50 protein-coding genes, 1 pseudogene and 1 riboswitch (1 of these 52 only partly in view) are annotated in these 56,910 nt (G+C 69.2%); of the genes and pseudogenes, 20 read left to right on the top strand and 31 right to left on the bottom strand.

Translation table 11 applies throughout. The features are described from left to right. Positions 1 to 93: the 5' portion of a dihydrodipicolinate synthase family protein gene (locus ACFXI3_RS27600; protein ID WP_378403304.1), read on the bottom strand. Its footprint begins 813 nt before the window's first position; only the first 93 of its 906 coding nucleotides appear in the window; the start codon lies at positions 91 to 93; its stop codon lies beyond the left edge, outside the window. A 163-nt stretch (positions 94 to 256) separates the two neighbouring features. On the opposite strand from ACFXI3_RS27600, the gene ACFXI3_RS27595 reads away from it, so the two are divergent. The 4 genes from ACFXI3_RS27595 to ACFXI3_RS27580 all read left to right on the top strand — a co-directional run bounded on the left by ACFXI3_RS27595 (position 257) and on the right by ACFXI3_RS27580 (position 3,096). Then, positions 257 to 796: a SigE family RNA polymerase sigma factor gene (locus ACFXI3_RS27595; protein ID WP_378403302.1), complete on the top strand. Its 540-nt coding sequence runs from the start codon at positions 257 to 259 to the stop codon at positions 794 to 796. Continuing rightward, entirely contained in the window at positions 793 to 1,161 is a 369-nt protein-coding gene (locus ACFXI3_RS27590; RefSeq protein WP_378403300.1) for a hypothetical protein, read from the top strand. The genes ACFXI3_RS27595 and ACFXI3_RS27590 overlap by 4 nt, the downstream gene beginning before the upstream one ends. A 38-nt stretch (positions 1,162 to 1,199) precedes the next feature. Next, positions 1,200 to 2,378 carry a hypothetical protein gene (locus tag ACFXI3_RS27585; protein WP_378403298.1) on the top strand — a complete coding sequence of 393 codons (1,179 nt, stop codon included), beginning with the start codon at positions 1,200 to 1,202 and terminating at the stop codon, positions 2,376 to 2,378. A 112-nt stretch (positions 2,379 to 2,490) separates the two neighbouring features. Continuing rightward, positions 2,491 to 3,096, top strand: a complete 606-nt coding sequence (locus ACFXI3_RS27580; protein ID WP_344267045.1) for a TetR/AcrR family transcriptional regulator — start codon at positions 2,491 to 2,493, stop codon at positions 3,094 to 3,096. On the opposite strand, the gene ACFXI3_RS27575 is transcribed toward ACFXI3_RS27580, so the two are convergent. After that, complete coding sequence (locus ACFXI3_RS27575) at positions 3,093 to 4,004, bottom strand: NADP-dependent oxidoreductase (RefSeq protein ID WP_378403296.1); 912 nt, start codon at positions 4,002 to 4,004, stop codon at positions 3,093 to 3,095. The two genes, ACFXI3_RS27580 and ACFXI3_RS27575, sit on opposite strands and share 4 nt — an antisense overlap. Before the next feature lie 88 nt (positions 4,005 to 4,092). On the opposite strand from ACFXI3_RS27575, the gene ACFXI3_RS27570 reads away from it, so the two are divergent. Continuing rightward, positions 4,093 to 4,662, top strand: a complete 570-nt coding sequence (locus ACFXI3_RS27570; RefSeq protein WP_344267049.1) for a TetR/AcrR family transcriptional regulator — start codon at positions 4,093 to 4,095, stop codon at positions 4,660 to 4,662. Here the strand turns inward: ACFXI3_RS27570 and ACFXI3_RS27565 are convergent. Then, positions 4,639 to 5,613 (bottom strand): helix-turn-helix transcriptional regulator, encoded by a 975-nt coding sequence (locus ACFXI3_RS27565; protein ID WP_377868853.1) that lies wholly within the window; start codon positions 5,611 to 5,613, stop codon positions 4,639 to 4,641. The genes ACFXI3_RS27570 and ACFXI3_RS27565 overlap by 24 nt on opposite strands. A gap of 89 nt (positions 5,614 to 5,702) precedes the next feature. Between ACFXI3_RS27565 and ACFXI3_RS27560 the strand changes: the two genes are divergently transcribed. Further along, the gene (locus ACFXI3_RS27560) at positions 5,703 to 6,146 is read left to right on the top strand and encodes a nucleoside deaminase (RefSeq protein ID WP_378403294.1); all 444 of its coding nucleotides are present in this window, start codon (positions 5,703 to 5,705) and stop codon (positions 6,144 to 6,146) included. Between the two features lies 1 nt (position 6,147). Here the strand turns inward: ACFXI3_RS27560 and ACFXI3_RS27555 are convergent, their stop codons facing one another. After that, a complete protein-coding gene (locus tag ACFXI3_RS27555) occupies positions 6,148 to 6,801 on the bottom strand; it encodes an NIPSNAP family protein (protein WP_378403292.1) in 654 nt (217 codons plus the stop codon). Positions 6,802 to 7,158: 357 nt separating this feature from the next. Between ACFXI3_RS27555 and ACFXI3_RS27550 the strand changes: the two genes are divergently transcribed. Beyond that, positions 7,159 to 8,130 carry a chitinase gene (locus ACFXI3_RS27550; RefSeq protein ID WP_378403290.1) on the top strand — a complete coding sequence of 324 codons (972 nt, stop codon included), beginning with the start codon at positions 7,159 to 7,161 and terminating at the stop codon, positions 8,128 to 8,130. A 680-nt stretch (positions 8,131 to 8,810) separates the two neighbouring features. On the opposite strand, the gene ACFXI3_RS27545 is transcribed toward ACFXI3_RS27550, so the two are convergent. The 9 genes from ACFXI3_RS27545 to ACFXI3_RS27505 form a co-directional block, all read right to left on the bottom strand. Next, on the bottom strand, positions 8,811 to 9,080 hold the full coding sequence (locus ACFXI3_RS27545) for a hypothetical protein (RefSeq protein ID WP_378403289.1): 270 nt from the start codon (positions 9,078 to 9,080) through the stop codon (positions 8,811 to 8,813). Between the two features lie 102 nt (positions 9,081 to 9,182). Further along, complete coding sequence (locus tag ACFXI3_RS27540) at positions 9,183 to 9,788, bottom strand: TetR/AcrR family transcriptional regulator (protein WP_037814758.1); 606 nt, start codon at positions 9,786 to 9,788, stop codon at positions 9,183 to 9,185. 124 nt (positions 9,789 to 9,912) lie between these two features. Continuing rightward, a complete protein-coding gene (locus ACFXI3_RS27535; RefSeq protein WP_370938683.1) occupies positions 9,913 to 11,079 on the bottom strand; it encodes an acyl-CoA dehydrogenase family protein in 1,167 nt (388 codons plus the stop codon). Further along, entirely contained in the window at positions 11,076 to 13,028 is a 1,953-nt protein-coding gene (locus ACFXI3_RS27530) for an acetyl/propionyl/methylcrotonyl-CoA carboxylase subunit alpha (protein ID WP_378403286.1), read from the bottom strand. The genes ACFXI3_RS27535 and ACFXI3_RS27530 overlap by 4 nt, the downstream gene beginning before the upstream one ends. A gap of 5 nt (positions 13,029 to 13,033) precedes the next feature. Beyond that, complete coding sequence (locus tag ACFXI3_RS27525; RefSeq protein ID WP_378403284.1) at positions 13,034 to 14,635, bottom strand: acyl-CoA carboxylase subunit beta; 1,602 nt, start codon at positions 14,633 to 14,635, stop codon at positions 13,034 to 13,036. Beyond that, the gene (locus ACFXI3_RS27520) at positions 14,632 to 15,825 is read right to left on the bottom strand and encodes an acyl-CoA dehydrogenase family protein (protein WP_378403282.1); all 1,194 of its coding nucleotides are present in this window, start codon (positions 15,823 to 15,825) and stop codon (positions 14,632 to 14,634) included. Before ACFXI3_RS27520 ends, ACFXI3_RS27525 begins: the two co-directional genes overlap by 4 nt. Further along, a complete protein-coding gene (locus ACFXI3_RS27515; RefSeq protein ID WP_378403280.1) occupies positions 15,780 to 17,474 on the bottom strand; it encodes an acyclic terpene utilization AtuA family protein in 1,695 nt (564 codons plus the stop codon). The genes ACFXI3_RS27520 and ACFXI3_RS27515 overlap by 46 nt, the downstream gene beginning before the upstream one ends. Further along, on the bottom strand, positions 17,471 to 18,262 hold the full coding sequence (locus ACFXI3_RS27510) for a TIGR03084 family metal-binding protein (RefSeq protein WP_378403278.1): 792 nt from the start codon (positions 18,260 to 18,262) through the stop codon (positions 17,471 to 17,473). Before ACFXI3_RS27510 ends, ACFXI3_RS27515 begins: the two co-directional genes overlap by 4 nt. 162 nt (positions 18,263 to 18,424) lie before the next feature. Next, the gene (locus ACFXI3_RS27505) at positions 18,425 to 18,790 is read right to left on the bottom strand and encodes a VOC family protein (RefSeq protein WP_344267094.1); all 366 of its coding nucleotides are present in this window, start codon (positions 18,788 to 18,790) and stop codon (positions 18,425 to 18,427) included. An 81-nt stretch (positions 18,791 to 18,871) separates the two neighbouring features. Here ACFXI3_RS27505 and ACFXI3_RS27500 point away from each other — a divergent pair, with 81 nt between their 5' ends. From ACFXI3_RS27500 to ACFXI3_RS27485, 4 genes are all read left to right on the top strand, one after another. Then, entirely contained in the window at positions 18,872 to 19,705 is an 834-nt protein-coding gene (locus tag ACFXI3_RS27500) for an enoyl-CoA hydratase-related protein (protein WP_378403276.1), read from the top strand. Then, positions 19,702 to 20,313, top strand: a complete 612-nt coding sequence (locus ACFXI3_RS27495) for an acetoacetate decarboxylase family protein (RefSeq protein WP_378403274.1) — start codon at positions 19,702 to 19,704, stop codon at positions 20,311 to 20,313. Before ACFXI3_RS27500 ends, ACFXI3_RS27495 begins: the two co-directional genes overlap by 4 nt. A 216-nt stretch (positions 20,314 to 20,529) precedes the next feature. After that, positions 20,530 to 23,520, top strand: coding sequence for a ribonucleoside-diphosphate reductase subunit alpha (locus ACFXI3_RS27490; protein ID WP_378403272.1), 2,991 nt, complete (start codon positions 20,530 to 20,532; stop codon positions 23,518 to 23,520). A gap of 14 nt (positions 23,521 to 23,534) precedes the next feature. Continuing rightward, complete coding sequence (locus ACFXI3_RS27485; RefSeq protein ID WP_344267107.1) at positions 23,535 to 24,608, top strand: ribonucleotide-diphosphate reductase subunit beta; 1,074 nt, start codon at positions 23,535 to 23,537, stop codon at positions 24,606 to 24,608. Positions 24,609 to 24,715: 107 nt separating this feature from the next. On the opposite strand, the gene ACFXI3_RS27480 is transcribed toward ACFXI3_RS27485, so the two are convergent. After that, positions 24,716 to 25,075: a hypothetical protein gene (locus tag ACFXI3_RS27480; RefSeq protein ID WP_378403270.1), complete on the bottom strand. Its 360-nt coding sequence runs from the start codon at positions 25,073 to 25,075 to the stop codon at positions 24,716 to 24,718. 392 nt (positions 25,076 to 25,467) lie between these two features. Further along, a riboswitch (cobalamin riboswitch) is annotated at positions 25,468 to 25,689 on the top strand. 90 nt (positions 25,690 to 25,779) lie between these two features. On the opposite strand from ACFXI3_RS27480, the gene metE reads away from it, so the two are divergent. From metE to ACFXI3_RS27460, 4 genes are all read left to right on the top strand, one after another. Then, complete coding sequence (metE, locus tag ACFXI3_RS27475) at positions 25,780 to 28,053, top strand: 5-methyltetrahydropteroyltriglutamate--homocysteine S-methyltransferase (RefSeq protein ID WP_378403268.1); 2,274 nt, start codon at positions 25,780 to 25,782, stop codon at positions 28,051 to 28,053. Between the two features lie 290 nt (positions 28,054 to 28,343). After that, positions 28,344 to 29,747 (top strand): cytochrome P450, encoded by a 1,404-nt coding sequence (locus ACFXI3_RS27470; protein WP_378403331.1) that lies wholly within the window; start codon positions 28,344 to 28,346, stop codon positions 29,745 to 29,747. A 246-nt stretch (positions 29,748 to 29,993) separates the two neighbouring features. Next, a complete protein-coding gene (locus ACFXI3_RS27465) occupies positions 29,994 to 31,847 on the top strand; it encodes a putative bifunctional diguanylate cyclase/phosphodiesterase (RefSeq protein WP_378403266.1) in 1,854 nt (617 codons plus the stop codon). A 64-nt stretch (positions 31,848 to 31,911) separates the two neighbouring features. After that, positions 31,912 to 32,370, top strand: a complete 459-nt coding sequence (locus ACFXI3_RS27460) for a peroxiredoxin (protein ID WP_378403264.1) — start codon at positions 31,912 to 31,914, stop codon at positions 32,368 to 32,370. Here ACFXI3_RS27460 and ACFXI3_RS27455 read toward each other — a convergent pair. The 5 genes from ACFXI3_RS27455 to ACFXI3_RS27435 all read right to left on the bottom strand — a co-directional run bounded on the left by ACFXI3_RS27455 (position 32,315) and on the right by ACFXI3_RS27435 (position 37,239). Next, complete coding sequence (locus ACFXI3_RS27455) at positions 32,315 to 33,211, bottom strand: hypothetical protein (protein WP_378403262.1); 897 nt, start codon at positions 33,209 to 33,211, stop codon at positions 32,315 to 32,317. The genes ACFXI3_RS27460 and ACFXI3_RS27455 overlap by 56 nt on opposite strands. Before the next feature lie 38 nt (positions 33,212 to 33,249). Beyond that, positions 33,250 to 33,774 carry a GNAT family N-acetyltransferase gene (locus ACFXI3_RS27450; protein WP_378403260.1) on the bottom strand — a complete coding sequence of 175 codons (525 nt, stop codon included), beginning with the start codon at positions 33,772 to 33,774 and terminating at the stop codon, positions 33,250 to 33,252. 74 nt (positions 33,775 to 33,848) lie between these two features. Further along, positions 33,849 to 35,042: an LCP family protein gene (locus tag ACFXI3_RS27445; RefSeq protein WP_344267131.1), complete on the bottom strand. Its 1,194-nt coding sequence runs from the start codon at positions 35,040 to 35,042 to the stop codon at positions 33,849 to 33,851. 113 nt (positions 35,043 to 35,155) lie between these two features. Continuing rightward, the gene (locus ACFXI3_RS27440; RefSeq protein WP_378403258.1) at positions 35,156 to 36,409 is read right to left on the bottom strand and encodes a class I SAM-dependent methyltransferase; all 1,254 of its coding nucleotides are present in this window, start codon (positions 36,407 to 36,409) and stop codon (positions 35,156 to 35,158) included. Positions 36,410 to 36,498: 89 nt separating this feature from the next. After that, entirely contained in the window at positions 36,499 to 37,239 is a 741-nt protein-coding gene (locus ACFXI3_RS27435; RefSeq protein WP_344267136.1) for an alpha/beta fold hydrolase, read from the bottom strand. A 66-nt stretch (positions 37,240 to 37,305) separates the two neighbouring features. On the opposite strand from ACFXI3_RS27435, the gene ACFXI3_RS27430 reads away from it, so the two are divergent. Further along, positions 37,306 to 38,034, top strand: a complete 729-nt coding sequence (locus tag ACFXI3_RS27430; RefSeq protein ID WP_344267139.1) for a sugar isomerase domain-containing protein — start codon at positions 37,306 to 37,308, stop codon at positions 38,032 to 38,034. Between the two features lie 453 nt (positions 38,035 to 38,487). On the opposite strand, the gene ACFXI3_RS27425 is transcribed toward ACFXI3_RS27430, so the two are convergent. After that, positions 38,488 to 40,353 carry an ABC transporter ATP-binding protein gene (locus ACFXI3_RS27425; protein WP_378403255.1) on the bottom strand — a complete coding sequence of 622 codons (1,866 nt, stop codon included), beginning with the start codon at positions 40,351 to 40,353 and terminating at the stop codon, positions 38,488 to 38,490. Between the two features lie 245 nt (positions 40,354 to 40,598). Here ACFXI3_RS27425 and ACFXI3_RS27420 point away from each other — a divergent pair, with 245 nt between their 5' ends. Beyond that, positions 40,599 to 41,909, top strand: a complete 1,311-nt coding sequence (locus ACFXI3_RS27420) for a glycosyltransferase 87 family protein (protein ID WP_378403330.1) — start codon at positions 40,599 to 40,601, stop codon at positions 41,907 to 41,909. Here ACFXI3_RS27420 and ACFXI3_RS27415 read toward each other — a convergent pair. From ACFXI3_RS27415 to ACFXI3_RS27375, 9 genes and pseudogenes are all read right to left on the bottom strand, one after another. Then, on the bottom strand, positions 41,896 to 42,105 hold the full coding sequence (locus ACFXI3_RS27415; protein ID WP_003071237.1) for a helix-turn-helix domain-containing protein: 210 nt from the start codon (positions 42,103 to 42,105) through the stop codon (positions 41,896 to 41,898). The two genes, ACFXI3_RS27420 and ACFXI3_RS27415, sit on opposite strands and share 14 nt — an antisense overlap. Positions 42,106 to 42,284: 179 nt before the next feature. Further along, complete coding sequence (locus ACFXI3_RS27410; protein WP_370648251.1) at positions 42,285 to 43,211, bottom strand: ABC-F family ATP-binding cassette domain-containing protein; 927 nt, start codon at positions 43,209 to 43,211, stop codon at positions 42,285 to 42,287. A gap of 123 nt (positions 43,212 to 43,334) precedes the next feature. Further along, a pseudogene (locus tag ACFXI3_RS27405) lies at positions 43,335 to 43,922 on the bottom strand (ATP-binding cassette domain-containing protein); the annotation flags it as partial. Between the two features lie 158 nt (positions 43,923 to 44,080). Then, positions 44,081 to 44,758: an acVLRF1 family peptidyl-tRNA hydrolase gene (locus ACFXI3_RS27400; RefSeq protein WP_378403253.1), complete on the bottom strand. Its 678-nt coding sequence runs from the start codon at positions 44,756 to 44,758 to the stop codon at positions 44,081 to 44,083. A gap of 50 nt (positions 44,759 to 44,808) precedes the next feature. Next, complete coding sequence (locus ACFXI3_RS27395) at positions 44,809 to 47,616, bottom strand: S8 family serine peptidase (RefSeq protein WP_378403251.1); 2,808 nt, start codon at positions 47,614 to 47,616, stop codon at positions 44,809 to 44,811. A gap of 268 nt (positions 47,617 to 47,884) precedes the next feature. Continuing rightward, on the bottom strand, positions 47,885 to 48,598 hold the full coding sequence (locus ACFXI3_RS27390) for a barstar family protein (protein ID WP_378403249.1): 714 nt from the start codon (positions 48,596 to 48,598) through the stop codon (positions 47,885 to 47,887). A 46-nt stretch (positions 48,599 to 48,644) separates the two neighbouring features. Continuing rightward, positions 48,645 to 49,076 (bottom strand): hypothetical protein, encoded by a 432-nt coding sequence (locus ACFXI3_RS27385; protein WP_378403247.1) that lies wholly within the window; start codon positions 49,074 to 49,076, stop codon positions 48,645 to 48,647. Further along, complete coding sequence (locus ACFXI3_RS27380; protein ID WP_378403245.1) at positions 49,073 to 49,564, bottom strand: GNAT family N-acetyltransferase; 492 nt, start codon at positions 49,562 to 49,564, stop codon at positions 49,073 to 49,075. The genes ACFXI3_RS27385 and ACFXI3_RS27380 overlap by 4 nt, the downstream gene beginning before the upstream one ends. A gap of 41 nt (positions 49,565 to 49,605) precedes the next feature. Continuing rightward, the gene (locus ACFXI3_RS27375; protein ID WP_344267176.1) at positions 49,606 to 51,168 is read right to left on the bottom strand and encodes a dGTP triphosphohydrolase; all 1,563 of its coding nucleotides are present in this window, start codon (positions 51,166 to 51,168) and stop codon (positions 49,606 to 49,608) included. A 38-nt stretch (positions 51,169 to 51,206) separates the two neighbouring features. On the opposite strand from ACFXI3_RS27375, the gene ACFXI3_RS27370 reads away from it, so the two are divergent. After that, on the top strand, positions 51,207 to 52,313 hold the full coding sequence (locus tag ACFXI3_RS27370; protein ID WP_378403243.1) for a lycopene cyclase family protein: 1,107 nt from the start codon (positions 51,207 to 51,209) through the stop codon (positions 52,311 to 52,313). Between the two features lie 144 nt (positions 52,314 to 52,457). Then, on the top strand, positions 52,458 to 54,137 hold the full coding sequence (locus ACFXI3_RS27365) for a GGDEF domain-containing protein (protein WP_378403241.1): 1,680 nt from the start codon (positions 52,458 to 52,460) through the stop codon (positions 54,135 to 54,137). On the opposite strand, the gene ACFXI3_RS27360 is transcribed toward ACFXI3_RS27365, so the two are convergent. Both ACFXI3_RS27360 and ACFXI3_RS27355 read right to left on the bottom strand, forming a co-directional pair. Then, positions 54,121 to 54,768: a response regulator gene (locus ACFXI3_RS27360; protein ID WP_378403239.1), complete on the bottom strand. Its 648-nt coding sequence runs from the start codon at positions 54,766 to 54,768 to the stop codon at positions 54,121 to 54,123. The two genes, ACFXI3_RS27365 and ACFXI3_RS27360, sit on opposite strands and share 17 nt — an antisense overlap. Further along, positions 54,765 to 55,964, bottom strand: coding sequence for a sensor histidine kinase (locus ACFXI3_RS27355; protein WP_378403237.1), 1,200 nt, complete (start codon positions 55,962 to 55,964; stop codon positions 54,765 to 54,767). Before ACFXI3_RS27355 ends, ACFXI3_RS27360 begins: the two co-directional genes overlap by 4 nt. Before the next feature lie 83 nt (positions 55,965 to 56,047). On the opposite strand from ACFXI3_RS27355, the gene ACFXI3_RS27350 reads away from it, so the two are divergent. Further along, positions 56,048 to 56,773 carry a class I SAM-dependent methyltransferase gene (locus ACFXI3_RS27350; RefSeq protein ID WP_378403236.1) on the top strand — a complete coding sequence of 242 codons (726 nt, stop codon included), beginning with the start codon at positions 56,048 to 56,050 and terminating at the stop codon, positions 56,771 to 56,773. Positions 56,774 to 56,910 lie beyond the last annotated feature (137 nt).

Raw genomic sequence — 56,910 nt, 5'->3', positions numbered from 1 at the left:
GGCGAAACCGTCGTAGTCCACCGAAAGGTCGTCGTCGAACGGCAGGGCGGTCGCGACATGGATGCCGCGCCAAGGTCGGTCCACCGGGCTCATCGGGTCTCCCTGGTTCCGGCAATGTGTCATGTGACATTGCACTGAGACTCTGGCACGGCACTTCTCTCTTTCGCAACCGCTCGACCTTTCGGCCCGTCTCCTATGACCTGGGTCACTCCACCCTCATGCAACCTCCCAGCCGCCACGAGGCCTGTACCTCGTTGTGGAGCAAGACGCGAGCGGTGCGTGGTGGGAGGACGAGTTCGTCGCGTACGTCATGGCGTCCTCGAGTTCCCTGCGCGCCACCGCGTTCGTCCTGTGCGGAGACTGGCACCGGGCCGACGACCTGCTGCAGGTCACCTTCCTCAAGCTCTACCGCGTGTGGCCGAGGCTGGTCCGGCGGGGCGAACTGGACGCCTACGTGCGGCGGATGGTCGTGCGCGCGTTCCTGAACGAAAACCGGCGGAAGTGGCGTTCGCGCGAGCACCTTTCCGCGGAGCTGCCAGACGTCAGCACGGCACCCGAGCCCGACCATGCCCAGCGGCTTTCCGTGCGCGCAGCTCTTGACGGCGTCCCGCCGAAACAACGCGCGGTTCTCGTGCTGCGGTTTTGGGACGACCTCAGCGTCGACGAGACCGCGGCCGCTCTCGGCTGCTCGGCGGGCACCGTCAAGAGCCAGTCCGCGCGCGGGCTGGCGACCCTGCGCAAACTCCTCGATCCCAGTCAGCTCGGGCACCTGGCGTTCCAGGAGAGGCAGGCATGAACGACGAAGAAGCACGCGCGGTGATCCTGCTCGCCGGACCGGTGGACGTACCGCCGCCGGGCGTGGATCCGGAGCGGCTGCTGACGGAAGGCCGCAAGCGACGCCAGCGGCGGAACCTCGTCGTGGTCGGCGGGAGCGCCCTGACGACGGCACTGCTCGTAGTCCTGGTGACCGTGACCGCAGGCCAAACCGGTCCGGCCACCGCGCCGCAGACCGTCCAGCCCGCCGTCGCGCCGACCACCGGAACCCAGCCCGCCCCGACCCTTGACCCGACGCCCGGCAGCAGCTCCCCCGGCCTGTCCTCCACCGGAACCGCCCCGAACCGCACGACGACCACTGGCAGCCACCCCACCAGCCTCCGCTGACCGGTACGCCAGTTCCCGCACCACGAGAAAGAACCCTCTTGACGACGCTTGCCGAACCAGCCGCCTTCACCGCGCCGGCGATCCGCTGGGACCAACGCCCGTACGTCCGCGCGGTCGGCGTGTACCTGTTCATCCGCGTGTTCAGCGTCGCGCTGCTCGCGCTGTTCGCCGCGAGGACCGGCCAGCCCCTCATCGGCCGCCTCACCGCCTGGGACGGCCAGTTCTACCTGGATATCGCCGATTACGGCTACTTCGGCACCACACGCGGCCTGTACGACGCGGCGGGCAACTACGCGCCCTACACGCCGCTCGCGTTCTTCCCGGCATACCCGACCTTGCTCCGCGTCGTCGCGCCGATCACGTTGGGCAGCACGATCCTGTCCGGTCTGCTGGTGAGCACAGTCGCCGGATGCCTCGCCGCCGCCGCGATCTTCCGGCTGGCCCAGCGAATCGACGGCCGCGCGCGCACCGGGTTGCTGCTGGTAGCGCTATGGGCCGGAGCACCGCTCGCCATCACGCAGTCCATGGTCTTCACCGAAGCACTGTTCACCGCCTTCGCCGCCTGGACGCTCGTCGGAGTCGTCGAACGTCGCTGGCTGCTGGCCGCCGCGTGCTGCGTTGGCGCAGGCCTCACCCGCTCGACCGCCGCGGTCCTCATCGCCGTCGTCGGCGTCGCCGCGGTGATCGCCTTCATCCGCACCCGCGACCGCTGGACGACCATGATCTGCGCGGTGCTGTGCCCGCTCGGCTTGCTCGGCTGGTGGGTCTTCGTCGCGGTCTGGACCGGCAGCCCGACCGGCTGGTTCGACCTCGAATGGGACAACTGGCGAACCCGCTTCGACGGAGGCCGCGAGGCGGTCGAATTCTCCTGGCAGAAACTGGCATCCGGTTCTTCAGTGATGGAGACGCTGACCGTTTTCGTCGTGCTGGGCGCGGCCGTGCTCGCCGTCCTGCTGGCCAAAACGGTGCGCCCGCTGTCGCGGTGGTGGCCGCTCGCCGCCTACGGCGCCGGAATCGTGGTGCTGGTCGTGGGCACCGCGGGCCTCCCGACCGTCAAGCCGCGCTTCCTGGTCCCCGGTTTCATCCTGCTGTTCCCGATCGCCCGCGGCCTCGCCGCCCGTCGCCCAGGCACCGCAGTGGCCGCGACGGCCGCCTTTGTTCTCCTCGGCTGTTGGTTCAGCGCCTACTCCCTCACCGGCTGGCGCTACGTCGTCTGACGGGCCGGATCAGCGAGGACGCATCACCGGACTCCGCACTGAGCGAGCGCTTACACTCTATGGACGACGGGCGGACTCACCGGCCGGCGCGGGACTAGAGGAGGATCGCCGGATGACCACGCTCTCGGCCGACCTGTGGCCCGACGTGCAGCCCGAGACCGCGCGCCGGCTGATGCTCGCCGGGGTGGAGTCGTTCGCCGAACGCGGCTACCACGCCACCACCACCCGGGACATCGCCGGCGCGGCGGGGATGAGCCCGGCCGCGCTGTACGTGCACTTCCCCTCGAAAGCCGCGCTGCTTTTCGCGATCAGCCGCAACGGGCACGAGCAGACGCTCGCCCTCGTCGAGGACGTCATCGGGCGCGTCACCGGCCCGGTGGAGCGGATGCGGCTGCTCGTCGAGGATTTCGTCGCCTGGCACGCGCGGCGGCACACCGTCGCGCGCGTGGTGCAGTACGAGCTGAATGCGTTGCCGGAGAAGGAATATCAGGTCGTCGCGCAGCTGCGGCGGAAGATCGAGCAGCGCGTACGCGAGGTGATCGCCGACGGCGTCGAGTCCGGCGCGTTCACCGTCGGCGACGTCGGGATCGCGGCGCGGGCCGTGCTGTCGCTGGGCGTCGACGTCGCGCGCTGGTACAGCGAACGGACCCGGCAGACGCCCGCCGAACTGGGCAAAGAGTACGGCGAGCTGGTCCTCCGCATGCTCGGCGCGAGCTAGAGCGCCAGCACCAGCTTGCCCCGAGCCTGCCGCGACTGGCTCAGTTCAAGCGCGGTACGCCAGTCGTCCAGCGGGAAAATCCGGGACACCGGAACCGAAAACCGCCCCTGCGCCGCGAGCGACGCGAACTCGCCGAGCACGTCGTAGCGCGGCTGGGCGCCGGAGCTGACAATGGTCTGGACCCCGGGTTCGGCCGAGCTGAGATCAAGCGTCAGCACGTGGCCGGGCTCCTTGACCGTGCGCACGAGTTCGGCCACCGCGCCGCTGAACGGGGCCGCGTCCAGCACGAGGTCGACCGGTCCCCCGGCCAGCGCCGTCACCCGGTCGGCGATTCCATCGTGGTAGGTGGTGACTTCCGCGCCCGCTGAGCGGAGCGTCTCGGCGTGCGTCTCGCCCGCCGTGGCTATCACGCGCGCCCCGCGCAGGAGTGCGATCTGCGTGGCGGCAAACCCGGTGGTAGTGCCCGCGCCGTGGACGAGCAGGGTGGTCCCAGAACCGACGCCGAGTGCGTCGAGTGCCGCGTAAGCCGTGCCGGTCGCCATCGGCAACGCCGCGGCGTGGACCGCGTCGAGCCCATCCGGACGCGCGAACCACGAATCGAGCAGCACCAGCTCGGACGCACCCGCGGTCGGGCCGGTGAACGGCGCGCGCCCGAAGACCGGGTCGCCGATCTCCACGCCAATCACGCCTTCGCCGAGCGCGTCGACCGTGCCGGACACCTCAAGCCCGACCCCGCGCGGCAAGTCACCGGCGAACAGGCCCTCGCACAGCGCCCAGTCCGCCGGGTTCAGCCCGCACGCTTGAACCGCGACGCGAATCTGGCCCGGCCCGGGGTTCGGGGCTTCGGCGTCCTCGACCCGCAATACCTCGCCCGCCGGACCGTGCTCGTGAAAACGAAGGGTGCGCATCTGATGTCTCCTCGTGAGTGATGACAGAAGCTGTCGTCACTCACGCTACCAGAGTGATGACAGCATCTGCTGTCGCTACACTGGGCGCATGGCGCGATGGGAGGGCAACACCCGGAACCGGCTCGAGCAGGCCGCGCTGGCACTGTTCGAGGAACAGGGCTACGACCGCACCACGGTCGCGCAGATCGCCCAGCGCGCGAACCTCACCGAGCGGTCGTTCTACCGGTGGTTCGCCGACAAACGGGAAGTGCTGTTCGGCGGCAGCCAGGAACTGGAAACCGAATTCGTCACCGCGATCGACGCCGTCCCGCCGGGCACTCCCGCACTGCCCACCCTGCTGGCCGCCTTCGCCACGGCGCCGCGCGTATTCCGCCCGCGCGAATTCCTGCTCCGCCGGGCAACGGTGATCGCGGCCAATCCCCCGCTGCGGGAACGGGAACTGATCAAGCTTGTCACCATTTCGGAAGCGCTCACGACCGCGCTGCTGGACCGCGGAATCGGCCCCGAAACCGCGCGGCTGGCCACTGATCTCGGCCTGTCCGTGCTGCGACTCGCCACCGAACGCTGGATGGCCGAGGAACACCGTGACGGCAAGGGTTTCCCCGAGGCGCTGTCCACTGCGGCCGCGGACTTGCTAGCCGTCGCCACCTCGGCCTGAAGCAGCCCGCGCGAACCGTTCCGCGATCTGCGCCAAACGCCCCGTCAATTCCGGCGGCGCGTCCTCCACCACGAAGTCGAATTCCCACTGCGCGAGGTAAAACGGAATGTAGTCGAAGGTTTTCGCGCCGGTGCGCATTCGGCAGCTTTCGTCGTCGATGGGCTCGATCACCGCCGTAGTCGGCGAAACCCGCGCGGACAGCACCTCCGCCGGCGCCGACACCCGCAACGTCACGATGTGCGGATACGGCGCGGTCGCGATCCGGCTCGACACGTACGCGGCGAGGTCTTCGGCCGGCGGTTCCCTTGGCGTGAAACGGAAACTGGGCGTCGGGAGCCCGTCGATGCGGTCCAGCCGGAAGGTGCGCCAGTCATTGCGGCCGAGGTCCCACGCGACGAGGTACCACCGCCAGCCGGTGTGCACGAGCCGCAACGGTTCCACGTCGCGCTCGGCCACGGCGCCCGCGTGCGTGCCGTAGGTGAACCGCAGCCGCTCGTTGTCCCGGCACGCGGCCGCGACCACGGTGAGCAGCTCCGCGTCGATCGTCGGCGCGCCGCCGGGGATCCGGATCATCGCCGAATCCATCGCCCGCACCCGGTGCCGCAGCCGCGCGGGCAACACCTGTTCGAGCTTCGCCAACGCCCGCACGGACGTCTCCTCGATCCCCGACACGGTGCCGTTCGCCGCCGTCCGCAGGCCGACCGCCACCGCGACTGCCTCGTCGTCGTCCAGCAGCAACGGCGGCAACGCGGCGCCGGAGCCCAGCCGGTACCCGCCCGCGACCCCCGGCGTCGCGTGCACCGGATAGCCAAGCTGCCGCAGCCGTTCGACGTCGCGCCGGATCGTCCGGACGTCGACCCCCAACCGGCCCGCGAGGTCCGGACCAGGCCACTCGCGGCGCGCCTGCAGCAGGGAGAGCAAGCGCAAGAGGCGTTCGGAGGTTCCGTACATGGCGGTTACTCTGCCACGCTTCGCGGACAGTTCCGGTCCTCGATCTCCCAGGACTTGCCGTGCTCCGCGAAGACCGGCAACAGTGACGCATGCTCGACGACCTGCTCGCTGTCGCCCGCGAAGAGGCGGAAGCCGGAAAAGCCGAGGGCGGCGTCCCGATCGGCGCGGCCCTCTTCGACCGCGACGGGAAGCTCCTCGGACGCGGCCACAACCGCCGCGTCCAGGACGGCGACCCGTCCCTGCACGCCGAAACCGCCGCTTTCCGCGCCGCCGGCCGCCGCCCGCACTATCGCGACACGATCATGGTCACGACTCTGTCGCCGTGCTGGTATTGCAGCGGCCTGGTCCGGCAGTTCGGCATCCCGCACGTGGTGATCGGCGAATCGCGGACCTTCACCGGCGGGCACGACTGGCTGGCCGACCACGGAGTCCGCATCGACCTGCTCGACGACCCCGCCTGCATCGCCCTCATGACCGAATTCATCCAGCGGGAACCGGCACTGTGGTTCGAGGACATCGGCGAACCGACGTGATTCACGCCAACGGCGAAAACTCCAGCGGCAACGCGATAATCGAATCCGCGTCCAGAATCTCCTCCGGCGCACCCGGCGGCGGCCACATCCCCTTCGCGTAGAGATCACGACGGATCGCGAGCCGTTCGTCCAGACTCGCGAACGGCCAGATCTGGATGATCCGGTCCGGCCCGTCGAGCGCGTACATCACCACGGTCAGCGGATCGACCACATGCCGCGCGGGCAACGCTTTACGCCAGCCGTCGATCGTCGCGGTCAAACCGCCCGGGCGAAGGTGATAATCTCGGATCTCGTACACCGAACCGTACTTCCCCAGCCGCACCGGTGGGACGAACGGAAACGGCGCGAAACTCTGCAGCGACAAATCGGTCAGATAGTCGCCGCCGAACGGCTTGCGGCTGTGGCGCGCCCGCATCCGCTCTTCGTCGAGCGACTGCTGATTCTCGAACCCGCGCAGCACGACCAACCTGCCAAGCGGGCCGTTCTCCGTCTGCCAGCAGCCGAGCAGCTCGCCGTGCCCCTCGACCCACGGCAGCACACCCTCGGCGGCTTTCGGCCCGTCGAGCAGCTGAAAGGACAGGATCGCCAGCTCGTAACGGACGGCCTGCTGCTCCGCGGCGACGTCGGCTCCGCTGATCCGGACTGGTTCGGTCATGACACTCCCCTTCGAAGATCGGCCGCTCCGAGGGCACCGCTGACCGGGGAGCCGTCTTCAGCGTGACACACCGCTCCGGGAGCGCCCGCTGCGCGGCGTTGTTTGCCCTCCCGTCCGCGCCCGGCTTCCCGATCGTCCCGCTCACCGGCGCCCCTGAACATCCCGGCGACCTGGACACCCTCAGTGAGGTTTTTTCCCACTTCCGCCCATGTCTTGACACTTCTCAATGGTCTAGTCCATTGTGACTGCGCACACACTCCCCCCGAGTGCCTGCGGGGCGCCGCCGCCACGTCCGGCTTCGCCAGGTGCTCCGATGCCGCGTGCCGCCGGGTGCGCGTTTCCCCCGTTGGAGGACCCATGAAATCCTTGCGCCGCACCACTTCCCGCCGGAAACTCGCCGGACGGCTCGGTGTGCTGGCACTCGCCGCGGGCACCGCGCTGAGCACCACCGCCGGCACCGCCTCAGCCGCGGGAGACCCGGTTCTCGCGGCGCCGTATCTGTACCAATGGGGCGGGCAGAGCGATCCGTCCGCCGCGATGGACGCGACCGGCGTCAGCGCGTTCACCCTCGCCTTCATGCTTTCCGGCGGCGGCTGCGCTCCCGCCTGGGACGGCAACCGCCCGCTCGACGGCGCCGACGCCGCGATGATCCAGAAGATCCGCGCCGCGGGCGGCGACGTGATCCCGTCCTTCGGCGGCTGGCAGGGCAACAAACTGGGCCCGAACTGCGGATCGCCGGAGGAACTGGCCGGCGCGTACCAGCAGGTGATCGACGCCTACAGCCTCAAGGCGATCGACCTCGACATCGAGAACACCGACGAGTTCGAGAACGCGGCGGTCCAGGACCGGATCCTCGGCGCGGTCAAGATTCTCAAGGACAAGGACCCGAACCTGCGCGTCGTGATCACCATGGGCACCACGCCGCAGGGCCCGAACGACTGGGGCAAGCGACTGGTCTCGCAGGCGAAAGCGCTGGGCGCGGACGTCGACGTGTGGTCGCTGATGCCGTTCGACTTCTCCGACGGCGGCGACATGGTCGCGATGACGAAATCCGCGGTGGACGGCCTGGTCGGAGAACTGAAGTCGACCTTCGGCTGGGACGACGCCACCGCCTACCACCGCGCCGGGCTGTCGTCGATGAACGGCAAGACCGACCGGGCCGGCGAGGTCGTATCGGTCGCGGACTTCACCGCGATCCGCGACTGGGCCGCCGAACACCACTTGGGCCGCGTCACGTTCTGGGCGACCAACCGCGACTGCGGCGGGTGCAGCGGGATCGACCAGGAGAACTACGCGTTCACGAAGGTCGTGGCCGGGTACAACGGCTGATCTTCGGAGGTGGCCCGAGCCGGCCGCGGCTCGGCTGGCTTGCGCTGGGCCGGACCGGGCCGGGAACGCTTCAGCCGACGAGCCGAGTCCGCGGCGATTCCGCTGACCTGGCCCGGGTTGGCCACGGTGCTACTGACCTGGGCCGAGTCGGCGGCAGCTCAGCCGGACTGAACGGGGTTGGCCACAGCACAACCGACCTCAGCCAACTCGGCGGCAGCTCAGCCGGCTCGGGCCTGGTTGGCCACGGCACCGAGCCGAGTCGGCAGCAATTCAGCCGGCTCGGGCCAGGTTGGCCACGGTGCTGAGCTAAGTCGGCGGCAATTCAGCCGACTTGGGCCGGGTTGACCACGGCGCCGAGCCGAGTCGGCGGCGGTTCGGCTGATCTGGGCCGCGCTGGCAGCAGTGCGACTGACCTGAGCCGAGCCATCGGCAGCCCCGCCGATCTGAGCCAAGTCGACGCCGGTTCAACCAAGCGAAAGGGCCGCCGGTCGGGCCGCGCCTCGCGGGTCAGCCGAGCCGTGCCGCGGTGGACTGAACCACCGTTCCGCACCGGTGCGCCCGCCCGAATCGAGGCCGTCCGGCACGGGGCGGAGCGCGGCGACGGGGACCTTCCCGCCCGGGAGGTCCCCGTTCTGCCGTCCGTCACACACCGTGCGCGGGTACGGCCGAACGAGTGAAGATCAGGCAGCGGCGGTGACCGACAGCGCGGCCACCCCGGCCTCGGTCAGCTCGGCGGGGACCCGGCCGGCGGAGGCGACGCCCGTGCCCGGGCGGACGTAGCCGCCCTTGGCGAGCGCGTGTGCGGTCATCTGGTCGCAGCAAGCGAAACCGTCGACGAACAGATCAGGCTCGCAGCTGGTGGACATCTCCGCGCGCTGTTGCGCGACCGCCTTGAGCATGGCCATCGCGCGATGGGTCAGCTCGACGGTCACCCTTTCTGAACCGGACACCGGGATCGCCTTCTTCCTCGTGGGCTACTTACTCAACGTTATCGCCGATTGGGCCGAATGTGTTAACAGCCACACTGTAGCGGTTCGGGAATGTGACGATGCCTAGACCTGTTCGGTTCCCGCCAGGCGAGATTCGAGCGTCCGGGCCCACTCGCGCACGATCTGCTCGCGGCGGCGGGTGTCGTCGGTGAGGAGGTTGGCGAGGCCGAGGCCGCGCCCGAGGTCGAGAGTGGCCTGGACCAGTTCGCGCACGCCCGGCTGAGCTTCGTCGACCCCGAGCAGCTCGACCGCGACCCGATGCGCCTCCCGCCCGACGCGCGCCTCCAGCGGCACGAGCACGTCGCGCAACTGGTCGTCCGTCGACGCGACGGCCCACAGCTGCAACGCCGCGCGGAACATCGGCCCGGTATAGAGGGTCAGCAGCATCTCGACCACCCACTCGATCCGCGACGAGCCGCCCGGCGACCCAGCCGCGCGCGTGCGCAGTTCGTCCAGCTGAGCCTCGCCGAGCAGTTCGACCGCCGCCGCGACCAGCGATTCCCGGGTCGGAAAATGATGCTGCGCGGCACCCCGGGAGACGCCGGCCCGCTCCGCGATGACCGCGACGGTGACCCCGTGCCACCCCCGCTCCCCGATGCAGTCCATCGCGGCCTCGATCAACCGCCGCCGCGTGGTGCGGCTGCGCTCTTGCTGCGGTTCGCGGAGCATCAGCCGTCACCTCGCCCGGCCGGTCCGCTCCCGCACAAGGCCGTGAGGGGAACCCTCAGGGACTCTGATTCTCTCAGGGTTCCCCCCACGGACCTCCGGTCAGGCCTCATGCCGTCACCACTGCTCAGTACGACTTCGGCAGCCCAAGGCTGTGCTGCCCCACGAAATTCAGCACCATTTCCCGGCTCACCGGCGCGATTCGGCCCAGCCGCACGGCTGTCACCAGGCTTCCCAGGCCGTACTCGGTCGCCAGGCCGTTCCCGCCGTGGGTCTGCACCGCCTGGTCCACCGCGCGGATCGCCACCTCCGCCGCCGCGTATTTCGCCATGTTCGCGGACTCGCCGGAGGCGAAATCGTCGCCCGCGTCGTACAGCGAAGCCGCCTTCTGCGTCATCAGTTTCGCCAGCTCAAGCTCGATTTTCACCTGTGCCAGCGGATGCGCGAGCCCCTGATGCGACCCGATCGGCGCTCCCCACACCTGCCGTTCGTTCGCGTAGCCGACCGCCTTGTCCAGCGCGTACCTCGCGGTTCCCAGCGAAAACGACGCGCCCATGATGCGTTCCGGGTTCAGGCCCGCGAACAGCTGCGCGATCGCCGCGTCCTCCTCGCCGACCAGGGCTTCCGCGGGCAGCCGCACGTCGTCCAGGAAGAGGGAGAACTGGTTCTCCGGCGCGACGATGTCCATGTCGATCTTCGTGAACTCGAACCCGGGCGTGTCCGTCGGCACCACGAACAGCGCGGGCTTCAGCCGCCCGGTCTTCGCGTCCTCGGTGCGGCCGACGACGAGCACCGCGTCCGCCTCGTCGACCCCGGAGATGAACACCTTGCGGCCGGACAGCACCCAGTCGCCGCCGTCCCGGCGGGCGGTCGTCGTGATCTTGTGCGAGTTGGATCCGGCGTCCGGTTCGGTGATCGCGAAGACGATCTTCTTGCTGCCGTCCGCGATTCCCGGCAGCCACTGCTTCTTCTGGTCCGGCGTGCCGAAGCGCGACAGCACCGTCCCGACGATCGCCGGCGACACCACCATCAGCAGCAGCGGCGAACCCGCGGCGGCGAATTCTTCCAGCACCGCGGCGAGATCCGCGATCCCCGCGCCCCCGCCGCCGTACTCCTCCGGCAGGTTCACGCCCAGGTAGCCGAGCCGTCCGGCCTCGTCCCACAGCTCGTCGGTCTTCTCGCCCGCGCGGGCCTTCTTCGCGTAATACTCGTGCCCGTACTTGCCCGCCAGATCGGCCGCGGCCTTCCGCAGCGCCACCCGCTCTTCCGGCTCGACGAAGTTCATCGCGTTCATTCGGTCTCTCCCACCACAGCCAGCACCGCGCCTACCTCGACCTGTTGCCCGACCTCGACCGGCAGTGCGGCGACCACGCCGTCCGCCGGGGCCGAGATCCGGTGTTCCATCTTCATCGCTTCCAGCCACAGCAACGGATCGCCCGTCCGCACACTGTCCCCTTCGGACACCGCGAGCCGGACGACCGTGCCCGGCATCGGCGCCAGCAGCGATCCCGCGGCCAGTGCCGAATCGGGATCGGCGAACCGCGGCTCGGCGGTCAGCGCCACCGAACCCAGCGGGGAATCCACATAGGACATCGAACCGCGCCGGGCGACCTCGAAGGTCCGGCGGACTCCGGCGATGTCGAAGACCACCTGGTCCGGCGTAGCTGAAATCAGGGTGACGTCGTCGTAGCCTTCGGCGCGCAGGCCGTCGCGGGTCAGCGAGTAGACGACCTCGTAACGGTTGTCTCCCTTGGCAAACACCTTCCGCTGACCTGCGGAGCGGACGTTGCGCCAACCACTCGGCAACCGTCCCAGGGTGGTGGCGGACGCCCGGTTCCCGGCGGCATCGGCCAGCGCGGCGGCCAGGGCAGACCAGCGTTCGGTGTCCACAGTGGCCAGCGGTGCGGCCAAAGTGGACAGTCCGTGCCGGTCGAAGAACGCGGTATCCGTTTCTCCGGCGAGGAAAGCCTCGTGGCGCAGGATCCGGACCAGCAGGTCGCGGTTGGTCACCACGCCATGGATCTTCGCGCCTGCCAACGCACCGGCGAGTCGACGCGCGGCTTCCGCCCGCGTGGGCGCCCACGTGATGACCTTCGCCAGCATCGGGTCGTAGTGGACACCGATCACCGAGCCGGATTCCACCCCGGAATCCAAACGCAGCCCGGCGCCGTGGGTAAACTCGCGGTCCACTCCGGACACTTCGAAAGCGTGCAGCGTCCCGCTCTGCGGTTGCCATCCGGCCGAAGGGTCCTCCGCGTACAGCCGGACTTCGATCGAATGTCCATTAGCCGCAGGCGGTTCTGCAGGCAACCGAGCACCCTCGGCTATCGAAAGCTGCAACGCCACCAGGTCCAGTCCGGTGACGTTCTCCGTCACCGGATGCTCGACCTGCAGCCGTGTGTTCATCTCCAGGAAGTAAAACCGGCCGTCTGGACCAGCCAGGAACTCGACGGTTCCCGCGCCCACGTAGTCGATCGCCTGCGCGGCCTTGCGCGCCGCGTCGAACAGCTCAGTCCGCATGGCATCGTCCACAAAGGGCGATGGCGCTTCTTCGACCACCTTCTGGTGCCGACGCTGGATGGAGCACTCCCGCTCCCCCACCGCCCAGACCGTGCCGTGCGAGTCGGCGAGCACCTGGACCTCGATGTGCCGTCCGGTCTCGAGATACCGTTCGCAGAACACCGTCGGATCACCGAACGCCGACCCTGCTTCCGCCCGAGCACTCTCGACGGCTTCGGCCAGCTCGCCCAGCGACCGGACTACGCGCATACCGCGACCGCCGCCGCCAGCGGAAGCCTTGACCAGCAACGGAAGATCGTCCTCGGTCACCGAGGACGGGTCCAATTCGGACAGCACCGGGACTCCGGCGGCGGCCATCAGCCGTTTCGACTCCACTTTGGAGCCCATGGTCTCGATCGCCGCGGGCGGCGGGCCGATCCACGTCAGTCCGGCGTCGAGCACCGCACGGGCGAACCCGGCGTTCTCGGACAGGAAGCCGTACCCGGGATGGATCGCGTCGGCTCCGGCGTCCGCCGCGGCTTTCACAATCAGTTCGCCACGCAGATACGTCTCGCCCGGCGCGTTGCCCGGCAGCCGGACGGCGACGTCGGCTTCCCGCGCATGCGGGGAATCGGCGTCCGCGTCGGAGAACACCGCGACCGTGCCGATTCCGGCGTCCCGGCAGCTGCGGAACACCCGGCGGGCGATCTCGCCCCGGTTGGCGACCAGCAGATTCTGGATCATGGCCCTCACATCCGGAAGACGCCGAAGCCGCCTTCGACGCCCTTCACTGGTCCGTTGTGGATCGCCGACAGGCTCAGCCCGAGCACCGTGCGGGTGTCGCGCGGGTCGATGATGCCGTCGTCGTAAAGCATGCCGGAGAGGAACATCGGCATCGATTCCGCCTCGATCTGGTTCTCCACCATGGCGCGCATCGCGGCGTCGTTTTCCTCGCTGTACTCCTGGCCCCGGCTCGCCGCAGCGGCGCGGGCCACAATGGACAGCACCCCGGCCAGCTGCGCCGGCCCCATCACCGCGGACTTCGCGCTCGGCCACGCGAACAAGAACCGCGGATCGTAGGCCCGGCCGCACATTCCGTAGTGCCCGGCTCCATAGGACGCTCCCATGAGGACGGACAGGTGCGGCACCTTCGAGTTCGACACCGCGTTGATCATCAGCGCGCCGTGCTTGATGATGCCGCTCTGCTCGTATTCCTTGCCGACCATGTAGCCGGTCGTGTTGTGCAGGAACACCAGCGGCGTGTCGATCTGGTTGGCCAGCTGGATGAACTGCGCGGCCTTCTGCGATTCCTCGCCGAACAGCACGCCTTGCGCATTCGCCAGGATGCCCACCGGATAACCGTGGATGCTCGCCCATCCGGTGACCAGGCTCGGCCCGTACAGCGGCTTGAACTCGTCGAAGTCCGAACCGTCCACGACGCGCGCGATCACCTCGCGCGGGTCGAACGGGACCTTCAGGTCGGTCGGCACGATGCCCAGCAGGTCTTCGGCGTCGAACACCGGCTCGGCGTAGTCCGGTTTGGCCGCCGGACCCTGTTTGGTCCAGTTGAGCCGCTTGATGATGCTCCGGCCGAGGCGGATCGCGTCCTCCTCGTCGACGGCGAGGTAATCGGCGAGCCCGGACGTCCGCGCGTGCATTTCCGCGCCGCCGAGGGATTCGTCGTCGGATTCCTCGCCGGTCGCCATCTTGACCAGCGGCGGCCCGCCGAGGAACACCTTCGCGCGTTCCTTCACCATCACGACGTAATCGGACATGCCGGGCAGATACGCGCCGCCCGCGGTCGAGTTGCCGAACACCAGCGCGACGGTCGGCACTTTCGCCGCCGAGGACCGCGTCAGATCACGGAAGACCCGGCCGCCGGGAATGAAGATTTCCTTCTGGGTAGGAAGATCCGCGCCGCCGGACTCGACCAGGTTGATCACCGGCAGCCGGTTCTGCGCCGCGATGTCCGCCGCCCGGAACGATTTCTTCGTCGTCCACGGATTGCTCGCGCCGCCCTTGACCGTCGGGTCGCTGGCCGAGATCAGGCATTCGACGCCTTCCACCACGCCGATCCCGGTGATCACGCTCGCGCCGACCCGGTAGTCCGAACCCCACGCGGCCAGCGGCGACAGTTCCAGGAACGGCGAATCCTCGTCCAGGAGCAGTTCGATCCGTTCGCGCGCCAGCAGCTTTCCGCGCTTGCGATGCCGTTCGACGTACTTTTCGCCGCCGCCGGCCACCGCTTTGGCCTGTTCGGCGTCGATCTCCGCGAGCTTCTCCAGCATCGCCTCGCGGTTCGCGGCGAACTCGTCGGCCCGGGTGTCCACTGTGGATCTGATAGTGGTCATGCGGTGTATCCCAATCGCTTCGCGGCCAGTCCGGTCAGGATTTCGGTGGTGCCGCCGCCGATGCCGAGAATGCGGACGTCGCGGTAATGCCGCTCCACTTCGGCCTCGCGCATGTAGCCGAGCCCGCCGTGCAGTTGCACCGCCTCGTTCACGACCCATTCAGCGGTCTGCACCGCGGTGTTCTTCGCGAAGCACGCCTCGGCGATCACTTCCTCGCCGGACACGTGCCGGATCGCGACCTGCCGGGCGTAGGTCCGGGCGACGTCGACCCTGCAGGCCATCTCGGTGAGCTTGTGCTGCACGACTTGCCGCGAGATCAGCGGACGCCCGAACGTCTCGCGCATCCGGCACCAGTCCAGCGTCAGGTCCAGTGCCCGCTGCGCGTGCGCATACGCTTGCACCGCCAGCGAAAGCCGTTCGGTCACGAACTGCGTGGCCACCTGAGCGAAGCCGCTGTTCTCCGCGCCGACCAGATTCTCCGCCGGAACCCGGACGTCCACATAAGACAGTTCAGCCGTGTCCGAAGCCGCCCAGCCCATTTTCTCCAGCTTGCGGGACACCGTGAAGCCCGGCGTCCCGCGCTCGACCACGATCAGCGAAAGACCGTGCGCACCTGCTTCGCCGGTTCGGACCACAGTGGTCACGAAGTCCGCGCGACAGCCGGAGGTGATGAACGTTTTCGCCCCATTGATCACATACTCGTCGCCTTCGCGCACCGCAGTGGTGCGGATCCCGGCGACATCGGAACCGCCGTCCGGCTCGGTGACCGCCAGCGAGCCGATCTTCTCGCCTTCGAGCGTCGGCCGCACCCAGCGTTCGATCTGCACCGGGTCGCCGGCCTCGACGATGTGCGGCACCGCGATCCCGCAGGTGAACAGCGACGCGAACAGCCCGCCGGACCCGCCCGCGTAGTGCATTTCCTCGGCGACCACGAGCGCGTCGAGGTAATTGCCGTCGCCGCCGCCCGCGGCTTCGGGGAACGCGACCCCGAGCAGACCCAGCTGTCCCGCCTTGCGATGCAGGTCGCGCGGCAGTTCCCCGGCCCGCTCCCAGTCGTCGAGATGCGGCAGCACGTCCTTCTCCACGAACCGGCGCACCGTCGCGCGCAGTTCGGTGCGTTCCGGCGTGCGGAACGGATCCACGGTCACAGCAGCGCCTCCGGGACGTCGAGTTCGCGCGCCCGCAGCCATTCGCCGAGCGCCTTCGCCTGGGGATCGAACCTGGCCTGCGAAGCGACGCCGTCGCCGAGAATGCCCTCGACCACGAAGTTCATCGCCCACAGGTTCGGCAGCAGATGCCGGGTGACCGGCAGTCCTTCGGTTTCCGGCAGCAACCGGCGGAATTCCCCGACGGTCAGCCGATGCACGAGCCAGCGCCACGCTTCCTCGGACCGCACCCACACGCCGAGATTCGCGTTGCCGCCCTTGTCCCCGCTGCGCGCCCCGGCGACCAGGCCAAGCGGGACCCGCCGCACCTTGTCCGCCTGCAACGGTTCCGGCAGCGCCGGTTCGTCCACTTCAGACAACTCAAGCGTCGCTGAGGCGGGCGCGATGTCCGCCTTGGACCCGTCCGGCAGCACCGCGACGTGCGGGACCGCGCCAGCGTCCACAAAGGCCGCTGAGTAGACCCCGAACGGCGACGCGTCCGAAGGCGGTGCGGTCACGTGGAATCCCGGGTAGCTCGCGAGCGCCAGCTCGATCGCCGCTCCGCTGAACGCACGTCCGGCGATCTTCGGATCGTTGTCCTTCACGGCGACATGGAGCAGCGCACTGGCGCGTTCCTCGGTGTCCGCGTCCGCATGATCCGTGCGAGCTAGTGTCCACCGGACGTCGGCTGGCGGACGCTTCGCCAGCGCGCCTTCCAACTGTTCCCGTACCAGCGCGGCTTTCTGCTCGATGTCCAGTCCAGTAAGGACGAACGTCGTCTCGTTCCGGAACCCGCCGAGCCGGTTGAGGCACACTTTCAACGTCGGCGGCGGCGCTTCCCCGCGCACCCCGCTGATCCGCACTCGATCCGGCCCGTCGTCCGAAAGGGACAGTGCGTCGAACCGTGCCGTTACATCAGGATTCGCATACCGCGCACCGGTGACCTCGTACAGAAGCTGCGCCGTGACAGTTCCGGTATTGACCACGCCACCGGTTCCCGGATGCTTCGTAATCACGCTGGAGCCGTCCGCGTAAATCTCCGCAAGGGGGAATCCCGGCACGCCGATCGGCTGTTCGCGGAAGAACGAGTAGTTGCCGCCCGTCGCCTGCGCACCGCATTCGATGACGTGGCCCGCCGCGACCGCTCCAGCTAGCGCATCGTAGTCGTCGCGGGCCCAGCCGAAGTGCGCCGCCGCCGGCCCCACGATCACCGACGCGTCCGTGACCCGCCCGGTCACCACCACGTCCGCACCGGCCTTGAGGCATTCCGCAATCCCCCACGCGCCGAGATAAGCGTTGGCAGTCAAAGGATTCTCGAAGCCGAACTCGTCCGCACGCGCGATCAGGTCGTCACCCTCGACGTGCGCGACGCGGACCTCGAGACCGAGCTTCGCGGCCAGTTCCCGCAACGCGTCCGCGAGCCCGGCCGGGTTGAGCCCGCCCGCGTTCGCGACGATCCGGACGCCCTTCTCCTTAGCCAGCCCGAGGTTCTCCTCCATCTGCCGGAGGAACGTCTTGGCGTAGCCGCGCGCCGGGTCCTTCATCCGGTCGCGACCGAGGATGAGCATGGTCAACTCGGCGAGATAATCGCCGGTCAGGACGTCGAGCGGGCCGCCGGTCAGCATTTCCCGCACGGCGGAGAACCGGTCGCCGTAGAACCCGGACGCGTTCCCGACGCGCAACGGCGCGCTCACGCGAACTGCCCCGGCTCGCGCCCCGCCCCGGGCGGCCCGGCGAACGCCTGCGCGATGCCCAGCCATTCCTCGACATCCGCGCCCGTCGCAACGAGATCAGTGTCCGCCGGATGCCGCCGCTGCGTCGCCACCAGGCAGAAGTCGAGCGCGCTGCCGGTGAGCCGCTGCTCCGCGTCCTCCGGCCCGAACGCCCAGGCACTGCCGTCCGGCGCGATCAACTCGACCCGGAATTCCTCGGTCGGCGGCGCGAGCGAGTGGAGTTTGTACGCGAAATCGCGCGTCCGCGTGCCGAACCGGGCGATGTGCCACAACCGTTCGGTCGGCTCGCGCGTGACGCCGAGCGCGTCGGCGATGTCCTGACCGTGCGCCCAGGTCTCCATCATCCGCGCGGTCGCCATGGAAGCCGCGCTCATCGGCGGGCCGTACCAAGGAAGCTTTTGCCCCTCCGGCACCGCTGCGAGCGCCTCGGCCAACGCGGCCCGGCCATCGCGCCACTGCGCCAGCAGCTCGTCCGGGGGCAGCTGGGCACCCTCTTCGGCACCCGCGTCGACGTAGTTTTCGCCGATGCTCAACAGGTTTTCGACCTCGGACTGCCAGTCCTGCGGCCGGCTCGCGGAGATCAGCGATTTGCCGTCGGTCCACGCCAGATGCGCGACCTGATGCGCGATGCTCCAGCCAGGCGCCGGCGTCGGCCGCGCCCACCCCTCGGCGGGCAACCCGGCGACCAGGTCGTCGACCGCCTCCGATTCGGCCGCGAGATCCCGGAGGATCCCCGCGAGATCAGCCATTCCTGCGCCTCCCTGCGTCCGCCGCACCACCTCGTGCGGACCCAGCGTGACCCCTGCCGCCGGAAAAATCAAGCGCGCCTGATTGTTTTTGCTCCAGCCGCGTGCCGTGAAGGACTCCCTAGGGGAATCTGATTCCCTCAAGGAGCCCTTCACGGACCTCAGTCAGCCGTGCGCGGTGTCGATGACGCAGAAGCGGTTGCCTTCCGGATCCGCGAGGACCACGAAGTCCGGATCCGGCGGGTAGTGCGGCCAGTCCACCTGCCGAGCGCCCAGTCCCACCAACCGAGAGACCTCCGCCGCCTGGTCCGCGGCGTCCCCGGCGTACAGGTCCAGATGCACCCGCGGCACCTCCTGCACCGGCACCGAGCTCCGCTGGAACGCCACCCCCGGCCCCGCGCCGTCGGGAGGCAACAGCACCACGAAATCCGTCGCGTCGTCCCGCCGCGCGTACCCCAGCGCGTCGCTCCAGAACGAGACCGCGCGCTCCATGTCCTCGACTCCCAGCACCACCGTGCCCACCTTCAGCATGACCCGAGCATGCCCCGGTCATGGACGCCCAACCGTTATTGACACATTGAAAACAACGCTCCGGCGCCCTACCGTCCTCCCATGGACTCCTACGCGGAGATCGCCTGCGAGGTCGCCGGCAAGGTCGCGACCGTCCTGCTCGACCGGCCCGCGGCCCGCAACGGCTACACGACCCGGACGGCCGACGAACTCGCCGACGCCCTCGACCGCGCCGACCGGGACGAGGACATCCGCGCCGTCGTGCTCGGAACCACCGGCAAGGATTTCTCCGTCGGGGCCGATCTTTCGTCCGGCGGATTCGACTTCGGCGACCGTCCGCCGGACGACTGGCAGGAACCCGCCGGCCGGGTGTCGAAGCGGATCTTCACCATGAACAAGCCGGTGCTGGCCGCGTTGCGCGGGGCGTCGGTCGGCGCGGGAATCACCATCACGCTGTCCTGCGACTACCGCTTCGCCTCGACCGATTCCAAGTTCGGCTTCGTCTTCACCCGCCGCGGGATCTACCCTGAGGGCGCGTCGGCGTGGTTCCTCCCCCGCCTCGTCGGGATGGGCGCGGCCGTCGACTGGATGGTCAGCGGACGGCTCTTCGGACCCGACGAAGCACTCCAAGCCGGTCTCGTCCACCAGATCCACGACCCCGAAGACGTCCTGAGCCAAGCCCAAGCAAAGGCCCGGGAAATCGCCGAGACCACCGCACCTGTCGCGGTCGCCGTCACCCGGCAACTGCTCTACCGGATGGCCTCGGCCCCGTCGCCGTTCGACGTCCACCAGGTGGACTCGAAGCTCATTTCCGAGCTGGGCTCGAACCCCGACGCCGTCGAAGGCATCGCCTCGTTCTTCCAGAAACGCCCGCCCGAGTTCCCGTTGCGCGTGGACCGAGATCTGCCGCCGTACCTGCCGTGGACCGGAGAATGACCGAGTATCCGCCCGAACCGTGGCACCTCGCCGCCGACGCCCGCATCTCGATCTGGCGCGTGCCGGTCGACGAACTGCCCGCATTGCCCACCGGCGCCGAGCCGCTGCTCCTCAACAACCAGGCCGCCGTCTTCACTGCCTGGATCGACTACCTCCCGTCCGGTCAGCTGAGCTACCACGAGCTCCTCTCCTGCGTCGCCGTCCGCGGCCGCGGGCTCGCCGCCTCGATCACCGACATCTGGGTCGACAGCGAGATCTCGCGCGCGGGCGGACGCGAACTGTGGGGGATCCCGAAGGACCTCGCGGCCTTCACCTTCACCGGGGGACGCACCTTCACCGCCGCGACCTCCGACGACTGGATCGCCACCGCCGCCTTCACCCCGCGCGTCGGGCTCCCGATCACACTCCCGGTACGCTTCGAGATCGCTCAAGCCCGAAACGGCAGCCCGCTGCGTAGCCCGGTCGAGTGGCGCGCGAAACCCCGCGCGGCGGCCGCGGACTGGTCGGTCAACCCGGCCGGGCCACTGGGCTACCTGGCCGGGAAACGGCCCGTGGCCAGTGCGGCACTGGGCGCCACGAAGCTTCGCTTCGGATCTTGCCCTCGGTGATCGGATAACCCGCCAGGGTGAGACTGACACGCCATACCTTGGGGCGCGTGCGAGCCTGAACCCCAAGATGTAGTCTCTGGGAACCGGCAGCCCCCAGCGACGGGGAGACCGCTTGACGAGGGCGGCCGGGCTGTTTCGACGAAACCGCAGCGCATGGCCTTGACCGGCTGTGTGCCGCTCGAACGCGCCCATTTCGAGGAACTGTTGGAGACACGCATGTCAGTGGAAACCGGTCAGCGGCCGCCGTCGGCGGCGGAGGGGGCCCCGAGCGCGGTCCGCGTCATCCGGCGGGACGGAAGCGTCTCGCCCTTCGACGCGGGCAAGATCTCGGTGGCGCTGACCAAGGCCTTCCTCGCGGTCGAGGGCGGCGACGCCGCCGCGTCCTCCCGCGTGCACCACGTGGTCGCGGAGCTGACCGGGCAGGTCGAGGCGGCGCTGCTGCGCCACACCGGCCCGGAGACCGCACTGCACATCGAGCAGATCCAGGACCAGGTCGAACTCGCCCTGATGCGCGGAGAGCACCACAAGGTCGCCCGCGCCTACGTCCTCTACCGCGACGAGCGCTCGAAGGCCCGCGAGGCCGCCGCGCCGGCGTCGGCCGAGGTCGCGCTGAGCGTCAAGGGCGCCGACGGAACGCTGCGCCCGCTCGACTGGGCGCGCGTTTCGCACGTCGTCGGCGAGGCTGTCGCCGGGCTCGAGGACGTGTCCGCCGAGCCGGTGCTGGCCGAGGCCAAGCGCAACCTTTACGACGGCATCACCGCCGACGAACTCGCGCTCGCGCAGATCATGGCCGCGCGCGTGCTGGTCGAGCAGGAGCCGAACTACTCGTTCGTGTCCGCCCGGCTGCTGCTGGACAAGCTGCGCGGCGAAGCGCTGAGCTACCTCGCGCAGAAGCCGCGGCAGGCCAGCCAGGACGAGATGACGAGCGAATACCCGGCGTACTTCCGCGCCTACCTGCGCCGCGCGGTCGAGCTGGAGCTGGTCGACGGCGAGCTGCTGGGCTTCGACCTGGACAAGATCACCGCCGCCATTCACGCCGAGCGCGACCTCGACTTCGGCTTCCTCGGCCTGCAGACGCTGTACGACCGGTACTTCCAGCACCACAACGGCGTGCGGTTCGAGCTGCCGCAGGCGTTCTTCATGCGCGTCGCGATGGGCCTGGCGATCCGCGAGGACGACCGCGAAGCCCGCGCGATCGAGTTCTACGAACTGCTGTCGACGTTCCACTTCATGGCGTCCACCCCGACGCTGTTCAACAGCGGCACCAACCGCGCACAGCTGTCGTCCTGCTTCCTGACCACTGTGGACGACGACCTGGACTCGATTTTCCAGGCGTACAAGAACAACGCGCTGCTGGCCAAGTACTCGGGCGGCCTCGGCAACGACTGGACCCCGGTCCGCGGCCTCGGCGCGCACATCAAGGGCACCAACGGCCAGTCGCAGGGCGTCGTGCCGTTCCTGAAGATCGCCAACGACACCGCGGTCGCGGTCAACCAGGGCGGCAAGCGCAAGGGCGCGGCCTGCGCGTACCTGGAGACCTGGCACGTCGACATCGAGGAATTCCTCGACCTGCGCAAGAACACCGGCGACGACCGGCGCCGCACGCACGACATGAACACCGCCAACTGGGTCCCGGACGAGTTCCTGCGCCGCGTCGAGGCGAACGCCGAGTGGACGCTGTTCTCGCCGAACGAGACGCCGGACCTGCACGACCTGTACGGCAACGCGTTCGCGCAGCGCTACCGCGAGTACGAGGCGGCCGCTGCGCGCGGCGAGATCAAGGTGTTCCGCAAGGTCCGCGCGGTCGAGCTGTGGCGGCGCATGCTGACCATGCTGTTCGAGACCGGCCACCCGTGGATCACCTTCAAGGACCCGTGCAACCTGCGTTCGCCGCAGCAGCACGTCGGCGTCGTGCACTCGTCCAACCTGTGCACCGAGATCACGCTGAACACGAACACCGAAGAGGTCGCGGTCTGCAACCTCGGCTCGGTGAACCTGCTCAAGCACGTCACCCCCTCCGGTTTGGACACTGAGCGGCTCGAGAAGACCGTGCGCACCGCGGTGCGCATGCTCGACAACGTGATCGACATCAACTTCTACACGATCCCGGAGGCGCGCCGTTCCAACCTGCGCCACCGTCCGGTCGGCCTGGGCATCATGGGCTTCCAGGACGCGCTGTTCGAGCTGGGCGTGCCGTTCGCGTCCGCCGACGCGGTGAAGTTCGCCGACACTTCGATGGAGCACCTCTCCTACTACGCGATCTCGGCTTCGACCGATCTCGCGCAGGAGCGCGGCCAGTACCAGACGTTCGAGGGTTCCTTGTGGAGCAAGGGAATCCTGCCGATCGACTCGATGCAGCTGCTCATCGACGCGCGTCAGGGCGACGGCCTCGACGTCGACACCTCGACGACGCTGGACTGGGCCCCGCTGCGCGAGCGCGTCAAGACCGTCGGCATGCGCAACTCCAACGTGATGGCGATCGCGCCGACCGCGACGATCTCCAACATCTCCGGCGTCGGCCAGTCGATCGAGCCGCTGTTCCAGAACCTGTACGTCAAGTCGAACATGTCCGGCGACTTCACCGTCGTCAACCCGCACCTGGTCAAGAGCCTCAAGGCGCGCGGCCTGTGGGACGAGGTCATGGTCAGCGACCTGAAGTACTTCGACGGCAGCCTCGGCCAGATCGACCGGGTCCCGGACGACCTGAAGGCGCTGTACGCGACCGCTTTCGAGATCGAGTCGAAGTGGATCGTGGACGCCGGTTCGGTGCGCCAGAAGTGGATCGACCAGGCCCAGTCCCTGAACCTGTACATCGCGGCGCCGAGCGGGCGCAAGCTCGACGAGCTGTACCGCTACGCCTGGCACAAGGGCCTCAAGACCACGTACTACCTGCGGGCGCAGTCCGCGACGCACGTGGAGAAGAGCACCCTGCGCGGCACCGACGGCAAGCTGAACGCCGTCTCCGCCACCCCGGCTCCGGCCGCTCCGGCCGCCGCTGCTCCCGCCGCGGCTCCCGCTGCTCCCGCTCCCGCTGCCGCGCCTTCGCCGTCGCCGTCCGCCGCGGTTCCGGCCGCCTCTCCCTCGCCGTCGCCTGCCGCGGCTGTTCCCGCGGAGCCGAAGGAGATGCCGAAGACCGACGTCGACTTCGTCGCCACCGAGGGCGCTGCCTGCCGGATCGACGACCCCGACTGCGAAGCCTGCCAGTAAGGAATCCCTGAACCATGACGAACGTGGAAACGACGGACGCGACCGGCCTCGGCGAGATCGAGGTCGGCGCGGCCCGGATCAACGTCGACGACAAGCGCATGATCAACGCGCGCGCCGACGTCAACCAGCTGCTGCCGATGAAGTACCGGTGGGCCTGGGACAAGTACCTCGCGGCGTGCAACAACCACTGGATGCCGACCGAGGTCGCGATGCAGGCCGACATCGCGCTGTGGAAGTCGCCGGACGGCCTCACCGAGGACGAGCGGCAGATGCTCAAGCGCAACCTCGGCTTCTTCGCGACGGCGGAATCGTTGGTGGCCAACAACATCGTGCTCGCGGTGTACCGGCAGATCACCAACCCGGAGTGCCGCCAGTACCTGCTGCGCCAGGCCTTCGAGGAGGCCGTGCACACGCACACCTTCCAGTACATCTGCGAAAGCCTCGGCCTGGTCGAGGGCGAGCTGTTCAACATGTACCGCGAGGTCCCGTCCATTTCGGACAAGGACGCGTGGGCGCTGAAGTACACGCAGAACCTGGAAAACCCGGACTTCGAGACCGGCACGCCGGAGGCCGACCAGGCGTTCCTGCGCGACCTGGTGGCGTTCTACGTGATCTTCGAGGGCATGTGGTTCTACACCGGTTTCGCGCAGATCCTGTCGCTGGGCCGGCGGAACAAGATGGTCGGCATCGCCGAGCAGTACCAGTACATCCTGCGCGACGAGTCGATCCACCTGAACTTCGGCATCGACTGCATCAACCAGATCAAGATCGAGAACCCGCACCTGTGGACCGAGGAATTCCAGGCCGAGATCCGCGGAATGCTGCAGGACGCGTGCGAACTGGAAGTGAAGTACGCCCGCGACACCATGCCGCGCGGCATGCTCGGCCTGTCGGCTGACCTGTGCGAGCAGTACATGCACTTCATCACCGACCGCCGCGCCCAGCAGATCGGCCTGACCCCGATCTACGGCGAGAACGAAAACCCGTTCCCGTGGATGTCGGAGGCGATGGACCTGAAGAAGGAGAAGAACTTCTTCGAGACCCGCGTCATCGAGTACCAGTCCGGCGGGGCCCTCGACTGGGACTGATCCCACCCCGAGGCAACTGCTGAAACTCGGCCGCACCCTGGGCAGCCAGGGTGCGGCCGAGTTCGTTTACCCGGCACCAGACCGGCCGCCGCGGCCAGTCCGCTTCGTCACTTCAGTGCCGACACCACTCCAAACGTCGCAAGGTCGTGCGGCTCCGCCAGGATCGACCAGCCCAGCATGTGCCCGGATTTCGCATCCACCGTGACGGTGAGCACGTTTCCCCTGGGAGCCTTGCTTCCCGGAGGCACCTTGGCGGCGTGCCCGACGAAGTTTCCGGTCATTTGAATCAAATACACCGGATCGTTGGCTTCGGGCTGCGTTCCGTCAATATGCTTGAGCGTGTTGCGGTCGGTTTCTACATACTGAATAGCGGACGGACTGTCCTCGTCATTCGCGGCAGCCAACCTCTTCGCCGTACTCAGCAGGTCGGCGGGAGTAGGCGGCGTGACGTTGCTTTCGGCAGACATCTTCTCCGTCCTGTCCACACAGGGCTTGCGCTTTTCAGCACGCATTCCGGGCGAGACCCGCCGCTCGCACAAGAGCCGAGAACAACTCCGCAGTTTGTCCGCCCTGGCGCACCCGAGGAACCGCCGACCGGGTGACAAGTCAGACTACGAAGACCTCCCGGTACATGACTATTTTCGGGCAGAGACTGAAGAATAATGAGCCCCTGTGGCTATCCAGCGAGCAATAGCGAAGTCTCAACAGACAATGCGCCGAAAACCTGAGCCGCACGCGGTGCCGCTCCCTCCACCAGCAGCTCAGCCTGGCTCGCCAACGCGCTCACCGGGGCCAAGCCGCCAGGCGACGAGCACCTTGACACCCCCTCCCGCACCCCGGGACCTTGCCCAAACCCGCTAAACTTCCCCACGCCACTGGTTCGTCAGAACGCACCCGCGCTCTGACGAGGCAACAGGGAACCCGGTGCGATTCCGGGACTGCCCCGCAGCGGTATGTGGGAACGAAAGCTGTCACCGCGAACGCGGTAAAGCACTGGGCGCCCCGCCCGGGAAGCGACAGCCGGTAGGCACGAGCGACACGCCCACGAGTCCGAATACCTGCCAATGGCACGCACGCCGACGGCGTGCGTGAGTCCGGGCCTCGCGGGACAGGGCGCCGACCGAAGCACGACGTTTCCGCGTGCCCGGGCTCTTCCGGCGAGCACGTGAGGATGCATGCTGTGAACACCATCGGCACCACGATTCTCGGCTACCCGCGAATCGGCCCGGCCAGGGAACTGAAACGGGCACTCGAGGCCTACTGGGCAGGCACCGGCACCGAGGAAGAACTCCAGGCCACCGCCCGACGGCTGCGCGAGCAAACCTGGACCGCCCTGCGCGACCAAGGCCTGGACTCAATCCCCTCCAGCACCTTCTCCCTCTACGACCAGGTACTGGACACCACCGCCCTCTTCGGCGCACTGCCGCAACGCTTCACCCGCCTAGGCCTCTCCCCTCTGGACACCTACTTCGCCGCCGCCCGCGGCGTCCCGGACGCCCCCGCACTGGAAATGACGAAGTGGTTCGACACCAACTACCACTACCTCGTCCCGGAACTGGGCCCGGACTCCCGATTCGCCCTCACCGGCACCGCCCCGGTCGACGAGGTTCGCGAAGCCCGCGCCCTCGGCATCACCCCGCGTCCGGTGCTCGTCGGACCGGTCACCTTTCTCTTGCTGGCCAAGGCGACCCAGCCCGGATTCAGCCCGCTGGAACTGCTGGACGAACTTCTCCCCGCGTACGCCGAATTGCTCGGCAAGCTGGCCGACGAGGGCGTCGAATGGGTCCAGTTGGACGAGCCGGCCTTCGCGGCCGACCGAACGAACCAGGAGTTCAACGCGCTCACCCGCGCCTATCACTGGCTGGCAAAGGAAAAACACCGGCCGAAGCTCTTGGCAGCCGGATACTTCGGCAGCCTCGGCCGAGCACTCGGCATACTGGCGCGCTCCCCCATCGAAGCAGTAGCCGTCGACCTGGTGACCGACGCGTCCTTTGTAGACAAAGTGGCCGCCGAAGACGCGTTACGGGACAAGGAAGTACTCGCCGGAGTAGTGGACGGCCGCAACGTCTGGCGCACCGACCCCGGCGTCGCACTGGCCCGCGCAGCGCGGCTGAAGGCCACCGCAGCTCACGTAAGCATCTCGACGTCGTGCTCGCTGCTGCACGTCCCTTACGACGTCGAAGCGGAGACAGATCTCAACCCACGCCTGAAGAATTGGCTCGCCTTCGCCCGGCAGAAAGTGGACGAGGTCGTCTTGCTCGGCCGAGCCCTCCACGGCGAGGACGTCGACCTCAGTCCAGCGCGGGCCGCCGTCGCCGATCGAGCCAGCGCTGCGGAGCTCAACGACGCCGACGTCCGCGCTCGCGTCGCAGCGCTCCGGCCGGAGGACACCGTCCGCACCCCATACGCAGAACGTGCTGCAGCGCAACAGAAATCACTCAATCTTCCGCCACTGCCGACCACCACCATCGGCTCCTTCCCGCAAACCGGCGAGGTCCGCCGAGCCCGAGCGGCACACCGCGCAGGCAAACTCGACGACACGGCGTACCGGGACGCGATGCGCACCGAGATCGAGCGGGTCGTGCGGCTTCAGGAAAACCTCGGCCTCGACGTCCTGGTACACGGCGAGCCGGAACGCAACGACATGGTCCAGTACTTCGCCGAACAACTGACCGGATTCGCGGCGACAACCCTCGGCTGGGTCCAATCGTACGGATCCCGTTGTGTCCGCCCGCCGATCCTGTTCGGCGACGTCTCCCGTCCGAAGCCGATGACCGTCGAATGGACCCAGTACGCGCAAAGCCGCACCGACCGGCCGGTGAAAGGCATGCTGACCGGCCCCGTCACGATCCTGGCCTGGTCATTCGTCCGCGACGACCAGCCACTGCCCGACACCGCACGCCAAGTCGCCCTGGCAGTCCGGGACGAGGTCGCCGACCTGGAGGCCGCCGGAATCCGCATCGTGCAGGTCGACGAACCAGCATTGCGCGAACTGCTCCCGCTGCACACGGCGGACCGCGAGGCGTACTTCGACTGGGCCGTGCCCGCGTTCCGGCTGGCCACCTCGGGCGTCGCGGAAACCACGCAGATCCACACGCACATGTGCTATTCGGAGTTCGGCGACGTCCTCCCCGCGATCGACGCCCTCGACGCCGACGTCACCAGCATCGAAGCCGCCCGCTCGAAAATGGAGGTGCTCGCCGACCTGAACGAAGCAGGCTTCGCCCGCGCCGTCGGCCCCGGCGTGTACGACATCCACTCACCGCGCGTGCCGGACCAAACCGAACTGACCAGCCTGGTGCGCACGGCACTCGGCGCGGTTCCGGCGGAGCGGCTGTGGATCAACCCGGACTGCGGCCTCAAGACCCGCGGCTACGCCGAAGTCGAACCGGCGCTGCGGCACCTGGTCGGCGCGGCCCGGGAACTGCGCGCCGAACCTCGCTGACCCGCCCCGGTGCCGGGCGGCCTGCCGCGCCGCCCGGCACCGGGCCGAGGATCACCCGAACGGCAGCCCCGCGAGGTATTGTCAGAACGTCAATAACAGGGGACCGTGGACGCGACCGATACCCTTGCCGGGAGGTGGTCGTCATGGCGGACGTGACCGGAAAAGCGGGAATCCCGACGACTGGCGGCGCGCTCGGCCGGGCCGCCCGGGTCGGCCCCGACGCGCTCGGCACCCTCGCCCACGCCGGGAGCGACGGCGTCACGAGGCTGTCGGAAAACCTGCGCGGCCGGATGCCCCCGCTGACCGCGATCCCGTTGCCGCGCAAGGTGGACGAACGCTGGCTCGGCGCGCACTGGCCGGTCCGCGAACTCGCGGCTCCGCCGGCGGGCAGCGGCCTGAAGCCGATCCTCGGCGACGACGGGCCGCCGCTGATCGGCCACACGCTCGACGGGATGCGGTTCGGCCTCGACTTCAGCCTGCGCCGCTTCGAGCAGTTCGGCCCGGTGTCGTGGATGGGCGTGTTCGGCCAGCGGATCGTGACGCTGTCCGGACCCGACGCCACCCAGACCGCGCTCGTGAACAAGGACAAGGCGTTTTCCCAGGAGGGCTGGAAGTTCTTCATCGAGCGGTTCTTCGAGCGCGGGCTCATGCTGCTCGATTTCGGCGAGCACCACCTGCATCGGCGGATCATGCAGGAGGCGTTCACGCGCGACCGGCTCCGCGGTTACGTCGCGCAGATGGGCCCGGCGTTGCGCGAAGGCGTCGCCGCGCTGCCGTCCGGCCGCCCCCAGCTGTACTGGGCGTTCAAACAGCTGACGCTGGACGTCGCGACGCAGGTTTTCATGGGCATGCGCTCCGCCGCCGATGCCGAGCGCATCAACCGCGCGTTCGTGGCCGCTGTGCGCGCCGGTACCGCCGTGGTGCGATATCCGGTGCCTGGCGGTCGCTGGGCCGCGGGTTTGCGCGGCAGGCGGACGCTGGAGCGCTATTTCGGCGAGAACCTGGCGGCGAAGCGCGACGCGGACGGTGAAGACCTGTTCTCCGCGCTCTGCCACGCGGCTTCCGAGGACGGCGACCGGTTCAGCGACGCCGACATCGTCAACCACATGATCTTCCTGATGATGGCCGCGCACGACACGACCACCATCACCGCCAGCGCGATGGCCTACTACCTCGCGAAACACCCGGAATGGCAGGAGCGCGCCCGCGAGGAGTCGCTGCGCCTCGGCGACGACCTGCCGGACCTGGAAGCGCTGGAGAGCCTCGAAACGCTGGATCTCGTGATGAAGGAGGCGCTGCGGCTGCGCGCGCCGGTGCCGTCGCTGGCGCGAAAGACCACAAAGGACACTTCCGTCCTCGGCCACTACCTGCCGGAAGGCACGATGGTCGCGGTCTCGCCGACGCTGAACCACTACTCCCCCGAGCACTGGACCGATCCGCACCGCTTCGACCCCGAGCGGTTCGGCCCGGACCGCCGCGAGGACAAATCGCACCGGTTCGCGTGGATGCCGTTCGGCGGCGGCGCGCACAAGTGCATCGGGCTGCAGTTCGGCGGCCTGGAGGTGAAGGCGCTCATGCACGAGCTGCTGCGGGCGCACCGCTGGTCGGTGCCCGAGGACTACGTCGCCAAGTGGGACTACGTCTCGCTTCCGGTGCCCGCCGACGGGCTGCCTGCCCGGCTGGCCTATCGTTGACGGCCGCCGAGCCGGACAGAAAGGTCGACAGCTGGAGACAAAACCGCAGTACAGGCCACCTTCGTGTACTCAAGGTGACTTGATGTCACCAGTTGTGTAGTGCCCATCACTCGTTCAGCCGGTAGACACCCTGTTTGGTCCGTGATGCCGTGGCATCACTTGCGGCCAACTCGTACCCAGTGTGGGTCTTCGGATCCTCCGCACCGGGCCTGAGCTGGTCTTTGTCCGCGTATGAAGAGGTGGAGAGTGCCGGAGCCTGGTGCCACGCCAGGGTTGGTCGACGTCGCGCGCAAGTACGCGGCGGCGCTGACTGACACCAACGGAGTAACGCTCCCTCCCGCCGAGGTGGAGCGCATCCTGCTCGACTTCGCCGGCGAGGTCGCCGAGCGACCCGAGGACACCGGCGCCACGCGCCGGTTCACCGCGCTCTTCTCCTCCGCGCCGCTCGGCATCGCCCTCACCGACGCGGCCGGAACCGTCGTCGAGGCGAACGCCGCGATGGCCCGGCTGCTCGGCACGTCCGCGATCGAGTTGCGGGACAAGCACATCGCCGATCTCGCCGCCGGGCCGCAGGACGCCGAGCGGCTGCGCGGCGCTTTCGACGGGCTGCCGCTCACCGGCGAAACCCGCCGGACCGTCCGCGGCGTGCATCTCGACCACAGCCGCGACGGCGGGCTCACCACGAACGTCACCATCACGTCGCTGCCCGGCGACCGGCCCGGGACGTACTTCCCGGTGGTGATGGCGGCCGACACCGACGACGTGCACCTGCTCGGCGAACGGCTGCGCCACCAGAACCTGCACGACCCGCTCACCGGACTGCCCAACAGCGCCGCGTTCAACGCCCAGCTGGAGGCCGCGCTCGGCTCGGGCAGCTCCGACGAGATCGCTTTGCTGTACCTGGACATCGACGGCTTCAAGGTGATCAACGACGGCCTCGGCGCCGGCATGGGCGACCTGGTGCTGAAGGCGATCTCGGGGAAGTTGAAGTCGGTGTTCGCCGGCCGGCACGAGGGCTACGTCGCCCGGCTGTCCGGCGACGGCTTCGCGGTGCTGCTGCGCGGCCCGGAGCTGACCGGGCAGAAGACGGTCGTGCTGGCCGACCAGGTGCTGGAGGAACTCAGCGAGCCGGTGTACGTCGACGGGCACGGCATCGGCGTCAGCGCGAGCATCGGGATCGTCGTGCGCCCGGCGAACGAGGGCAGCCACGGCGACCTGCTGCGCGCCGCCGAACTCGCGCTGCACCGCGCCAAAGAGGCGGGCAAGGCGCAGTGGATGCTGTTCGATCCGCAGCTCGACGCGCGAGACCGCAACCGGTACCAGCTCGGCGCGGTGATCGCCGGAGCGCTGGAGAACGGCGAGTTCTCGCTGATCTACCAGCCGACGGTCAAACTCGCGAAGCAGGACGAAATCGCCGCGGTGAACGCCGGGCTGCTCTGGAGCCATCCCGAACGCGGCGAACTCGGCCCTGAGGAGTTCTACCCGCTCGCGCAGACCACCGGCATGACCGTGCCGCTCGGCAAATGGCTGCTGCAGGAATCGCTCGGCGCGACCGCGCGCTGGCGCGAGCAGTACGGCCCGGCGGCGCCGGACGTCTGCATCCGGCTGCCGAAGCGCCTCGCCATCGACCCGGATCTGGTGCTGCTGGTCAAGAACCAGCTCGACCGGCACCGCCTGCCCGCGCGAGCGCTGCGGCTGTGCACCGACCGCGCGTCGATGTTCGACGAGGACGGCGAGGTGCTGGACTCGTTCACCGTGCTCGCCGACCTGGGCGCGCAGCTCGTGCTCACCATCTCCGGATCGTCCGACCTGGAACTGATCCCGCGGTACCGGCTCCCGGTCAAACACGTGATCCTCAGCGGCCCGGTGATCGACGCACTGGCCGGCCCGGACCCGGCGGAGACCGACGTGCGGCACCTGTCGCAGCTGGTCACGCGCGCGAAGGAACTGGGGCTGCGCATCGGCGCGGAGGGCGTGCGGGACGCCGAACACGCGGACCGCCTGCGAGAACAGGGCGTGCTGGCGGCCCGGGGTTCGTTCGTGGCGGAGTCCGCGACGGGCGACGAGGTCGACGAAATGATCGCCCGGCACGCCAGCTGACCCATCCGCCTCCGCGGCGGCTCCGAACTCCGGGCAAGACCCCCTCTGGAAGGACCTCTCCGCGATGCAGCCTGGCGACCTCGCCCCCGATTTCACCCTCCCCGACGACCAGGGCGTCGAGCGCACCCTGTCAGACCTGCTGTCCGACGGCCCGGTCGTGCTGTTCTTCTACCCCGCCGCGATGACGTCCGGCTGCACCGCGGAAAGCTGTCACTTCCGGGACCTGGCCGCGGAATTCGCCGAAGCGGGCGCACAACGCGTCGGGATCAGCCCAGATGCGGTCGGCAAGCAGCGCGAGTTTTCAGCCAAGCACGATTTCGACTACCCGCTGCTGTCCGATGTGGACGGTGCGGTGGCGAAGCAGTTCGGCGTGTGGCGCAAAATCCTGCCCTTGCACACGAAACGGCAGACGTTCGTGATCGCGGAAGACCGGCGGGTGCTGGACGTGATCAAGAGCGAGTTGAACTTCACGGCGCACGCGGATCGGGCGTTGAAGGTGCTTCGGGAGCGCGCGGAGGCATAACCGGCGTGCTGAACCCCGTCGCCAGGAGAATGATTCCGGACGGGAGCAGGTAAACGAAGAACCAGAAGAACCCGATCACGGAGAAAGCGACGAGCGCGGTGCCCGCCGCGAGACAGGAAACGCGGAACTGCCGCGGTCCGATCGCGAAAACCGGCACGGCGGCAGTGAGGGTGAAGAGCCAGTAGACCCCGGCGGTGCCGTCCGTGGCATTCGGCGAGGTGGCGATCACGACGCTCGCCACGACCGCCAGCACCGCTCCGGCGACCGCCCATCCCCGGCGGGGAGCGGAGAGACGGCCGCGGACTGCCGCGGGCCGGGCGGGGAACCGCCGGGTCAGCAATCGGGCCGCGGCCACCAGGATCAGCGCCAGCAGGCTTACCCCGGCCATGATCGCGACGCCGGTGACCGCGGGGCCGGACACCGCGGCCTCCTCGACGAGCAACTGACCGCCCCCGCGCGAAACAGTCGCCGTCGCCGGACGTCCGCTGAGAAGGGAATCGACGTAGACGAAAGTGCGTCCGGCGTAGACCACCCGCTGAGGCGGATTGCGGAATCCGCCGCGGCTTTCCCCCGTCCCCTCCAGTTCCGGTGTCGGCCGATTTCCCACCGAGAAAGTCCACACACCACCGATTTCACCGTCAAGCGGCTCTTGGAAGATCCGATAAGTCACCCCGGGACGCATCTCCAGGGTGACGACCGCTCCGGGAACCGCCGCCGGCTTCGCCGCACGCTCGACGAGCCCGTTTCCGTACGCACGCACCAACGGACCGCACAAAAGCGTCGCCGCGGCCAAACCGAGCGGCAGCAAATACCACCAAGCAGAAACGCGGCGCTTCTCCACAATTCCAGCCTAGCCGCGAATCCCCCGGCGGACGACGGTCACCTCGGCCGTTCGAGCCGCCACACCACATTCACCCCGCTGCAAGCCGACGGAATCCGCCCCTCGGTCTTCTCCTCCCCTACCTGGGAAAAGCCCAGCCGAGCCGGTACCGCGCCGCTGCGGGCGTTCTCCGAATCGTGCTTGATCAACACATGCGCGGCGTCCAGCCGCCAAGCCAGATCCACCAGCAACGCACTCGCCCGCGTCACGAAACCCTTGCCAGTCTGGGTTTTCGCGAGCCAGTACCCGATCTCCCACCCGTCGCCGCGGCGCATCAAGCCGCAGCTGCCCGCGAGTTCGTGATCCGGCGTGCAGATCGCGTAGTTGTATTCCTCGCCGCTCTCCCATTGCGAGGCCACGCGCGTCAGGAACTCGTCTCCCTTGGCCTCGTCGTAGCCGTCGATCGCCCAGGGCATCCACGCGGACAGGTGGTCCAGGGATCCCACGACGGCGGCCACCTGTGCGTCACGATGCTCCGGGCGCCAGCGAACGAGGGTGACCACACCGTCGGTGAGAGTGTCCATGCGAGCCATCCTGACAGCAGAAACGGCGGCAGGCTCGCGAATTTCGCGAAGCTGCCGCCGTTTCACAAGCCCAGTCAGTGCATCACGACGTCCGGCGGCACCTCGGTGTCGTTCTTCAGCGCGTCGAACAGCTGCCCGGACTTCTTCTTGTCCCAGTGCTGCGCCGACGCGTCGGTGATCGGCATCGTCGTGGTCGTGACGCCGTCGGAGGAAATGCCGCGCATCGCGATCGCCAGGCCCACCAGGTTGTGCACGTGGTCGCCGGTGTCCATGGTCAGCGCGTCCGGCGCGGAGCCCAGCAGCGGGAAGAAGTCGAACGGATTCAGCAGGGTCCCGGGGCTGGCGATCTGGCTCACCAGCGCCCCGATGAACTTGCGCTGGTTCGCCACCCGGTCGAGGTCCGAGCGCGGCGTCGCGTCGGCGTGCCGCATCCGGACGAAGCCGAGCGCCGAGCGGCCGTCGAGCTTCTGGCAGCCCGCCTTGATGTCGATGCCGGTCATCGGGTCGTTCATGTCCTTGTCGATGCACATGTCGACGCCGCCGATCGCGTCGACGATGTTCGCGAAGCCGCCGAAGCCGATCTCCGCGTAGTGGTCCATGCGCAGCCCGGTGGCCTGTTCGACCGTCTGGACCAGCAGTTTCGGCCCGCCGAGCGCGAACGCGGCGTTGATCTTGCTCGTGCCGTGGCCGGGGATCTTCACCTGCGAGTCGCGCGGCAGGCTCAGCAGCGTCGGTTTGGTCGAATTGTCCGGGATGTGCGCGATCATGATGGTGTCGGTGCGCTGCCCGCCCGCCTCGCCCGAGTCACCGGTGGCCAGGCGCTCCTCGTCCGCGGCGGACAGGCCCTGGCGGCTGTCCGACCCGACGATCAGCCAGTTCGTGCCCGACGCCGCGGCCGGGCGCCCCGAGTAGTCGCCGATCGCGTCCACCCGGTTGATGGTGAACTCCAGATACGCCCAGACCCCGGCGAGGAACAGCACGAACACGATGAGCAGCGTCATCAGGATCTTGCCGACGCTCCACCGGCGGCGACGGCGCGGCCGCGGCTGCTGGCCTCCGTACTCCGGCGGGTCCTGCCGCGGCGGCCCCGGCGGCGGGGGCGGGGCCTCGCCGCGCGCGCCCATCGGCCGGGTGCGGGCGTCGTAGGGGCTCTGCCCTCTGCCCGGCAGCGGCATCATCTGCGCCCGCTGCTGCTGGCGCGGGCGTGCGGGGGGCTGCGGTGGCCTGGGCGGCATCCGCCGCCTGCCGTCGTCGCCTCCGTACGTCATGGGCCTGTCTCCCCGATCCGGTGGGTGCGCGTGGCCGCACAGTGTCCTGCGCGGCCCTCCTGCGTTGGACGTGCGGGACCCTACGCGGGTTGTCCCGGAAGGGAGAGGCGGCCTCAGCGCGGGTCGGCGAACCCGAACTGGTGGACCTTCAGATGCCCCGACCGGAACCCGGCCTCGGAGTAGGCGAGATAGAACTCCCACATCCGCCGGAACACGTCGTCGAACCCGAAGCCGCGGATGTCGTCCCAGCGCTGCTGGAAGCGGTCTCGCCACAGCTTGAGCGTGCGGGCGTAGTCCTGGCCGAACTCGCGCATCCCGGCCAGTTTCAGCCGCGTGTTCTCCCGCATCCCGTCCTCGATCGCCTGCACCGACGGGATGATGCCGCCGGGGAAGACGTACTTGTGGATCCACGTGTAGGACTTGGCCGAGGCCAGCATCCGGTCGTGGTCCATGGTGATCGCCTGCAGGCCGAACTGCCCGCCGGGGCGCAAGCGCTTGCCGATCGTGGAGAAGAACGTCGGCCAGTAGGACGCGCCGACCGCCTCGATCATCTCGACGCTGACCACCGAGTCGTACTCGCCGGTGGCCTCGCGGTAGTCGCACAGCCGCACGTCGACGCGGTCGGAAAGGCCCGCCTCGGCGATCCGGGCGTCGGCGAGCACTTTCTGCTCCTTCGAGATGGTCAGCGACGTGACCTTCGCGCCGCGCGAGGCCGCGCGGATGGACAGCTCGCCCCATCCGGTGCCGATCTCCAGCACCTCGCTGCCTTGGCGCACGCCGGCGTAGTCGAGCACGCTGTCGAGCTTGCGGTGCTGCGCCTGGGTGAGCGTGTCCCCGGGGCCGAACAGCGCCGAGGAGTACATCATCGACTCGTCCAGGAACGCGCTGAACAGGTCGTTCGACAGGTCGTAGTGCCGGTGGATGTTCGACCGCGCGCCCTCGACGGTGTTCTCTTCCTCGGACGGCTGCATCCGCTCGGCGATCCGGCGGAAGCGCTGCAGGAACGGCGGCACCAACGTGGCCAGCCGCTCGGCGAACGGCGTGAGGACGCCGGCCAGGTCGTCCGCCGTCCAGTCGCCGACCAGGTACGCCTCGCCGAAGCCGATCTTCGCGTCGGCGCCGAGCCGGTGGAAGAACGCCGCGGGCCGGTGGATGCGCATCTCCGGCGCGTCCGGGCCGCCCGCGCCGAGCACGGTGCCGTCCGGGAACGTGACGCGCACGTCCAGCGATTTCACCGCGTGCCGGAACAGCGCCTCGGCCGCGCGCGCCCGCAACGGCGAGTGCGGCGGCGTGGCGAGACCGGGCCATCGGGATTCGTCGGGCACCGGCTGCGAGACCACTGTCGGATCGACTCGTGACGTGGACAAGACACTCCCTCCGAACGGGCTTTCGAGCCCTTCCCCATGATATTCCCGCTTCGTCCCCGTCGCCCTCGCGACCGGGCCGCGAATTCCGGTTACCCCGGGATGCGCAGCCGGTCGCCGGAGGGGCGGGACCAGGCCTGACGGAGAGTCTCGTCCGTCTCGCCCACTCCGATCCGGTCCAGTGTGAAAGCACACATCAGCCGGGTCCAGACCGCGGGACGGCGCAGCATCGAATGGCCTTCCCCGGCGATCTCGAACCGCGCCACCAGGTCGGTGACCTCGCGGGCGCGCGCGGCGAAGGCGTAGGACTCGGCGGGCGAGGTCATCCGGTCGCGGGTGCCGTGCGCGATCAGCACCGCGCGGCCCGCGACGGCGTCCACCGGCTCGCCCTGCGGCGTCCACGGGGCCATCGCGCACACCCCGGTCACCGCCGGATCGTCGGCGACCCGCAGCGCGACGCGGCCGCCCATGGAATGGCCGACGAGGACCACCGGGAGCCCGGGATGGTCGGCCCGGATTTGTTCCAGGGCCCAGCGGGCGTCGGGCACCGGGCTTTCCAGCCGGTCGTTCCAGCCGTACAGCCGGTTCCGCATCAGCCGGACTTCCAGCCCGTGCCGCTTTCCGGCCCGGTGCAGCGAACGGGCCAGCGGCACCATTCGCTGATACGCCAGCCGCCACGGCTGAACGACCGCGGTGCTGCGTTCGGCCCCGCCGTGCAACACGAGCGCGACCGCGCGGGTCTGCCCGGGGGCCCGCCACACCCGCACGGCCGGATCCGTCCGGCCGCCTTGCCGTTTCCCGTTCACCGGCACCCCCACTTCGATCAACTCCACGGTAATCCACCGCGAAGCGTGTCCACCCGATAGATTCGGTGCCCGGACCCGCGAGGAAGGGCAGGTGTGGTGAGCGCCACGGATCTCGTGAAGAGCACTTCGGACCAGCTTGCGGCGGCAGCGGAGGCCAACGCCGCGCAGGTGTCCGCCGCCGCGGACCTGCTGCTGGGGGTGATCCGGGCCGACGCGCTGGTCTTCACCGCCGGCGCCGGGCACTCGCTCGCGGCGGTCGCCGAGACGTTCTACCGCGCGGGCGGGCTCGCCTGCGTGTATCCGGTGTACCACCCGGAACTGCTGCCGCTGCACGGCGCGCAGCACAGCACGCGCACCGAGCGCCGCTCCGGGCTCGCCGAAGAGGTGCTGGCCGAACGCGCGCCCGGGCCGGACGACGTGCTGGTCGTGTTCTCCACGTCCGGCGTGAATCCGTACCCGGTCGAACTGGCAGCCGGCGCACGCCGCCGGGGCGCCGCGGTGATCGCCGTGACGTCGCGGGCCTGCGTCGCCGCCGCGCCGCGCCGGTCTCCCACGACGCTGGTCGAGGAAGGCAGTGTGGTGCTGGATTCGCTGGTGATTCCCGGCGACGCCAGCTATCCGGCTTCCGCGCCGCGCACCGGGCCGCTGTCCACTGTGGTCAATGCGTTTCTGTGGAACCTGATCCTGGCCGAGGTTTACGACCGGGGCACCGCCGAAGGGCTCGACGTTCCGCTGTGGCGCAGTTCCAATGTGGAGGGTGGCGACGCGGCGAACGCGGCGCTGCTGGCCAAGTACGAGCCTCGGGTTCCCGCCCTGCGCTGAGAGACGTCCGCTCCATGCGCCCCAATGAGGTTGTTCCAGCAGTGGGCCTTGAGTAGGTCCGTGAAGGACGTCTGCGGGAGCGGAGAGCGGCGTGGCGAGGGTTGACCGCGTCGCCGCAGCTGCCAGCGGCCCCGCGCCGCATGCCACCGCGCAGCCCTGCGGGGGAGACCCCGGTTTTGCGCGGGGTTCTCGCGTCGCACGGCCGCCCTGACGCGTGATGCCGAGGTCCGTGAGGGGAACCCTGAGGGACTCAGAGTCCCTCAGGGTTCCCCTCACGGACTTTCGCCAGGAACGGAGCCACAACGGCCCGGCTAGCCACCGCTACAACGAACCCGCCACACACCGCACCACTGAGAAACCTCAATGTGGCATTGGGTGCGCCAGACGCACCCAATGTGGCGTTCGGTGCGTCGCATGCACCCAATGCCACATTGGGGCCGTTCCGTGCCCGGGTCAGGCCGCAGCAGGTTCTTCCGAGAACTGCGTGTGGTACAGCTCCGCGTACCGGCCATCCTGCGCCAGCAGCTCTTCGTGCGTGCCGCGTTCCACGATGTCGCCGTTCTCCACCACCAGAATCAGATCCGCCGCCCGCACGGTCGACAGCCGGTGCGCGATCACCAGCGACGTCCGGCCTTCCAGCGCTCCGGTGAGCGCTTCGCCCACCGCGGCCTCGGATTCCGAATCCAGGTGCGCGGTCGCCTCGTCCAGCACCACGACCTTCGGCTGCGCGATCAGCAACCGCGCGATGGTGAGCCGCTGCCGTTCGCCGCCGGAGAGCCGGTAGCCGCGTTCGCCGACGGTCGTGTCCAGTCCGTCCGGCAGCGAGTGCACCAGATCGCCCAGCCGGGCCTTCTCCAGCGCGGCCCAGATCTCCTCGTCCGCGACGTCCGGGCGCGCGTAGCTCAGGTTGGCCCGGATCGTGTCGTGGAACAGGTGCCCGTCCTGGGTCACCACGCCGACTGTCTCGCGCAGCGAAGCGAAACTCAGCTCCTTGACGTCCACATCGGACAGCCGGACCGAACCGGCGTCCACGTCGTACAGCCGCGGCAGCAGCGAAGCGATCGTCGACTTTCCCGCGCCGGACGAACCGACCAGCGCGACCATCTGCCCGGCCTCGGCGCGGAAGCTGACGCCGTGCAGCACCTCCTCGCCGCCCCGGCTGTCCAAAGTGGCCACGTCCTCCAGCGAGGCGAGCGAGAACTTGTCCGCCGCCGGGTAGCCGAACCGGACGTCGGAGAACTCGACCGAAACGCCGCCCTCGGGCAGCTTCTTCGGCTCGGCGGGCTCCTTGATCATCGGCTCCAGGTCAAGCACCTCGAAGACCCGCTCGAACGACACCAGCGCGGTCATCACGTCCACGCGCACATTCGCAAGCGCGGTCAGCGGCGTGTACAGCCGGGTCAGCAGCAGCGCCAGCGCCACCACGGTGCCCGGCTCGAGCTTCCCGGTGAGCGCCAGGTAGCCGCCGAGGCCGTAGACGAGCGCCTGCGCGAGCGCGGACACGAGCGTCAGGCTCGTCATGAACCAGCGCGTCAGCATCGCGGTGCGCACGCCGATGTCGCGCACGCGTCCGGCACGGAGGCCGAAGTCGGCGACCTCCTGGCGGGGCCGGCCGAACAGCTTCACCAGCGTGGCGCCCGGCGCGGAGAACCGTTCGGTCATCTGCGTGGTCATCCCGGCGTTGAGCTGAGCGGCCTCGCGCTGCAGTCCGGCCATGCGACGGCCGAGCCGCCGGGCGGGCAGTACGAAAATCGGCAACAACACCAGCGCGACGAGCGTGACCTGCCACGAGAGCGACACCATCACGATCAGCGACAGCACCAGCTGGATCACGTTGGTGACCAAACCGGACAAAGTCGCGGTGAAGGTGCGCTGCGCGCCGATCACGTCGTTGTTGAGCCTGCTGACCAGCGCACCGGTGCGGGTGCGGGTGAAGAACGCGATCGGCAGCTTCTGCACGTGCTCGAACACCGCGACCCGCAGGTCGAGGATGATGCCCTCGCCGATCCGCGCCGACTGCCAGCGTTCGGCGAGGCCGAGCCCCGCGTCGAGGATCGCCAGCACCGCGATCACCACCGACAGCCAGATCACCACGTTCAGCTCGTGCCCGCCGACGATCGCGTCGACCACCTTGCCCGCGAGCACCGGCGTCGTCACGGCGAGCACCGCCGAGATCACCGTGAGCACCAGGAAGGCCAGCAGCCGCACCCAGTGCGGCCGGGCGAACCGCGCGACCCGGCGGACCGTGCCCCGGGTCAGCGCTTTCGGCGCGTCGCCCGCCCGCATCGCGGAGCTCAGCAGCGCCCAAGTGTTGTCCATTGGAGTGTCCCCCAGCTCGTGAAAACCTCTAGATTAGTTGAACTTTTTTCCGGAGATGACCTGCACAACACCGGGACGCCCGGCATTCTTCCCGATGTCCGCGAGGGGAACCCGCACGGACTCCGATTCCCTCGAAGTTCCCCGCACGGACCTGGGCCCGGGCGGTGCGGGCCGAGGCGGCGGGGCTCGGTAGCCTGGCGTTTCGGGGTCGGCGAACCGGGGAGGAAACGCGGGTGCAACTGCTGATGGCCCCCGCGCGGGCCGGAACGGCTCATCCCGTGCGCGTCGTCGCGTGGGATCTCGTCTTTTATCTCGGCTGCTTCGCCTTCGCGCTCGGCACCGCACTCGCTTCGGAGTTCTACGGCTACCGGATCTGGGGCAATTTCGCCGTCGCCGGATACGGATTGGCCGCCGCGCACAGCGCCTGGCTGACGATTTCCGCGCGCCGCGGAATGCAAACTGACGGCAAATTCGGGTCCCGCTGGATCGGAATCGGCACGGTTGTCGTGCTCGCGATGTGCGCGCCGTTGCTGATGCTCGTGATCCGCAGGCTGACCGGAACGGACTGGCTGATCACCCCGTTCTCCTGGGCCGCGCAGCCCGAGGTGTGGGTGATCGAACGCAGCGCGGATCTGTTGCTGCGGCACGGAACTCCTTACGTCGACCTCGCCTCGCTCGGGCGCGCACCGCAAGTGAACGACTACACCCCGTACGGCCCGGTGATGACCGTCTTCGGGCTGCCGCGCGCGTTGTTCGGCGGCAATCCGGTCCTCAATGCACTGACCGACGCGCGCTGGATGTTCGCGCTCGCCGCGGTGCTCTGCGCGTACGCGTCCTGGCGGCTGCTGAACCGGCCCCGCGTCCCGGTTTTCGCCGCACAGCTCGCGATCGCCTGTCCGCTCACCGCGCTGACCTGGGCGGTAGCCGGTCCGGACCTCGCGATCGTCGGCCTGCTCGTGCTGACGTTCGCGCTCGCCGCGTCCGACCGTCCAGGGTGGACTGGTTTCGTGCTGGCGCTGGTGATCAGCGCGAAACTCATCGTCGCGCCCGCGGCCGCGGTGCTCGCGGTCTTCGTTTACCGGCGCGCGCGCGGCGAAAATCCTTGGGCCGCAACGGGTCGCTTCGCGGGCGCGCTGGCCGCGACGACGATCGCGCTGCATCTGCCGGTGTATCTGGCGAACCCGGCCGCGTTCACCGAGCACGTGATCCGCTTCCCGCTCGGCATGGGCGCGGTCCGCTCCCCCGCGGCGAGCCCGCTGCCCGGGCATCTGATCACGCAGTTCGTACCCGCGGGCACCGCGATTTCCCTGGTGCTGGTGGGTCTTGCGGCAGTGGCGATGCTGATCTGGCTGGCACGCCGGCCCCCCGCGACGGGATCCGCTGCGCTGACGCGAACCGCCGTCGGACTCGGCGCGTTGATCCTTCTCACTCCGGCCACCCGGTACGGCTACCTGGTGTACCCGCTGGTACTCCTCGGCGCCGCGCTGACCTTCCGGGACTCCGGACCGACCGCGCGCCCCCCGCGCAACGGCCGCGCTGACGCTACTTCTTCTTGACCCGCGTGGCCCCGCCGCGCCCCCGCAGCTGGACCCCGGACTCCGACAGCACCCGGTGGACGAACCCGTAGGACCGTCCGGTGGATTCGGCCAGCGCCCGGATGCTCGAGCCCTTCTCGTATTTCTTCTTCAGGTCAGCGGCCAGCTTGTCGCGCGTGTTGCCGGTGATCCGCGCGCCTTTCTTGAGATCAGCCACGTCGATCGCCTTCCCGCCGAGTGGTTGTTCCGGGCCATTCGCGGCCCCTGCCGGGGCAATGATCGAACACTACGCGCCGGATTGCCAGACGACAGCCGTAAAACGATCGAAACCGCGATCACATTGGGCCATTCCAGTGCTTTGCCCGACACGGTAAGCACCCGAACGGACGCACTCGGTCAGGCAAGCTGGACAAGTTCAAGATAATCCGCGGACCAGTGGTCCTCGGTTCCGTCCGGAAGCAGGATCACGCGCTCGGGTTCGAGCGCCTCGACCGCGCCCGGGTCGTGCGTCACCAGCACGACGGCGCCGGCGAAGCTGCGCAGCGCGTCGAGAACCTGTGCGCGGCTGGCCGGGTCCAGGTTGTTCGTCGGTTCGTCCAGCAGCAGCACATTGGCTTGGCTGGACACGAGTCCAGCGAGTGCGAGCCGGGTCTTCTCGCCGCCGGACAGCGTTCCGGCGGGCTGGTCGAGCTGTTCGCCGGTGAACAGGAAGGAGCCGAGCAGGTTCCGCAGCTCCTGCGCGCCGGTGTCCGGCGCGAGATGGCGGATGTTTTCCCACACCGACGCTTCGTGGTCGAGAGTTTCGTGTTCCTGTGCGTAATAGCCCAAACGCAATCCGTGACCCGGTTCGACGGATCCGGTGTCCGGCGTTTCCATTCCGCCGAGCAACCGGAGCAATGTCGTCTTTCCGGCGCCGTTCAATCCGAGCACCACGACCTTCGAGCCGCGGTCGATCGCCAGATCGACGCCGGTGAAGATCTCGAGCGAACCGTACGACTTGGACAATCCGTCCGCGGTCAGCGGCGTGCGCCCGCACGAGGCCGGCTCCGGGAACTTGATCCGGGCGACCTTGTCCGCCTGGCGCGTCTCGTCGAGCGAGGAGAGCATCTGCTCCGCGCGCCGGGCCATGTTCTTGGCCGCGACGGCCTTGGTCGCCTTCGCGCCGAGCTTCGCGGCCTGCGCCTGCAGCGCGGACGCCTTCTTCTCGGCGTTGGCGCGCTCGCGGCGGCGGCGCTTCTCGTCGGTGGCGCGCGCGTCGAGGTAGCGCTGCCAGCTCATGTTGTAGATGTCGATCTCGCCGCGCGTGGCGTCGAGGAACCACACCTTGTTCACGACGTCGCCGAGCAGTTCGACGTCGTGGCTGATCACCACGAGGCCGCCGTCGTGCTGCTTGAGGAAGCCGCGCAGCCAGTTGATCGAGTCGGCGTCGAGGTGGTTGGTCGGCTCGTCCAGCAGCAGGATCGTCTCGGATTTGCCGCCCGCGCCCGCCTCGGCGGCGGCGAACAGGATCCGCGCCAGCTCGACGCGGCGGCGCTGACCGCCCGACAGCGTGCTCAGCGTCTGGGCGAGGATGCGGTCGGCAAGGCCCAGGTTCGAGCAGATCCGCGCCGCCTCGCTCTCCGCGGCGTACCCGCCGAGCGAGGAGAACCGCTCTTCGAGCCGCGCGTAGCGGTTGATCGCCTTGTCCCGCTGCTTGTCGTCGACCAGCTCGGACATCGCGGTCTGGGCTTTTTCCATGTCGCGCAGCAGGGTGTCGAGGCCGCGCGCGGACAGCACGCGGTCCTTCGCGGTGACCGACAGGTCGCCCTCACGCGGGTCCTGCGGCAGGTAGCCGAGTTCGCCGCTGCGGCGGACGTCGCCGGCGTGCGGTTCGCCCTCGCCCGCGAGGACTTTGAGCGAGGTGGTCTTGCCGGCGCCGTTGCGGCCGACGAGGCCGATGCGGTCGCCGGGCTGGATGCGGAGGGTGGCGCCGTTGAGCAGGATGCGCGAACCGGCGCGCAGCTCAAGGCCGGTGGCCGTGATCAAGAGAACTCCCGGAGACGGGGGCGGTCAGATGGACGTGCTGGAGCGCCCCGGCACCGCGTGCGATGCGGGGCGGGCGGTTATTCTCTCTGAATCCGCACGAATGCCCTGATGACCACGAGCCCAGTGTACGGGTCGGCGTCGAACGGTTTTCGCGGCCGTGTCCGGATTCACTCAGGCCCTGCTGTCGGATCCCTCACCACCAGCTCCACGGCGCGCGCCCGCTGCGCCGCTTCGGCCAGCACCTCGCGCCGCGGTTCGGGGATCTCCAGCACGCGCGGCTCCGCCCGGTCGAACAGCTTGGCGATCCTGCGGTCGGTGCGCAGTTCGTCGAGCGCCCGGCGGTCTCCGCCGAGCACCACAGCGTCCACTTCGGACAGTCTCGGAAGCAGGACTTCGTACGCGTCCTGGGCGGCCGAGTGCAAGGCGGCCCGGGTCTGGCCTTCGCGGCGGCGCGCGAAGCGTTGCTGCGACCAGCCGCCCGCCGCGGTTCGGCCTTGCACGTGGTGCCGGTCGGTTCTTGAGAGGACCACGCGGCCGTCGTAGGCGAGTCCGAGCGAATGGCCGCCTTTGCGGACCAGCAGCAGCGCGATCAGTCTTGGCGTTTGTGCGTGCCGGATCAGTGGTTCGACGGCCAGCCCGGGGTACTCGCCCTGGGTCGGCAACGGTCCAAACGGGACAGTCGCGGTGGCCGTGGTGCCGTTCTCCGCGGCGATTCGCACTTCGGTCGCGGCGAGAAGCGTGGCGCGCACGCCATCGTTGCGTTCGGCGAAGCGCGCGAACCAGCCGTCGAGCCGTTCGGGCGGGACTTCCACCGCGCGTCCGCCGCCTGCGACCTGCCGTGCCATGCCGGAAACGGTACGGGGCCGCCGCGCACCGCGACGGCCCCGCATCCTTCTCAGGCGAGCTGAGGCCGCACCGGCCCCGTCGTCACCGTCTTGTGCACGTCCGCCGGATGCCCGGCCGCGACGTACCCGTTGACGTGCAGCGAAACGCTGCGGATCGAACCGGTGTCGCCGCCGGTGGTGTCGACGACCTTGAACGTCCACGTGCCGTCCGCCGACGTACCTGCCTGGGTCTGCGGCGTGACCGGGCGGTAGGTGCCGGTGAACGGCGCGTCCGCGGACCCGGTCGAACTGAACAGCTTGGTCGCGGAATCGTCGAACACCACCTGGCAGAGGTTGTTGCCGCTGCCGCCGCCCTTCTGGAACAGCGTCGCCGTCGCGCCGGACGGCGAGGTCAGCGTGCCGACCAGGTCGTTGACGTAGGTGTGGTCGATGCCGACCGTGGTCGCCTTCTCCGCGGTGGTGCAGGTGCTGCCGTCAATCGAGAGCGACACCTTCGACGCCGGTCCGACGCCGCTCACCACGAGCGGAACCGACGCGCCGAGCGGCGAGTTGTCCGGAATCGCGACCGCCGGACCGCCGTAGGCGAACGCCTGCGAAACGGGCGACGGCGTGCCGACGGACAGCGAATACGTGCTGGTGCGCGGCGAGTACGAGCCTGCGAAACTCACCTTCGCGTTGAGCACCACTGGCGAGCCGAGCTGCTGGCTGGCCGGAACCGTGACGGTGAAGTCGTTGATTCCGGTCTGTCCCGGGCTGATCGTGCCGTACGACTTCGCCCGCGGCTCGATCGTGACGCCCGGGGTCGGTGAAGTGAGCACGACGCTCGTGGACACCGCCGTGCCGTCGCCGTTGTTCTTCACCGGCAGCGTGACGGTCGCGGTGTCACCGGGGTTGAGCGTGCTGCCGCCGTTGGGGCCGCGAACCGTCGGCTGCCCGGCTTCCGCGTACGGCTGCGGGCTGGCTCCGGTGTACGCCAAAACCTTGTCCGCCAACAACACTCCGGCACCGGTGAGGTTGTCCGTGCCGGGCGCTTCGATGTCCACGGCGGTCTTGAGGAAGGCCTCGCGAATGTCCGAAGAGGACAGTCCAGGGTTGCCGGACAGCACCAGGCTCGCGATCGCTGCCGCGTGCGGCGCGGCGGCCGAGGTGCCGAAGAACGGGTCGAACCCGCTCACCGAGGTGTGCACGCCGTCCGCCGCGGTGATTTCCGGCTTCTGCCGGACTTCTCCGCCGGTCGAGGACACGTTGCCCGGCGTGATCGGCGTTCCGTTGGCTTCGTAGAACACGCGTCGCGGACCATCCGAACTGAACCGTTCGGCCTTGCTGGCAGCGGAATACGCCGCCGGATACGGGCCGGTCGGGTTCGCCGGGTCGCCCGGTTCGAGCGGCCGTCCGAACGCCTTCTCGGCCGGTGCCGCGGCGACCGCGAACGCCTTGCGCGCCGCGGCGTGGCCGACGACCGCGCCCGGCGTGGAGTACGCCTTGAGCCCGTCCGCGGAGTCGCGGAACCGGCTGCCGAACGCGGTCAGCGAGAGATACCGGCCGGCCCCGGAGAACTTCACCACGGCGAGCCGCAGTCCTGTTCCGCCGAACAGCGGAGTGGCCAGTTGCTCGTACGGGTCCTGGGTGCCGTTCTGGACGTCCTGGCTGAAGCTCACGACGTTGCCGCGCGCGTCGAGGAGGTAAAGGTCGTAGTCGTCGGCGGCCGCGCCGATCGGGTCGGACCAGTGCAGCGTCACCGGAATGTTGGCCGACGACGCGTCCGAGATCGGCTCGAAGACCTGCTTTCCGGCCGCGCCCGCGAAGTTGTGCGCCGTACCGGCGTACTTGCCGATCGAGGTTCCGGAATCGACGAAGTCGCCTTCCCAGTGTGCTGCGGTGCCGTCGGCGACGTTGCCCTCGTTGCCCGCGGAGGAGAAGTAGAGCGCGCCGTCGGCCGTCACGTCGTTCACCGCTTGCGCGATGATCCAGTCCTGGAACGGGGATTCCTTGAAGTAGATGACGTCGTCGACGATGACGTCGCAATGCGCTTCGAATCGCAGCTTGCGGATGTTGTCGGCGAAACTCGCGTCGGAGGTGAATGCCGTGGCGAAACCGAGCTTCGCGTTCGGGGCGAGGTCGTGGATGATCTCCAGCATCGCCGTGCCCTCGTCGCCGCTGCCGGCTTGTCCGGTCAGGACGTCGACTGCCGGAAGCTCGCCCTTGGTGCGGGAAACCTCAAGCGAATCAACCCCGTCGGACAGCGCGCACGCTTTTACGCCGGTGCCGGTCACGCCGAACTGCTGGCGCGCGACGTCCGCGTTGTGCGCCCGGTCGCCCGCGCTGACGACCTGCGTTGTGGTTCCGATCGCTTCCTTGAGCTGCCGATCGATCCGGTCAGCCTTCTGCTGCTTGGTTTCCTTGTCGTCCTTGGTGTTTTCCCGCTGCCGCGCCGTCATCGCCTGATCCGCGGTCTCGACGTGCTTCACGTCGCTACGCTGCGCGATCTCCGGCAAGGCGGTCAACGGCACCTCGGCGCGGATGCTCGCCGCCGTGCTCGACACCGCGCGCACCTCGGCTCCGGCCTTGCGCAGGTCGTTGACGAGCCCGTCGCTGACCTTCGTGACGCGGATGTCGACGAGTGCTTTGTCCGCGGTCTTGGCGATTCCCGGCAACGCGGCAGCGCTCAGGCTCCGCGTGCGCATCTTCTCCTGGACGAGCAGTTTGCTGTCTATTTTGGACTCAGTCGCGGCCTGTCCTGCTTTGACTGCCTGCAATGCCGCGATCTGACTTTTCGCAGTGGCGTCCACAGTGGACTCCTGCGCGCCGGCGATGGGCGGTGTCGCCAGCCCGGCGGCGAGCACCGCCGCGGCGACCACGCCCGTCCGTCTTCTGGCGGTCCTTGTCGAGGCTCTAGGTGAACGGGTACGACGCACGTGCGCCTCCGATCTCACACCGCGTGCCCCGACTCACGCTGGCCAACGCCGGTGATCACCGGCTGGATCCAGCTAAGTACCACTTCTGTCCGGGAAAAACGGCCGTTGGGGTGACGTTGGTCAGGCAATATCCGTTGCCCGCCGGACGTCGTAGGCCGTTCGGCCGAGCCTGCCGTCTCTCGTCTGCGCGGCCGGGCATCGGATTCGCCGGTCAGCGCACTGCGACTCGGTTCTCGCCGAAGATTTCCATGACCGCGGTCACGAAGTCCTCGCCCAGGACCCGGCGGGAGGTTTCGACGGCATTCCAGACCACCGAATAGCGGTGCCCTGATACAGATCCGTTCCGGAGACAGTCTTCGAGTGCGTCCAAGTTGCTGCCGAAGTAACCGCCTGGGCCGTTCGCCGCCTCGCCGATGGCGCAATAGAACGAAGCCTCCGACGACAGGCCTCGCCCGTCGATGACGATGTCGCCGGTGCCGTATCGCAGCGCGTTCTTTCCTGAGGTGAACCACGCGTTTTGCACGACGTGCATCCAGTCGCGGTGCTGAGCTGTGGGGTACTGCATCCACTCGCGAGGCAGGATCGAGCCGCGGCTCCATCGCGCCCAGATCTCCTGCGCGTGGGGATACGGCACGCCACCCCACCGGACTTCGAGGCTGATCGACCCGTCGGGCGCCCGGGAAATGTTCTTCGGCCGCAGTTCGAGACGGCCGAGGTAGTACTCGCCGATCGCTTTTCCGGAATCGCCGAGCACCTCGATGACCGCATCGTCCACAGTCACTGACGGGGCATCGGCCGCGCGGCCAATGCCTTCGAGGAGCGCCTTTTCCGCGGTCGGCTCGTCGACGAAGAATCCGGACAGCGACTCGAAGGCGAGCACGAAGTCCGGCTGGTCTTCCTCGGAGACGACCCGATACAACGGCATCCGAGATCTCCCGCTTCCTGTTTCCTGGCCGCTCAAGGCGCGCCGTTCACCCGGCCCCGTAGTTCTCTGCCAGCGCAGCCGCGTACTCGTCCGGAACCGGCCCCCGCCCGCCGAACGCCATCCACCCGTACGACTCTACTGCTCCCGCCGCGTCCAGGAACGGGCCGAACCGCTCGCACCATCCGTCGCGGGCGGCGGCGTCCGGGAAGCCTTGGAAGACCGCCGACTCGGGGCCGCGTTCGCCCCAGCAGCCCCACCTCCCGGACGGGCCCGTCACCGCGATGACGTCCGCCGACACGGCGATCGAGTCCAGGAATTCGTCGGGGGACGCATGCCCGATCGCGGTCCAGTATCCATCCTCGTCCGCCTCGGCAGGCACCGCGTCGTACTCGCAGAACAGCGAATCCCCTTGGGGTTCCCGGAAGACCTGACCCGGCAGCCGGGCACCGAGGTCGAAACCCTCCCCGAAACGAGTCACAACTCGAGCCACATAATGCGCAACCCGACCCGCCCCTCCACCGGATGCTGGAACGCCCCCGGCGCTACCCCCAGCGTCACAAACCCCAAACTCTCGTACAGCCGGATCGCCCGCACATTGGTCTCCACCACCGCGTTGAACTGCACCGCCGCGAACCCAGCCCGCCGCGCCCACGCGATCATGTCGACCACCAACGCCCGCCCCACGCCCGACCCGCGCGCGTCCCGGGAGACCATCAAACTCCCCGAAGCGACATGGCTCCCCGGCCCCGGCCGGTTGGCGTACATGTTCGCCGTGCCCAGCACCCGATCCCCGTCAACAGCCACCACCACCCGCGCCGGAGCGGGCACCAGCCACAGCAGGCGAGCGTCCGGTTCGCTCATGGCCGGGTCGTAGGCGAACGTCTGCTGCTCGGTCACCACGTCCCGGACGATCGGCCAGATCCCCGGCCAATCGTCGGCACCGGCTTCCCGGATCACCAAAGACATCTGCCTACTGTCCTCATCAGACACCCGGCACCGCAACCTGATTACAGCACAAAGGAATCCGACCAAGGCTGGCTCGACCGCCCCGACAACGCGTCCAGCAGCGTCACCGCTTGTTTGTCCGTCAGCGAAGCCACGAAGTCCACGACCGCCCGGCCCCTGGCCAAGCCGCGCACGGCGTCCGCGCCTTCGATTCGCTCGCCGGTCGCGCCGACGAGCAGCTCCGGCGCGGTCCGGGCCAGGTCCGAGTACTCGCCGTGCGCCAGCTCCATCAGGTCGTGCAGCCGTCGCGGCAAGCGGGAGGCCTCGTCGCGGTCCAGGAGCCAGGCGTCGAGCGCGTCGACCAACGTCGTCACCAGACTGGCCTGACCGCGCTGATGCAGGGCGAGATCGGGGCGCAGCAACACAAATCGCCGGTGGACGAACTTGAGAACCTGCACCTCGTGCCACTGCGCGGGCCGCAGCGAGACGTGGCCGGACCGCGTCGGGGGCGACGACAGGACGAAAACGCCGTCCACCAGCCGCGCCATCCAGTTCGCGGAGAACGCGGCGGTCGCTTGTTCGGCTTCCGTCGAGCCGTCGAAGCCGTCCGCGAGCAGGCCGTCGACGAGTTCGCGCTGGACTCGTGCGACAGCCGCGGCGAAGGCGTCGTCGTCCACGATCCAGCTGTCCTTCAGGTGCATTCGGCGGCGCATCCGCTCCAGGGAGCGGCCCGGGCGGCGGATTTCCGCGGTCAGCCGGGCATCGTCCAAAGAGGCCAGTTCGACGGCGTGGGCCAGCCACTCCCCCAGTTCGGCGGCGACGGGCGCGTGTTGCAGGACGCCGATGCGGTGGAAATCCTGCAGGTCGTGGATCGCGTACGCGATGTCGTCCGCAGTGTCCATAACGGACGCTTCCACCGTCTGCTGCCACGGCTCGATCCGGCCGGCGAACGGGGCCCGCGCCTGTTCGAAATCGTCCAATTCCGTGACATAGGCGGAAAACTTGCTCGCGCCGGTGCCGGGAGCGTCGTCGGGTTCGTCGGCGCCGCGGGGCGGCCTCGGCATCGCGGTCGGATGCGGTTGCGGGTAGTGCAGGCGCGCCCACGGGTACTTCAGGACCGCGGCGCGGACCGCGGTGGTCAGGTCCAGTCCGATGGCGGACGGGCCGCGCACGTCCGTCGTGGTAATGATGCGAAAGGACTGCGCGTTGCCCTCGAAGCCGTCGGCGAGGCCGAACCGGTGCCGCGCGATGCGGTCCAGGGTCTGCTCGCCGAGGTGCCCGAACGGCGGGTGCCCGAGGTCGTGCGCGAGCGCGGCGGCCTCGCACGCGTCCGGGTCGCAGCCGCCGAGTTTCGCGGCCAGTTCGGCCGACTCGCTCGACCCGGTGATCCGCTCCGCGATCCCGCGCGCGACCTGCGCGACCTTCAGGCTGTGCGTCAGCCGGTTGTGCAGCAGCCCGGCCCCGCCCGCGCTGACCACCTGGGTGACCCCGCCGAGCCGCGCGAAGAACGGCGACGCGGTGATCCGGTCGCGGTCGACGCGGAACGGGCTGGTCGCCAGATCGGTGAACCCGCCTGCCCCGTTCGCCGGGTCCCGGCGCGCTGCCCTCGGATCGGTCTCGTCCATGTGTCCCACCGTATCCGCCCGTCCGGCAGGATTGCGGGATGACCGACGTGCTGGTGGCGGGCGGCGGCCCGGCCGGACGGGCGCTGGCGGCCGCGTGCGCCCGGCGAGGGCTGGAAACGTCCGTGCTCGACCCGGATCCGCACCGAAAGTGGCCGAACACTTACGGACTGTGGGCGGACGAAGTCCCTGAGCTGCCGTCGAAGGCGATCGCGGCGGCTCCCGCGACGACGCTGGCGTACGGCACCCGCGAGCATCGCGTCGACCGGGAGTATCGGGTGCTCGACAACGCCGGGCTGCGCGAGTGGCTGACTGAACCGAAGGTTCAGGTCATCGTGGGCAAGGCGACCGGCGCGGAACACGGTCCGCACGGTTCGACCGTCCTGCTCGCCGACGGTCGGCGGCTGGCGGCCGCGGTGTTCATCGACGCGTCCGGTGCGCCCAAGCTGCGTGGCCCGCGTGCCGAGCAGACCGCGTACGGGCTCGTGCTGCCCGCGGATCAGGCCGAGCGGCTGGCCCCGGCCGACACCGCGGTGTTCATGGACTGGCGCGACGGCACGGACAGCTTCCGCTACCTGCTGCCCCTCGGCGACGGCTCGGTACTGGCCGAGGAGACGTCCCTGGCCCGCAAGCCAGGGCTTCCGGTGGCCGAACTCGCCCAGCGGCTGCACGCGCGTCTCGCGGCCGCCGGAATCCGTCCCGCGGGCCGGGTCGAGCGGGTGCGGATCGTGCTCGACGTCCCGCTGCCGAAACGCGGCCAGGCGGTGCCGTTCGGGGTCGCGGGCGGGCTCGTGCACCCGGCGACCGGCTACAGCCTCGCGACCGCCTTGCAGCTCGCGCCTCGCGTCGCGGAGGCTCTCGCGGACTCGTTCGACGCGGGTCCAGCGGCAGCGGCTCACGCGGCCCGGAAGGCATTGTGGCCGGCCGAAGCGCGCGCTGTGCATGCCTTGCGCCGCCACGGACTCCGTGCATTGTGCGGAATGTCACCTGCCCAGTCGGCGCAATTTTTCGATCTGTTCTTCGATCTTCCGGTCCCGGCGCAGCGCGCGTTCACCTCGGGCCGCGCCGACCTCCCGGGCACCGCCGCGACCATGGCAAACCTGTTTCGCACGGCTCCGGCCGGGATCCGCCGGAGGTTGCTCGGCTGACGGCGTGCCGGGAATTTTCCCCTTCCCGATCGAGGGAACGGGAAAGCATTTTGTTAGTCCGATCCGGTGGCCAAAGTGCCGTGCCGGTGAACATCAGCTGACAACGGTTTCGCAGCGGCCTCGGGCGATGCCAGTATCGCGTCCGTGACGACGCTGCGAGCGGTCCGATTCGCCTTCCAGCCGATGTACAGCCTGCACACCGGCGGGGTCGTCGCGTACGAAGCGCTGGCCCGGCCGGGCCGGGGCACGGCGCACGAACTGCTCGCCGAGGCTCGTCGCGAGGGCAAGCTCACCGAGGTCGACCTCGGGCTGGCCGCCGCCGCGGTGCGCCAGGAAGCCGAGCGGCCCAGCGCGCTCCCGCTGCACCTCAACCTTTCCGCGCGCACGCTCGCGTCGCCGCTGGAGGCGTTCGACGAGCTGATCGCCGAACTCGGCGCGGCCGGGCGGCGCACCCGCGACGTGGTGCTCGAGGTCGGCCCGCCGTTCACGCATCTGCCCACCGGCCGCCTGCTCGACGGCATGCGCGCGCTCACCGAACAGGGCTTCCGGCTCGCGCTCGACGGTCTCGGCCGCGGCGATCTTCCGCTGGCGCTGCTCGCGCAGTCCCCCGTGGACCTGGTGAAACTCGACCGCAGCGTGCTGCGCGGCCTGCCCGGCGATCCGGCGTCGACGGCGGTGGTCGAGGCGCTGCTGCACTTCACGACGCGCATGAACACCCGGCTGGTCGCGACCGGGATCGAGACCGAGTCGCAGCTCGACGCCGCGCAGAACCTGGGCGTCCGGATCGCGCAGGGCAACCTGCTCGCGCCGCCCGCCGCGCACCGGTCCGCGCCCGCCGCCGGCGCGGTCGTCCCGGAGGACCGCCGCTCGCCCGCGCCGCCGCAGGCCCCGCGCGTCGGCGATTTCCTGCGCCCGGCCACCACCTTGCCGGTCGACGCGACCTGCGACGACGTCCGCGAGGTGCTCGCCGCCGCGGACGCGCCGAGCGGCGTGGTCGGCGTCGACGCGGACAACCGTCCACAGTGGTCAGTCGACCGGACGCGCTTCCTCGTGACCATCACCGGTCCGTACGGGCATGCGTTGCACGCGAAGCGTTCCGCGGCAAGGCTGGCGGACAAACCGCACCTGATCGAAGCGGGCGCGAGCGCACTGGAGTTCCTGGAACTGGTCACCGACGCCGACTGGGGCCGCACCGGCGACGACGTCGTGGTGGTCGACGCTTCCGGGCATTGTCTCGGCGTGGTGCTGGTGACCGAGGTCGTGCGCGGTGTCGCCGAGGCGAAGGTCGAGGAGGCGGTGACGCTCAGCCCGCTCACCCGGCTGCCGGGCAGCGAGGCGTCGGCGCGCGACGTCGAACGCCGCATCGCCAGCGGCGAGCAATTCGTGGCGGCGTGGCTGGATGTCGACGCGTTCAAGTCGGTCAACGACAACGCCGGTTTCGCCGCTGGCGACGATTTGATCCGTGCTCTCGGCGAGACGCTCACCGACCTTGCCCGGCGGCTGCCGCGGATGCGCGTGAGCCACGTGGGCGGGGACGACTTCCTGATCGTGTGCGATGTGGACGAGATCGGCACGGTCGCCGCGGCTTTGCTGGACACGCACTGGTCCGCTGAAGGCATGCCGGTCACGGTGTCGCTGGCGACGCTCGTGTGCGGCAGCGGGACGATTCCGTCCTATCGGGACGCTTCCCGGCTGCTCGCGCCCCTGAAGAAACGCGCCAAGGCAGTGCCCGGATCGAGTTGGGTCCTCAGCCGTCCCGGCAGCGACCGGGTCGAGGTGCTGCGCGGCATCGGCCGGGACGTCGCCATCAGCCGGTCGGCGTGACGAAGCCCGATTCGTAAGCCCGGATCACCGCCTGCGTCCGGTCCCGCGCGCCCAGCTTCGACAGCACGTTCCCGACGTGCGTTTTCACCGTCTGCAGCCCCAGATACAGCTCCGCGGCAATCTCCCCATTGGACAGTCCGGCCGCCATCAGCCGCAGGACGTCGCGTTCTCGTTCGGTCAGGAAATCCAGCGGTGCCACCGAAAGCGCCGGAGAACGGCGCGCGGCCATTCCCCGGATCGCGGCGGGAAACAGCAGCGAATCGCCCGCCAGCACTGTCCGGATCCCGGCGACGATCTCCTCCGGGCGAGCGCGTTTCAGCAGGAATCCACTGGCCCCGGCAAGCAAAGCGTCGTACACGTAGTCGTCGTTCTCGAAGGTGGTCACCACGATCACCTTCGGCGGTTCGTCCATAGTGGACAGCAGATGTTCGGTCGCGCGAATCCCGTCCACGGCGGGCATCCGCACGTCCATCAGCACGACGTCCGGCCGCAGTCGCGCGACCAGCCCGGGCACCTCGGCGCCGTCGGAGGCCTCGCCGACCACGGTCAGGTCCGGTTCGCTGTCCACGATCGCGCGCAGCCCGGCCCGGATCAGCCGCTCGTCGTCCACCAGCAGGACTCGCACACTCACCGGTTCCCCCACGGCACCGTCACCACGACCTCCCAGTTTTCGCCCACCGGTCCCGCCGACAGCTTGCCACCCACCAGTTCCGCCCGCTCCGCCATGCCTCGCAGACCGCGGCCGCCCCGGGCGCGCGACGGCCGGGCCGAGCCGAGCGGATTCGCGACCGCGGCCCGCAACTGCCCGTCCGCCACCGCCAGCGCGACGCTGACCGGCACCTTCCCCGCGTACCGCACCGCGTTGGTGAGGCATTCCTGCAGGATCCGGTACACCTCGCGGGAAACCACCGCCGGCACAGCGGCGACATCGCCCTGAACCTCGTAGCGGCAATCCGTGCCGGACTGCTGCGTCACGGTGATCAGCGCGGGCAGGTTGGCGAGACCCGCGTGCGGCGTCCGGTCGCGGGCCTCGTCGCGGAGCAGGCCGAGCACGTGGTCGAGGTCGTCGAGCGCGGTACGGGCCGATTCCTCGATCGCGGTGAGCGCTTCCTCGGTGAAACCGGGATCAGTGTGCAGCGTCCGCCGCGCGGCTCCGGCTTGAAGGGTGACCACGGAGAGCGCGTGGCCGACGGAATCGTGGAGTTCGCGCGCGAGCCGGGTGCGTTCGGCGAGCAGGTCGGTACGGCGTTCGAGCTGCGCGATGCGTTCGGCGGCGGACCAGCCGAGCAACCGGGCCGCCGCGCGCCGCAGCAGTCCGCCGACGCCCCACACGACGTAGATCAGCACGACGAAAGCCACCACGAACGCGGCGGGCAGCCACGCCGAAGCCCAGCCGCGCGGAACCGTCAGCTGGAAATCCGGCGTGTCGACAAGCCGACCGGTGAATACCGCGTTGATCGCGAACCCGAATCCGGCAGGCACCGCGAGCGTCGCGAGCCCGATGACCAGCCCGGACCCGACGTGCAGCACGAACATCACCGCGCACCGCAGCCTGCCGCGTCCTGGCGCGGGCTGGGCGAGCAGTTCCCGAACCGCCGCCGCCTCCAGCACTCGCACCGCGGGCAGGAACGCGGTCGCGGCCAGCACGGCGAGCGTCACGACGAATCCGGCGAGGCTCGCCCAGCCCACCGTCGTGGTGAACGGCATCAGCGACGGCATCGCGATCATCGCGAGAAGCAGGTACGGCACGCTGAGCGCCGCGCCGAGAATCAGGTACACCCACCGGCGATAGGTGACCCCGCTGACCAGCGGACGGAGGAAACGCACCCGCCAATCCTGACAGGCGGCCCCGGCGGGCGCCTCCCTCCAGGGCGGGACCCCGCGGCCGATTTTCTGGCACGGTGGGTCGCATGCCTCCGGAAGAAAGCGCCGTCGTCAACGATTACGACCTGCTGGCCGAGAGCTACACCGCCATGTCGGACACCGAAATCCAGAACGCCTACTACGAGCGGCCCGCCGTGCTCGCGCTGGCCGGGGACGTAGCCGGGCGGCGGATTCTCGACGCGGGCTGCGGTGCCGGGCCACTGACCGTCGCGCTGCGCGAACGCGGCGCGGAGGTGTCCGGATTCGACCTCAGCAGCGGCATGCTCGAGATCGCCCGCCAGCGGCTCGGCCCTGACGTGGACCTGCGAGTCGCCGATGTCGCCGAGCCGCTCCCCTACGCGGACAACGCGTTCGACGACGTCGTCGCCTCGCTGGTGCTGCACTACCTGGAGGACTGGGGCCCGACGCTTGCCGAGTTCCACCGCATCCTCAAGCCCGGCGGACGGCTGATCGTAGTGGTCGACCATCCCTACGCGATCCACCTGCTGCAGCGCCAAGCCGGGCAGAAGACCGATTATTCGGCGACTTACGAGTGGACTGAGGACTGGGAGGTCGACGGCCGCACGACGCCGATGAGCTTCTGGAACCGTCCGCTGCACGCGATGACCGACGCGTTCACCGCTGGCGGGTTCCGGATTTCGGTGCTCAGCGAGCCGAAACCGGTGCCGGAGGCGGAGGAGTTGTTCCCGGAGGATTACCGGATGCTGTGCGTGAGCCCGAGTTTTCTGTTCTTCGTGCTGCAAGCGGAGTAGGGGCGCCGTGAGTGCTGCTGCCGAGGTTTGCCCAGACCGGAGGATCCGGGCCAAGCGTCCGTGAGGGGAACCCTGAGGGACTCAGAGTCCCTCAGGGTTCCCCTCACGGACTTCAGCAAGGTCGCAGGGTCATAGGC

Source organism: Amycolatopsis sp. NPDC059235, assembly GCF_042754125.1.
In the GTDB taxonomy this organism is placed as follows: domain Bacteria; phylum Actinomycetota; class Actinomycetes; order Mycobacteriales; family Pseudonocardiaceae; genus Amycolatopsis; species Amycolatopsis albidoflava.
The sequence above is the reverse complement of the archived record's forward strand: the minus strand, read 5'-3'. Positions and strand labels throughout refer to the sequence as shown.

Excerpts from the sequence above, each read along its gene's own strand:
- ACFXI3_RS27470 (WP_378403331.1), top strand. The coding sequence starts at position 28,344 with ATGCCCCCGCTGACCGCGATCCCGTTGCCGCGCAAGGTGGACGAACGC.
- ACFXI3_RS27530 (WP_378403286.1), bottom strand. The coding sequence starts at position 13,028 with ATGATCCAGAATCTGCTGGTCGCCAACCGGGGCGAGATCGCCCGCCGG.
- ACFXI3_RS27570 (WP_344267049.1), top strand. The coding sequence starts at position 4,093 with ATGGCGCGATGGGAGGGCAACACCCGGAACCGGCTCGAGCAGGCCGCG.
- ACFXI3_RS27445 (WP_344267131.1), bottom strand. The coding sequence starts at position 35,042 with ATGACGTACGGAGGCGACGACGGCAGGCGGCGGATGCCGCCCAGGCCA.
- ACFXI3_RS27400 (WP_378403253.1), bottom strand. The coding sequence starts at position 44,758 with ATGGCACGGCAGGTCGCAGGCGGCGGACGCGCGGTGGAAGTCCCGCCC.
- ACFXI3_RS27375 (WP_344267176.1), bottom strand. The coding sequence starts at position 51,168 with ATGGACGAGACCGATCCGAGGGCAGCGCGCCGGGACCCGGCGAACGGG.
- ACFXI3_RS27510 (WP_378403278.1), bottom strand. The coding sequence starts at position 18,262 with ATGGCTGATCTCGCGGGGATCCTCCGGGATCTCGCGGCCGAATCGGAG.
- ACFXI3_RS27560 (WP_378403294.1), top strand. The coding sequence starts at position 5,703 with ATGCTCGACGACCTGCTCGCTGTCGCCCGCGAAGAGGCGGAAGCCGGA.
- ACFXI3_RS27535 (WP_370938683.1), bottom strand. The coding sequence starts at position 11,079 with ATGAACGCGATGAACTTCGTCGAGCCGGAAGAGCGGGTGGCGCTGCGG.
- ACFXI3_RS27425 (WP_378403255.1), bottom strand. The coding sequence starts at position 40,353 with ATGGACAACACTTGGGCGCTGCTGAGCTCCGCGATGCGGGCGGGCGAC.
- ACFXI3_RS27420 (WP_378403330.1), top strand. The coding sequence starts at position 40,599 with ATGGCCCCCGCGCGGGCCGGAACGGCTCATCCCGTGCGCGTCGTCGCG.
- ACFXI3_RS27485 (WP_344267107.1), top strand. The coding sequence starts at position 23,535 with ATGACGAACGTGGAAACGACGGACGCGACCGGCCTCGGCGAGATCGAG.
- ACFXI3_RS27460 (WP_378403264.1), top strand. The coding sequence starts at position 31,912 with ATGCAGCCTGGCGACCTCGCCCCCGATTTCACCCTCCCCGACGACCAG.
- ACFXI3_RS27590 (WP_378403300.1), top strand. The coding sequence starts at position 793 with ATGAACGACGAAGAAGCACGCGCGGTGATCCTGCTCGCCGGACCGGTG.
- ACFXI3_RS27490 (WP_378403272.1), top strand. The coding sequence starts at position 20,530 with ATGTCAGTGGAAACCGGTCAGCGGCCGCCGTCGGCGGCGGAGGGGGCC.
- ACFXI3_RS27525 (WP_378403284.1), bottom strand. The coding sequence starts at position 14,635 with ATGACCACTATCAGATCCACAGTGGACACCCGGGCCGACGAGTTCGCC.
- ACFXI3_RS27520 (WP_378403282.1), bottom strand. The coding sequence starts at position 15,825 with ATGGCTGCGGGCGCGCGAACTCGACGTCCCGGAGGCGCTGCTGTGACC.
- ACFXI3_RS27580 (WP_344267045.1), top strand. The coding sequence starts at position 2,491 with ATGACCACGCTCTCGGCCGACCTGTGGCCCGACGTGCAGCCCGAGACC.
- metE (WP_378403268.1), top strand. The coding sequence starts at position 25,780 with ATGCATGCTGTGAACACCATCGGCACCACGATTCTCGGCTACCCGCGA.
- ACFXI3_RS27550 (WP_378403290.1), top strand. The coding sequence starts at position 7,159 with ATGAAATCCTTGCGCCGCACCACTTCCCGCCGGAAACTCGCCGGACGG.
- ACFXI3_RS27495 (WP_378403274.1), top strand. The coding sequence starts at position 19,702 with ATGACCGAGTATCCGCCCGAACCGTGGCACCTCGCCGCCGACGCCCGC.
- ACFXI3_RS27480 (WP_378403270.1), bottom strand. The coding sequence starts at position 25,075 with ATGTCTGCCGAAAGCAACGTCACGCCGCCTACTCCCGCCGACCTGCTG.
- ACFXI3_RS27370 (WP_378403243.1), top strand. The coding sequence starts at position 51,207 with ATGACCGACGTGCTGGTGGCGGGCGGCGGCCCGGCCGGACGGGCGCTG.
- ACFXI3_RS27450 (WP_378403260.1), bottom strand. The coding sequence starts at position 33,774 with ATGGACACTCTCACCGACGGTGTGGTCACCCTCGTTCGCTGGCGCCCG.
- ACFXI3_RS27565 (WP_377868853.1), bottom strand. The coding sequence starts at position 5,613 with ATGTACGGAACCTCCGAACGCCTCTTGCGCTTGCTCTCCCTGCTGCAG.
- ACFXI3_RS27575 (WP_378403296.1), bottom strand. The coding sequence starts at position 4,004 with ATGCGCACCCTTCGTTTTCACGAGCACGGTCCGGCGGGCGAGGTATTG.
- ACFXI3_RS27505 (WP_344267094.1), bottom strand. The coding sequence starts at position 18,790 with ATGCTGAAGGTGGGCACGGTGGTGCTGGGAGTCGAGGACATGGAGCGC.
- ACFXI3_RS27500 (WP_378403276.1), top strand. The coding sequence starts at position 18,872 with ATGGACTCCTACGCGGAGATCGCCTGCGAGGTCGCCGGCAAGGTCGCG.
- ACFXI3_RS27350 (WP_378403236.1), top strand. The coding sequence starts at position 56,048 with ATGCCTCCGGAAGAAAGCGCCGTCGTCAACGATTACGACCTGCTGGCC.
- ACFXI3_RS27380 (WP_378403245.1), bottom strand. The coding sequence starts at position 49,564 with ATGTCTTTGGTGATCCGGGAAGCCGGTGCCGACGATTGGCCGGGGATC.
- ACFXI3_RS27540 (WP_037814758.1), bottom strand. The coding sequence starts at position 9,788 with ATGCTCCGCGAACCGCAGCAAGAGCGCAGCCGCACCACGCGGCGGCGG.
- ACFXI3_RS27390 (WP_378403249.1), bottom strand. The coding sequence starts at position 48,598 with ATGCCGTTGTATCGGGTCGTCTCCGAGGAAGACCAGCCGGACTTCGTG.
- ACFXI3_RS27555 (WP_378403292.1), bottom strand. The coding sequence starts at position 6,801 with ATGACCGAACCAGTCCGGATCAGCGGAGCCGACGTCGCCGCGGAGCAG.